A 55671-nucleotide genomic window follows, 5' to 3' on the forward strand; every position below is an offset into this window, starting at 1 on the left:
GGCCGTCAGGTCGCGGGCTGGTCGCGGCGCTTCGTGAACGCCCGCACCGACAACGTGGGCGATTTCGCCGCGGTGATGACCTGGCTGGACGCCAACCAGCCCGCGGACGTCGCCACCACCGTCATCCACAACGACTTCCGCCTGGACAATCTGGTGCTGGACCCGTCGGGCTCGGGCGCGATCGTCGGCGTGCTCGATTGGGAGATGGCGACGCTGGGCGATCCGCTGATGGATCTCGGTGGTGCGCTGGCCTACTGGGTGCAGGCGGACGACGACGAGGTCATGCGGGCCTCCCGCCGTCAGCCCAGTCACCTGCCCGGCATGCTGACCCGCGCGCAGATCGTCGAACACTATTGCGCGCGCACCGGACGTTCGGCCGAGAACTGGCCGTTCTACGAGGTCTTCGGGTTGTTCCGCCTCGCCGTCATCGCCCAGCAGATCTACTACCGCTACCACCACGGACAGACCACGAATCCGGCGTTCAAGGACTTCTGGATGCTGATCAACTATTTGGAGTGGCGCTGCCGGAAGGTCGCCGGGCTGACCTGAGATTCGTTCTGGATACGCCGCCGGATTTCCTCCACCGACCGCTGGCCGGTGGACCGTTCACCCTGCTGAGTTTCGACGAGCAGTGAAGGCTGATCTTTCCGACGCCAGGTGGTACAAGAGCAGCCATAGCGGCGGCGGCAACGACTGTGTGGAGGTCGCGCACCTCGACGGGGAAATGATCGGCGTGCGGGACTCCAAGAACCCGACCGGTGCGGCGCTGGTCTGCACGCCCGGCCAGTGGGATGCGTTCACCGCCGTTGTCGCAGATGGCGCGTTCGACCGCCCGTAGTCGCGTAGCCCGGCATCGGCCGCTTGTCATCGCCCGAGCGCGATGGAACCGACGTCGGTCGTGGTGCAGTGGTTCTGCACCGGCACTCCGGCGAACCGTTCGCGCAGCCAGGCGATCACGCTGCTCTCGGCGAGCGTATTGAGAGTCAGGTGTTCGCTCGAATGGTCGCGGATATAGGTGACTCGGGCGGATGGGTCCCGGCAGTAGGCGGAGGCGAGCGCGTCGGCCGGGCCGATGGGGACGAGCCAGTCGGCGGCCGCGTGGTAGAGGAAGACCGGGGCGTCGGGAACCGACTTGCCCATCCTGGTGCGGTCGAAAACCGCGCGCAGCACCGGCGTGTGCAGTAGGCCGCCCTGCACCAGGCTGTCGATGTCGAGGAAGGGTTCCGTGACGGCTTGATGCAGCACGCAGCTGCGGTCCTTCGCGGCCAGCAACTGACGGCCGCGCGGTGTCGCGTTCGCCCGCAGGTAAGCGTCGAGTTCCGGCTCCTCCCGCGCGAGGCCGATGACAGCGGCCGCGACCAGCCCAGCGCCCGGGCCCCGGTTCGCCTCGCGCGACAGGACCTCGAGGTCGACGTCGGTGCCGCCGGAGACCACGCCGACGACGTTCAGCTCCGGCGCGTAGGCGCTGCGCAGTTCCGCGCCGTGCAGTGTGGGAATCGAGCCCCCGGAATATCCCCACATCGCCACCTCGGTGCCGGCTCCCGGCAGTTGCAGCGGACCGAAGCGCTCCGCGGCGCGAATGCCGTCCAGCGCGATCCGTGCGGCCAGCGGGCCATGGGCGAACGCCGCGTTCGGCCCTTGATGATCCGGCACCACGACCGTCCAGCCCTGCGCCAACAGCGCCGGAGCACTGCGCAGCGGATCGATCTGCCCGTCGAGCACACCGGCCTGCACCGACCGGCGCACCGTGTAGGACGGTGCGCAGAACAGTCCGGTGGAATCCTCGGCGGCGTGCAGGGATACCAATTTGCTGTTCGAGGCAGCGGGTTTCAGCAGCGTCGCGACGGCGGCGAGGGGCTGGTCGGCGCTGTCGCCGGACCGGTAGGAGAGCTGCCAGGCCTCGGCGTCCAGCGCCGCGAGCTGATTCGCGATGACGACCGGCCGCGCGGCAAGGATCTCGCCGGGCCGCTTGGCGGCGACCAGCTCGGCGGGCGGCCGGTAGAAGGGGTCCTGCTCGGGCGGCAGGGGCTCCCCCACCGCCGGAATCTCCGGCTCGGCCGGAGCAGGCGCGCACGGCATGAGCAGCACCGAAAGAGCCGTTGCGACAACCACACAGCACCGTGCGTACACCACCGACGACCTCCCCTGGAATCGACCGCTTATGCAGAGCATTTCGCGCCGATCGACCGCCCCGGCAGTGGCATCGTAGCGAAAGTCCGCGCGCCCGAGCGGCGAGTTCGGCGCTCCTTCAGTTCGGTGGGGCGATCTTGACGATGGCGGCTTCGTCGTCGGTGGTGGCCACGGTGACGAACTGGCGGTAGGTGCGATTGGCGGAATCGGGGCGCAGCTCGGTGATGACCACGTCGTAGCGTCCGTCGAGCATGGGGGTGATCATGACGCAGTGTTGCGTCCCCGTGGGGACGGAGGCGATGCCCGCGTCGATCACCGCGACCGGCGGCACCGCGGCGTCCGGCACCGTCAGCGACCGCGCGACCGCGCCCGACCGGGTCACGTAGTAGGCGTGCTGGAAGGCCAGGATCACGTCCGGCCCCGAGGCGGTCGAACCGGTTCCGTTGCCGCGCACCAGCTGTGCGCCGCGCGTCGGCTCGCAGCCGGGACCGCCGCCCAGCACCGGGTCCGCCACCGTGGCCGATTGCAGCGGCGCCGAGGCCGCGTCCGTGTAGACCAGCACCAGCGCGGCGGCGGCGAGCGAGGCGGCCAGCCCGGCGCCCCCGACCAGCCATGCCCGGCGTGCGCCGCGCCGGGCGCGACGCCGAGCACGGACCGCGCGATGCCGGTCCCGTGGTGGCGGCGGGTCCTGGGCGGAGATCATCCCCGGCCAGGTGGGCACGCGTCCGACCCGGACCTGGCCCCGGCGGGCGCGTCGGCCGCCGGGCTCGGACGTGTTCGACGACATGATCTCGCCGCACCCCCTTTTACCGGTGCCTACTCGGCCACCGTGGGTTCCCTCTCAATGCCGTTGCGCAATAACAACATTGCATATCTCACCGGATTCTGTCGGTCGAATGCTCAACAGGCAAGGCCGAACCCCGGCGCGGCGACGCCAGGAGCACGGGTTAGCGGCGTGTCCGGACCGGGTGGTCGGTGCGGTTCCGGGCCGACCGAGCTCATCGCGATGCGCTTCGACTGCAACGAGATCGCGGGGCCATGAGCGAGGTGGCGGCCTACGGCACCGCCGGGCTGATCAAACCTGTGACGCAGCCGAGCTAGCCCCAGGTGAGCGGATCCAGATGGAGGAAGAACCGCTGACGCGCGGCGTCCAGCTCGATGCCGTATCGATCGGCGAAGACGCGGTCGGCGTCTTCGGCGCGCCGCTCGTCCTGCCATGATTCCCTGGCATTGGCCAGCAGCAGCGCGATATCGGCGTACGGGTCGGCGACGCCGAGACGCCCGAGGTCGACGAATCCGGCGACAGTGTGCGTGTCCGGATCGAGAATGATGTTGGGCAGGCACAGATCGCCGTGGCACACCACGGCTTCGGCGGATTCCTGCGTCATCCGCTGTCCCAATTCGGTGGCCAGCCGGGTGAGCAAGACAGTGGGCGGAGTGTCCTGCTGTTCCTCCGGGAGGAACTCGGTGTGGACCGCGCCGCGCACCACCACGTCCTGGGCGATCGCGAACATCCGCGCCAGGCCGCGGTCGAACGGGCATTCCTCGGCGGGCAGATCGTGCAGGCGGCGCACCGCGTCCGCGATGGACGCCCATGCACCGGAAAGTGTCCGCACGGGAACAACGTCCGCGGCGACGCCCGGGACGGCGCTGGTGACCAAGCAGGCGCCGCCGGCGTCGGTCCGCCAGTCCAGCACGCGGGGGCCGGGGATATCGTGGCCGTCCAGCCAGGCCACCTTGTCCCGTTCCAGCGCGAGGTCGGCGGCCTGGCCGGGGTCGACACACTTGGCGTAGCGCGAACCGTCGGCAGACCGGAACACCTCGGCGCCGGACTCCCCGATGCCGACCGGTTCCCATCGGCAGTCGTTCGGCAGGGCGGCGCGGAAGCGAACAAGCGACTCGGACACGCCATCGACGGTAGCAACGCAACCCGCGCGCGACCCACCGCGCAGACCGCGGGCAACCCGGATGTATAGTTGCCAAAAGCAACTAGTTGTACATGCTAATCAATCTGCCGGTGGGGAACGTCGAGGTGAGTGTCATGTCCGCAACCGCTCGCGAGCGCCAGGTCACCGCGACCGAACTCGCGGCCGCCGACGAACTCGGTCAGCGGCTGGTCCGGTTCATGCGCGCGGTCAACCGGGCGAAGTGGCTGCCGGCCCGGCCCGGTCCGGACGGACTGGAGCGACTCGCCTACTCCGTGCTGTTCTGCCTGGTGCACGAGGGGCCGCAGCGCGCGGGCAGGCTCGCCGAATTGCTGCACGCCGAGGCGTCCACCATCAGCAGACAGAGCAGATCCCTTGTGGCGCACGGCCTGGTGGAACGCCGGGCCGACCCGGTCGACGGCCGCGCGTGCGTGCTGGCGGCCACCGCGGAAGGCGTACGCGTCTTCGAGGAGAACCGGGCGCTGCGCAACCGGTGGCTGGCCGACATCCTGGCCGACTGGCCCGCATCGGACCGCGACACCCTCACCACACTGCTCGACCGGCTCACCGCAGGAATAGAGACCACTCCCCGACACCCAGCCGATCCGAAATAGGGCTCATCCATGACGACTTCCACCACCCGGGCTCCGCGGAACCCGGACGCAGGCGCGGACACGTCACTGTCGCACCGGCAGATCCTGACCATCCTGTCCGGCCTGCTGCTCGGCATGTTCCTGGCCGCGCTCGACCAGAACATCGTCAGCGTCGCGATTGTCAAGATCGCCAACAGCTTGCACGGCTTCGACGAACAGGCGTGGGCGACCACCGCTTACCTGATCACCGCGACGATCACCACGCCGCTGTACGGCAAGCTGGCCGACATCTACGGCCGTAAGCCGTTCTACCTCACGGCGATCGGCCTGTTCGTCATCGGCTCGGTGGCGTGCACCTTCGCGGGCTCGATGTATCAGCTCGCCGCCTTCCGCGCCTTCCAGGGTCTGGGCGCGGGCGGGCTGATGTCGTTGGCGTTCACCATCATCGGTGACATCGTCCCGGTCCGGGAACGGGTGCGGTACCAGGGCTATTTCATGATGGTGTTCGGCACCGCGACGGTGCTCGGCCCGGTGCTGGGCGGCTTCTTCTCCGACTACGAAGAACTCGGCGGCATCGAAGGCTGGCGGTGGGTGTTCCTGGTGAACGTCCCGGTCGGCCTGCTGGCCCTGCTCGTGGTGGCCAAGGTGCTCAACGTGCCGCACCAGCGCCAGCAGCACCGCATCGACTGGTTCGGCGCGCTGACGCTGACGAGCTGCGTGGTGCCGCTGCTGATCGTCGCCGAACAGGGACGCCACTGGGGCTGGTCGTCGGACAAGTCGCTGCTCTGCTACGGCATCGGCGCGGCGGGCCTGGTGCTGTTCGTGCTGGTCGAGTTCCTGATGAAGGACTCCGCGCTGATTCCCCTGCGGCTGTTCAAGAACTCGACCTTCAGCGTCACCATCGCGGGCGGCTTCATCGTCGGTGTGGCGATGTTCGGCGCGATCACCATGGTTCCGCAGTACTTCCAGGTCGTGCGCGGCTACTCCCCGACGAAGGCAGGCCTGCTCATGTTGCCGCTGGTGCTGGGCATCACGGTCGGCTCGCAGGCGGCCGGGCGGATCACCAAGCGGACGGGACGCTACAAGATCCTGCCGGTGGCGGGCACGTTCATCGTCGCCGTCGGCGCGGCCCTGTACGCGCAGGTGGAATACGACAGCCCGCTGTGGCAGCCGCTGGCCATCGGCGCGGTGATCGGTCTCGGGCTCGGCTGTTGCATGCAGATGCTGATCATCGCCGCGCAGAACGCCGGACCGCGCTCGGACATGGGCGTTTCCACCGCGTCGGCCACGTTCTTCCGGCAGATGGGCGGCACGCTGGGCGTCGCGGTGTTCCTGACCATCCTGTTCAACCTGCTGCCGCACCGGATCATCGACGCGTTCGGCGGCGCGCTGCCGCCCGGGTTCGGCGCCGACCAGCTCAGCGGCATGCAGTCGAACACCAGCGGCATCGCCGCGCTCCCCGACGCGCTGAAGGTGCCGATCCTCACCGGCTTCACCGACTCCATGCACGGCGTCTTCTACGCGGCGGCCGGGGTCGCGCTGCTGGCCTGCGTGGTGCTGATGTTCATGAAGGAGATTCCGCTACAGGACGTTCCGGCGCCCACCGCGCAGGCGCCGGTCGACGAGACCGAAGCCGCCGAGTCGCACTGGGAGGCGGATCAGGTCTGGGAGGGCGCCGCGCAGGCGCTCTCGGAGCCGGAACCGGTACTCGCCGCGGCCGCGGGCGGTTACGCCTCGAGCGATCCCGCAGGTAACGGCGCCTACCGGCGCGAGCCCCGGGCGAGCTTCGACGGCGCCGAGCACGACGGCCGTTCCCTCGGCGGCTACGTGCACCGCGAGGACGGCAGGCCCGTGCCCGCCGCCGCGCTGACGCTGATCGACCAGCATGGGCGGCAAGCCGCGCGGACCAGCGGCGGCGCGGACGGCGGTTATCTCGTCACCGCGCCCGACGCGGGCAATTACGTGCTGATCGTGTCGGCCGCGGGCCATCAGCCCGCCGCGGTCAACGTGACCGTGGGCGACCGGCCGCAGCAATTCGACGTCACCCTGCTCGGCTCCGGCGAAGTGTCCGGCGTGGTCCGATCGAGCACCCTCGGCGAGCCGCTGCCCGGCGCCACCGTCACGCTGACCGACCTGGACGGCGAGGTCGTCGGATCCGCGACCGCGGCGGCCGACGGCGCCTACGTATGCCACGGCGTGGTGCCGGGCACGTACACGGTCGTGGCGGTCGCCGAGCACATGCGTCCCAGCGCGGCCGCGCTCACCGTGCCGGACAGCGGGCTGCTGCGGTACGACATCGAGCTCACGCCGATGGCGGTGCTGGCCGGGTCGGCGTGGTCGGACGGCGGCCGGGCGATCGCGGACGTGCAGATCAGTGTGCTCGACGCGGCGGGCGCTCTGACGGCCACCACGCGCACCGACGAGAACGGCCGTTACGTCGTCGCGGATCTCGCCGAAGGCGACTACACGGTCGTGGCGCGCGGCTACCCGGCGGTGACCAGCCGGGTCACGGTGAGCGGGGGCGAGGTCGCCCACGACGTGCGGCTGGGCTACGAACTCTCGGACGAGGCGACCGAGAACATTCCGCCGACCCGCTGACGGGTCCCGGAACGCTCGCCAGGGGCGGTGGTGCGAACACCACCGCCCCTGGCCGTTTCCCGGCCACGGCTGATCGACGGAATGCGCGACGGCGCAATCCACGCCACAGGAACGCGAACGGTGACGTCGGCCCGGTCGGCGACACACCCGCATGCCGAATGCCCCCCGTGAGGCGCAGTCGCTCCGCAGCCCGAGCCCACCCCAGAGCTGCGGTGTGGCCGTTGGCTCCTGCGCGGACCCTGACCCATCGGCAGTCCTCGCGAGGTCGTGGACAATTCCCCCGCGCCCCTCAACCGTGGTTCACTCCTCCGCCCGAGGTCGCTTGTGATCGCCGAACGGTTCGTCGCGCTCCCGGACTGCCTCGCGGAAACCCGCGGTGGCGGCTCGCGTCTGGAAGTCGTAGCCCTCTCGGGTGTGCCGGGCGATGCCGTCGAAAACCGTGCTGATCATGCCCGAGTTGGACACGCCCTGGGCGTACAGCGCCGAGTTGAGCGCCAGCTTCGCCATCATCAGCTGGTTGACCGGCATGCGCGCGATCCGCGCGACGAATTCCTCGGTGCGGGCATCGAGTTCGTCGGCGGGCCACGATTCGATCGCCAGTCCCCATTCCACCGCCTGCTTTCCGGTGAGACAGTCGCCGGTGAACAACAGGCGCTTGGCGCGCTGGTCACCGAGGCGATGCGCCCACATGCCCGCCGCGGGGACACCCCAGACCCGGGTGGGCGGGTAGCCGATCTTGGTGTCGTCGGCGCAGATGATCTGGTCGGCGAACAGGGCGATGTCGCTGCCGCCCGCAACGGCGAAACCGTGCAGTTTGGCCACGGTGGGCTTGTTCGCCTGCATCAGGCTGGCGAAACCCCGGTTGAACCGGCTCATCATCGCGTAGTCGATCATCGGGTCCCAGGTCCGCGCCGGATCGTGATTGCGGCCTTGCACCACCGGATCGATGACCGTCCCCGCCACGTCGCCGGAGCCGCCCGCGACCGCGAAACTCTGCTCGGCGAACATGCTCAGGTCGTATCCGCCGCAGAAGCCCTTGCCGCGCCCGGACAACAGGATCACGTGCACGCGCGGATCCAGGTCCGCGCGTTCGACCGCGTGCGCCAGATCGAGCGGGGTGTCGGGGGTGATCGCGTTGCCCTTCTCCGGCCGGTCGAAGGTGATGCGCGCGATGCGGCCGTCCCGCTCGTAGGTCAGTGTCCGGTACTCGCGCGTGTCGTCCAGGGCGGGGCGTCCGGTCCACGGTGAGTCCGGCGTCTCGGTCCACCCGCGATACCACGCGCCCGCGCCGCCACCGGCCTGGATGTCACTGTCGGTCATCGCTTTCCCTTCGACGCTGGTCCGGAACCCGGTCTCCGCAGTCTGGCGCACCGACCATTTGACAGTCAATATTGACTGTGAAAATGTGGCGCCGACGGGAGGAGCCGGAATGGCCGGAGTGCGCGAGGAGCGGAAACGAGCGACCCGTGTCCGCATTCTCGACGCCGCCGCCGATCTGCTGGCCGAACACGGCTACCGCGAGCTGTCGACCCTGTCGGTGCAGCGCGCGGCGGGTGTCAGCCGGGGGGCGCTGTTGCATCACTTCCCGACACTGGGCGCGTTGATCGGCGAACTGGTCGGGCATCTGGTAGCACGCAACGAGGCGGCCGTCCGCGAGGCCGCCGCCGGGCTCGACCACGGAGCCGATCCCGTGCTGCGCGCCCTGACCGCCCTCTACGAGTCGATGGCGCGACCGGCGGCGCAAGCCGAGTTCGAGTTGTGGGCGGCGGCGCGGACCGATCCGGCGCTCGCCGAGGCGTTGCGGACGGCCGAACGACAAGCCGGGCGGGACCTGCGGCGCGTGGTGGACGCGCTGTTCGGTCCGGACGTCGTCGCCCATCCGCGCTATCCGGACGTCCGCGACCTCACCATCGCGATACTGCGCGGCACCGCGATATCGCGCCCGCTGCGAAGCTCCGAACGCGCCGCTACGGCAACCATCGGCCGATGGGCGGAGGCCATGACAGTTCTTCTCGCGCAGAACTCCTAGCAATCGACAGGCGTCGGCGTAGCCGAATCGACTGTGATACGCGTCACTTCCATCGCAGATTGTGCCGTCTCCCACACTGTCGTTATCCTGGCTGCACTTTGAGACCATCGAGTCTCAATGCAGCCTTCGACGGGGCCGGGTTCGACCACCGCACGGCGCCGGCGGAGGCCGATCCTGCCGGGGAGCGCCTGCGGCGCCTGTATCACCAGGAGCAAACGCCATGCGATCGAAGTGGATCTCTGCGGCCATCGGTTTCACGGCGATGGCGCTGTCATGCGTAGGACCGGGCAGCGGGCCCGCCGTCGCCGCACCGGATTGCCCGAGCATGTACGTCGTGGCGATCCCAGGAACATGGGAGACCACCGACCGGCCGGACGAGCGCCCCGGCCCCGGAATGCTGGCCGGAGTCACCAGCGGACTGCCGTCCTCGGTCCGGGTGGACTACGTCAGCTACGCGGCCACGGCCTTCCCGTGGGAGAGCGAAGTTTACGGCGCCTCGAAGCGGGAGGCCGTGGACAACGCGCGCGGCATGATCGGCGCGATGGCCAGGGAGTGCGGCGCGACCAAGATCGCACTGCTCGGCTACAGCCAGGGCGCGGACGCCGCCGGTGATCTCGCCGCCGAGATCGGCACCGGGATCGGCGTCGTGCCGCCGCACCGGATCGCCGCGGTCGGGCTCATCTCCGACCCGCGCCGCTCCCCCACCGACGCGCTCGTCGGTCCGGCGGTGGGCGGCGCGGGCGCGGGCGGTCCCCGCATCGGCGGCTTCGGCTTCGTCACCCCGCAGACCCGCACCATCTGCGCGATCGGCGATCTGTACTGCTCCACGGCCTCCGACGATTTCATCACCCGCTTCGCCGGTTTCCTGGCCCAGACCTCCCACCCCGACCCGGCCAATCTCTGGCGCTACCAGCTCGAAATGGGCGCCATCGTCGGCGATCTGATGTCCAACGGCGGCATCCCCGTGTTGCAGAGCCAGCTGTCGGAATCGGCCAACCAGGAACGGGCCCGGCTGCTGGACGAGTTCTACCGCTCCGAAGCGCACACCGCCTACGGCAGCTATCCCGTCGGCGGCGGAGCGACCGCGCTGTCGTGGATGCGCGACTGGCTGGCGTCACTGGCCTGAGTCGGCCACCCCAACCCGTGCCCCACCCCGCGCCGCTCACCTCGCACGACTGGACGCGGGCGAGGATGACCTCAACGCGCTGCGCACGGTCCTCGGCCAGTCCGGCATCGGGGCGCGCCGGTCCAACCAGCTGGGTTCGACCGCCGCGCCCCGGCGCACCGTCCCCGAGCATGGGCGGCCGACGCGAGCCCGTCGCAGCAGCCCGGCAGTCGGGACAGTCGGCGAGATGGCTGGCACCGGCCTGAGCGGTATACCGCCTGCGCCGAAGACAGCACGCACCGCGTCACCGGAGGCGCAGCGCCGTCAGCCGCCAGCCCGCCGAGCGGGTTCGCACGATGCGTGCCGCCAACGCGAAACGGCGCGCGCCCCGGCCGTAGGTGGCGAAGACCTCGGCGGTCTTGTCGTCCACCAGGACCACGCTCACCCGGATCGGCGCCGCGACGCCGAGAGTGCGGCCGGGCACGAGATCGGCCCCGATCAACGTGCGCACCGCGGCGACGACCGTGGCGTCGGCCACAGTCGCCAGGTGCGGCAGGGGTCTCCTGCGGTCGAGCACTTCGAGGACGATCCGCACCGCCGACTCGGCGAACCGGCGCGCCGCGGAGCGTGTTTCGTCCCCCGCGGGTGCGGTGGATGGATGACTGCGACGTACCACGCCGCGTATCCCGGCACTCGACCGGCCGGAAGCCGCGTGCGGCCGGGTGCGGCACGGCAACGCCCGAGCGGGTGCCGGATCGGCGCGCCTGCGGCTGTCCAACGGCGGCTCCGGATTCGGCGCAGGCGTCAACCAATCCTGATAACCAGTCATGCACATCCCTTCGAAATCCGGTGGCCAGAGCCCTGTGCTGACCGATTCTGCGGACGCGCCGCCGGAAGTCGCGGGTAGTCGGCTACCTGATTCCGTCCGGACGTGCCGCCACCGGAATCGGGCGGGCACGAAGTCCGACCTATGTTGGAGGCGGCGAGCTTCGGCCCGGCAGCGGAGACCTGGATGACCGACGAGCGAGGAGCGGATATGACCGTGCCCGGAAAGTCCGCGACCCCGCGTCGCGTCGCCCGCGCCGGGCTGCTCGCGCTCGCCGGCGCGCTCGCCGCGTATCTCGCCCTCGGCCAACTGCTCGCGGTCCTGCCGGTTTCCTGGACGATGCCGTTGCTGCGCAACGCGTTCGTCCAGTCGGCCGTGCTCTTGCTCGGCGCGGTCCGGGACGCGCTCGGCTCGTGGAACATGGTGCTGGCGGTGATCGCGACCGGGCTCGCGGTGACGGCGTTGCGCTCGGGGAAGCGTGGACGGCGCTCGGCGGGCGCGGTGACCGGCGTGTCCGCCGCCGGTCTGGTCCTGTCCGTCGTGACCAGCGCGACGCTGGTGTTCGCGGGGCGCGACGCGGCGGGCGTCTGGATTCCGTTCGCCCCGGCCGTCCCGTTCAGCACCGTCGGCGATGCTCCTGCCGAGACCGTCACCTACGCGACCGTCGACGGGCAACCCATCCAGGCGGATCTGTACCTGCCCGCGCCGGGGCCGGTACCGGCGCCGCTGGTGGTGAGCATCCACGGCGGCGCGTTCGTCGGGGGCAGTCGCGGCACCGACGCCTACACGAGCTGGCTGGCCGGCAACGGATACGCCGTGCTCGACATGGACTACCGCCTCTCCGGCGCGGCCGACCACCGCTGGGACACCGCGGACGCCGACATCGCGTGCGCGCTGACCTGGGCCGCCGCGAACGCGCAGCGGTACCACTGGGATATGCGCCGGGTCGCCACGTTCGGCGAATCGGCGGGCGGCAATCTGGCCGTCAACGTCGCGAACAAGAGCAACGCGGGCGCCCTGCGGCCCAGCTGCGGCAGCGCCGCGGAGCTGCCGAAAGTGCGCGCGGCGATCGCGCTGTACCCGGCGGTGGACCTGGCCGCGTCGGGCACGGAGACCGCGCTCGGCGTCGACGCGGCCCGGCAATACCTCGGCGGAACGCCCGAACAGTATCCCGCCCGCTACGCCGCGACGAGCTCCGCTCCGCACGTCACCGTCGACTCCCCGCCCACCTTGCTGGTCCAGGGAGCGAGTGATCACCTCGTGCTCGCCGAGCACACCGCGGCCTACGCCACCGCGCTCGAGACCGCGGGCGTCCCGCAGCGCTACGTCGAGCTGCCCTTCCTGGAGCACGCCTTCGGCACCACCGAATTGGACACCGGCGCGCAGGTCACCCGCGAACTCACCCGCACCTGGCTGGCCGAGTACCTGACGTAACCGACGCCACATCGCCGCGCCGGGAATACCCGCGTGCCTCATCCCGTTCCTTTGGTTGCCATATCCACCAAATTGAGTCAGACTGAGAACGAAGGAGGCGTCGTGCAGTTCGGAATCTTCACGGTCGGCGATGTGACGACCGACCCCACGACCGGCCGGACGCCGAGTGAGCACGAGCGCATCAAGGCGATGGTGACGATCGCGCGCAAGGCCGAGGAAGTCGGGCTGGACGTGTTCGCCACGGGCGAGCACCACAACCGGCCGTTCGTGCCGTCGTCGCCGACGACGATGCTCGGCTACATCGCGGCGCAGACCGAGCGGCTCCAGCTCTCCACCGCGACGACGCTGATCACCACGAACGATCCGGTGAAGATCGCCGAGGACTTCGCCATGCTGCAGCACCTGGCCGACGGGCGGGTGGACCTGATGCTCGGCCGCGGCAACACCGGGCCGGTCTACCCCTGGTTCGGCAAGGACATCCGCGACGGCATCCCGCTGGCGATCGAGAACTACCACCTGCTGCACCGGCTCTGGCGCGAAGACGTGGTCGACTGGGAGGGCAAATTCCGCACGCCGCTGCAGTCGTTCACCTCGACGCCGCGCCCGCTGGACGACGTGCCGCCGTTCGTCTGGCACGGCTCGATCCGCAGCCCCGAGATCGCCGAGCAGGCCGCCTACTACGGCGACGGATTCTTCGCCAACAACATCTTCTGGCCGAAGGAGCACTTCCAGCGACTGATCGCACTGTATCGGCAGCGCTACGAGCACTACGGTCACGGCTCCGCCGACCAGGCGATCGTCGGCCTGGGCGGACAGGTGTTCATTCGCAAGAACTCCCAGGACGCGGTGCGCGAATTCCGGCCCTACTTCGACAACGCGCCGGTGTACGGGCACGGCCCGTCGCTGGAGGAGTTCACTGAACAGACGCCGCTCACCGTGGGCAGTCCGCAGGAGGTCATCGACAAGACGCTCACCTTCCGCGAGTCGTTCGGCGACTACCAGCGCCAGCTGTTCCTGATGGATCACGCCGGGCTTCCGCTGAAGACCGTGCTCGAGCAACTGGATCTGCTCGGCGAGGAAGTGGTCCCGGTGCTGCGCAAGGAGTTCGCGGCCGGACGCCCCGCGCAGGTGCCGGACGCGCCCACGCACGCGAGCCTGGTCGCCGCCCGCGACGCCGCCCTGGAGGCGACCCGATGACCCGCATCGCCGTCGTCTCCGCGGGCCTGTCGCAGCCGTCGTCGACCCGGCTGCTGGCCGACCGGCTCGCCGCCGCCACCGGCACGGCACTGTCCACGCACGCCGGGGACGTGACATTCGACGTGGTGGAAGTGCGCGAGCACGCCCGCGATCTGGCCGACAACCTGCTGACCGGATTCGCGCCGGGCGGGCTGCGCGCGACGATCGACAGCGTGACCGGCGCCGACGGTCTGATCGCCGTCACGCCGATCTTCAACGCCTCCTACAGCGGCCTGTTCAAGACGTTCTTCGACGTGCTGGAACCGGAGTCGCTGGCCGGGATGCCGGTGCTGCTCGGTGCGACCGGCGGCTCGGCGCGCCATTCCCTCGCGCTGGAGCACGCCTTGCGCCCGATGTTCAGCTACCTGCGCGCGGTGGTGGCGCCCACCGCCGTCTACGCGGCGTCGGAAGACTGGGCGTCCGCGACGGCAGAGGGTCTCAGGGTCCGGATCGACCGCGCGGCAACGGAATTCGCCGCCATGCTGACCAACACACCGCGCCCGCGTGCCGCTGATCCGTACGACGACCCGGTACCGTTCGCACAGCTACTCGGCACCCACTGATCTCCCCACAACCGAACCCCTTCCACACCAACACCCAATTAGTTCAAATCTCAACTATCTAGGAGATATCCATGTCGACCCGAACCACCAACGCGCTGACCGCGGGCACCTGGGCCATCGACCCCGCCCACTCCACCCTCGGCTTCTCGGTACGCCACCTGATGGTCAGCAAGGTGCGCGGCCGCTTCACCGACTTCTCCGGCAAGCTGGTCATCGGCGAGGACGGCAGCGCCTCGGCCGAGGCCGAGATCCGGGTCGACTCGGTCACCACCGACAACGAACAGCGCGACGCGCACCTGCGCACCGCCGACTTCTTCCAGGCCGAGCAGTTCCCGGTGGCCACGTTCAAGTCCACCGGTTTCCGGGTGAACGGCGACGACTTCGTGGTGGACGGCGAATTCACCATCCGCGGCGTCACCAAGCCGGTCTCGCTGGAGGTGGAGTTCCTCGGCGTCAACCCCGGCATGGGCCAGGGGCCGGTCGCGGGCTTCGAGGCCAAGACCGTGATCAACCGCCGCGACTTCGGCATCACCATCGACATGCCGCTGCCCGACGGCGGCGCGGTGATCGGCGACAAGATCACCCTCACCCTGGAGGTCGAGGTCGGCCTGCAGTCCTGAGCGATCCGGTCCCGTAGGAGCCGAGTGTTCCTGCGGGACCGGGCATCGGGTCAGAAGAGGGTCATCGGTTCGGCCGCGGCGGGCTCGGGCAGCGGGTCGAGTTCGGGCAGCCGGGCACGGACCTCGTCGTGGAAGCGGCGGGCCAGTTCCAGCGAGCCCGCATTGTCCGGCGTGTGCAGGAACACCGTCGGCGACCGGCCTTCCCGCAGCCATCCGGCCACCGTGCCGACCCACGGCTGCCAGCCCTCGACGGTCCGCCGGACGTCGTCGCGGCCGTGGTATCGCACGATGGGGTATTCGGTCAGCGCGCGCATCCTGCGCCGCACCCGGGGCTTCTTCGCCGCCGCCTCCTGTTCCGCCGCGCTGGTGGGCGGACCGTCGAAAAGAACGGTGGTGTCGAAGGGGACCCATTCGGCTTCTACCCTCGACAGCACGTATTCCAGGCTGCGCGCCGCCTGCTCGTCGGCGAAGAACGCGGGATGCCGGACCTCGACGGCGATCCGGTGGGCGCGCGGCGCCTGCCGCAGGAACCCGGCCAGCGCACCGAGATCGGTGGGTCCGAACGAGCCGGGCAACTGCACCCACAGCGCGTGGACGCGTTCCCCGAGCGGCTCCATCGCGGCGAGGAAAGCTCGCAGTTCCTCCTCCGCGCCGGTCAGCCTGCGTTCGTGGGTGATCGGCCTGGGCAGCTTGAGCACGAACCGGAACGCGGGATCGCATTGCGCCGCCCACGATTCCACCGTGCGCCGCGACGGCGTCGCGTAGAACGTCGTGTTGCCTTCGACCGCGTTGCACCACGTCGCGTACCAGCGCAGCCGCTCCCCCGGCGGGAGCTGCCGTTCCTGCCAAGCCGCGTGCGTCCACATCGCACATCCCACGTGAAGCCGCATACTTCCGACGCTAACCCACCCTCCCGACACGACTGTCCGGCGGCACGTGCCCGCCACCCGGGCTCACCGGCGCGCCCGTTTCCGCGACCGAACCCAGCCGAAGGTCAGCTCGACGGCGCGCTTCCAGTTGTCGTACTCGTCCTCTCGCAGCTCGGGATCCATCCGCGGAACCCATTGCGCCGCAAGGCGCCAATTGTTCCGCAGCCCCTCGAGATCGGGCCAGTAACCCACGGCGAGGCCCGCGGCGTACGCGGCGCCGAGCGAGACCGTCTCGGCGACGAACGGACGCGACACCGGAACGTCCAGCACATCGGCCACGATCTGCATCAGCAGGTTGTTCGAGGTCATCCCGCCGTCCACGCGCAGGGCCGCGGTGCGGAGGCCGGAGTCGGCGTTCATCGCCTCCACCACGTCGCGGGTCTGCCAGGCGGTGGCCTCCAGCACGGCGCGGGCGATGTGGCCCTTGGTGACGTAGGAGGTGAGCCCGGCGATGAGCCCGCGCGCGTCGCTGCGCCAATGCGGCGCGTACAGGCCGGAGAACGCGGGCACCACGTAACAGCCGCCGTTGTCTTCCACCGTGCGCGCGAGGGTTTCGATCTCCGGCGCGCTGGTGACCAGCCCGATGTTGTCGCGTACCCACTGCACGAGCGAGCCGGTGACCGCGATCGGGCCCTCCAGCGCGTAGACCGGCTCCGGGCCGATCTGGTAGCCGATCGTGGTGAGCAGACCGTGCTCGGAGCGCACCAGCTCGCGTCCGGTGTTCATCATGAGGAAGCCGCCGGTGCCGTAGGTGCACTTGGTCTCCCCGCGCGCGAAACAGGTCTGGCCGAACAACGCCGCGTGCTGGTCGCCGAGCGCGGCGGCGATCGGGATGCCGGGCACCACCCGGCGCGTGCTGCCGTAGGACGCGGTCGACCGCTGGATCCGCGGCAGCATACGGGCGGGGATGCCGAAGAACTCCAGCAGTTCGGCGTCCCAGGTGAGGGTGCGCAAGTTCAGCAACAGAGTGCGGCTTGCGTTGGTGACGTCGGTGAAATGCAGCCCGCCGTCGGGGCCTCCGGTGAGGTTCCAGATCAGCCAGGTCTCCATGGTGCCGAACAGCACCTCGCCCCGCTCCGCGCGGTCGCGCAGACCGGGCACCGAGTCCAGCATCCAGCGCAACCGCGGCGCGGCGAAATAGCTGGCCAGCGGCAGGCCGCACAGCTCACGAATGCGGCCGGAGCCCGGCGCGCTCTCCAGTTCCCGGACCAGTTCCTCGGTCCGGACGTCCTGCCAGACGATCGCGCGGCCGATCGGCGTGCCGGTGCGGCGGTCCCACACCACGGTGGTCTCGCGCTGGTTCGCGATGCCGAGCGCGGCGATGCGGTCGGCGGTCACGCCGGAATCCCGCAGCGCCTGCGGGACGATGCGCTCGACATTGCGCCAGATCTCCAGCGCGTCCTGTTCGGCCCATCCCGGCCGCGGATAGTGCTGCCGGTGCGGGCGCTGGGCGACACCGACGAGCCGGGCGCGCTGGTCGAACAGGATGCACCGCGTCGAGGTGGTGCCCTGGTCGATGGCCAGCACGTAACGCTGCTTCATGCTCGGCTGCTCCTGCTCGACATCGGCTGGTCACCGGCGGGGCGAAAGTCAGTGCCCCGCACCGAGATCACGCGACACCGCCCGTGCGGCGTCGAGCACCTGGCCGACCAGCGCGGGCCGGTGCCGCAACTGGGCGTCGCAGAGCCGGTCCACCGCGCCGGTGATGCCGATGGCGCCGACCACGAGTCCACCGGGCGCCCGGATCGGCGCGGCGATCCCCGCCTCGCCCGTGCGGAATTCCTCGGTATCGCCCGCCCAGCCGGCCTGCCGCACGCCGCCCAGCGCCCGGGCGAGCGCGGTGCGGTCGACGAGGGTCCGGTGGGTGAGTGGGGCGAGCTCGGCGCGGCGCATCGTGGCGGCCAGGTCGGCGTCGTAGGCGAGCAGGACCTTGCCCAGCGCGGTGGCGTGCGGCGGCAGCAGTTCGCCGAGTTCGAGCGCCTGCTGGGTGTTGTCCGGCCGGAACACGTGATGCACCACGACCACCGCTCCGTCCATCGGCGCGCCGATCCGCACCGACTCGCCTGTGCGCGCCGCCAGCGCGTCGGCCCAATTGATCGCGCGCGAACGCAACTCGTTCGCGTCGAGGTAGCTGGTGCCCAGGTGCAGCAGCGCCGCACCGAGTTGGTACTTGCCGGTGGCCGGGTCCTGTTCGACGAAGCCGACGCCCTGGAGAGTGCGCAGGATGCCGTGCGCGGTCGGCTTGGGCAGGTCGAGCGCGCCCGCGATGTCGCCGACGCCGAGCCGCCCGGAACCACGGGCCAGCAGCCGCAGCACGGCCGCCGCCCGCTCGATCGATTGGATCGCACCCGGCATGTCGGAAAACCTACTCGCGTCGTGATTCGACATTGTCGAACGGTTGGTAATACCCGGGCAACATCAGTGAAACCGGGTGTGAGCTGCGCCATACATCCTCCTCGCGCGTCGGACGGTAGTGGCGCCGCCTTCCGGCAACCAGTCGAGGCGTTCGACATTGTCGAACGGCAGCGGTATCCGGCTCGCTCGTCCCGCCGTAACTTCCGTTGCACGCACGATCGCGTCCGCGACGTGCGGGGCGAACGGAGGCTCAACGATGAACTTCGGCTCGATCTTCCTCAGCGAAGCGCTCGGCACAGGCGTGCTGGTGCTGCTCGGGGTCGGTGTGGTCGCGAACGTATTGCTGGCGAAGTCCAAAGGGTTGGACGGCGGCTGGCTGCTGATCAACGTGGGATGGGGGTTCGCCGTGCTGGCCGGCGTTTACGTCGCCTACAAGACCGGCGGCCATCTGAACCCCGCGGTCACCGTCGGCATCCTGTTCAGCGGCGCCGACGAGTTCGCCCCCGGCATCGCGGTCTCCGGCTCCGCGACACTCGCGTATCTGAGCGGCCAATTCGCCGGCGCGTTCCTCGGCGCGACCGTCGCCTACCTGGCCTACAAGCGCCACTTCGACGCCGAGACCGACGAGGAGAAGAAGCTCGCGGTATTCGCCACCGGCCCCGCGATCCGCGCCCTGCGCTGGAACTTCGTCACCGAAGTGATCGGCACGTTCACCCTCGTCCTGGTGATCCTCACCTTCGGCCACACGCCGAGCGGGCTCGGCCCGGCCGCCGCCGCGCTGTTGGTCGTCGGCATCGGCGCCTCGCTGGGCGGTCCGACCGGCTACGCCATCAACCCCGCTCGCGATCTCGGCCCCCGCATCGCGCACGCCCTGCTGCCGGTGAGCAAATCCGTCCCCGCCGACGCGGTCCTGGTCCCGGTGGGCGCGGGCGCTCCCGCACCGGCCGGATCGCCCGACGCCGCGCCGCGCGGCAAGGACTCCGACTGGGGTTACGCCTGGGTGCCGGTACTCGGTCCGCTGCTCGGCGGCGCGCTGGCCGGGCTCGCCGCACAGTTCCTGTTCTGAATCCTTCTCTCCCGCAGTAGTTTCCCGAAAGGACCGCGATGAGCCAGTACGTCGGCGCCATCGACCAGGGCACCACGAGCACTCGCTTCATGGTGTTCGACCACGGTGGCAACGAGGTCGCCCGCCACCAGCTCGAGCACGAGCAGATCCTGCCGCGCCCCGGCTGGGTGGAGCACAATCCGACCGAGATCTGGGAGCGCACCCGCGCGGTCATCCAGACCACCCTGACCAAGGCCGATCTCGTCGCGAGCGACCTGGCCGCGGTCGGCGTCACCAACCAGCGGGAGACCACGGTGGTGTGGAACCGCAAGACCGGGCGGCCGTACTGCAACGCGATCGTCTGGCAGGACACCCGCACCGATCGCATCGCCGCCGAACTGGAACGGGCCGGCCACGGCGACACCATCCGGCGCAAGGCGGGCCTGCCGCCCGCCACCTACTTCTCCGGCGGCAAGCTGCGCTGGATCCTGGACAACGTCCCGGGGGTGGCCGAGGACGCCGAACGCGGCGACGCGCTGTTCGGCACCACCGACACCTGGCTGCTGTGGCAGCTGACCGGCGGGGTGGACGGCGGCGTGCACGTCACCGACCCGACCAACGCCAGCCGCACGATGCTGATGGACCTGGAGACCCTGGACTGGGACGACGAACTGCTGTCGGTGTTCGGCGTGCCGCGTGCGATGCTGCCCACGATCGCGCCCTCGGCCAACCCGGACCTGTTCGGCACCACCCGGGCCGACGGACCGTTCGGCGGCGTCGTGCCGCTGGCCGGTGTGCTCGGCGACCAGCAGGCCGCCACGGTCGGACAGGTCTGCTTCCGTCCCGGCGAGGCCAAGAACACCTACGGCACCGGCAACTTCCTGCTGCTCAACACCGGCACCGAGATCGTGCGCTCCCAGCACGGCCTGCTGACCACGGTGGCCTACCAGTTCGGCGCGCAGAAGCCGGTGTACGCGCTGGAAGGCTCGATCGCGGTGACCGGCTCGGCGGTGCAGTGGCTGCGCGACCAGCTGGGCATCATCTCCGGCGCGGCGCAGAGCGAATCGCTGGCCCGGCAGGCCGAGGACAACGGCGGGGTGTATTTCGTGCCCGCGTTCTCCGGCTTGTTCGCGCCGTACTGGCGCTCGGACGCGCGGGGCGCGATCGTCGGCCTGTCCCGCTACAGCACCAACGCCCATCTGGCGCGGGCGACGCTGGAATCGATCTGCTACCAGACCCGCGACGTGGTCGAGGCGATGCAGGCCGACTCCGGCGTCCAGCTGGACGTGCTGCGGGTGGACGGCGGCGTCACCGCCAACGAGCTGTGCATGCAGTTGCAGGCCGATTTCCTCGGCGTGCCGGTGTCGCGCCCGGTGGTCGCCGAGACCACCGCGCTCGGCGCCGCCTACGCGGCCGGGCTGGCGGTCGGCTTCTGGAACGACACCGACGAGCTGGAACAGAACTGGAACGAAGCCAAGCGCTGGAACCCGACCTGGTCGGCGGAGCAGCGCGAGCGTGGCTACGCGCGCTGGAAGAAGGCCGTCGCCCGCACCCTGGACTGGATCGACGTCGACGAATGAGGGGCGACGCCGTCCTCCCCGAATAACCCCGAAACAAGGAGAGATACCGCTGTGTCCGCACGATTGGACGCCAAGTACCGCGCCCGCGCGGTGAACGCACTCGGCGACACCGAGATCGACGTACTCGTCATCGGCGGCGGCGTGGTCGGCGCGGGCGCCGCCCTCGACGCAGCCTCCCGCGGCCTGACCGTGACCCTGGTGGAGGCCAGGGACTTCGCGGCGGGCACCTCCAGCCGCTCCAGCAAGCTCATCCACGGTGGGCTGCGCTACCTGGAGCAGCTGGACTTCTGGCTGGTCCGGGAGGCGCTGAAGGAACGCGGCCTGCTGCTGCACCGGCTGGCCCCGCACCTGGTGCGGCCCGTGTCGTTCCTGCTGCCCTTGCGGCACCGCGTCTGGGAGCGCGCCTACATCGGCGCGGGGGTCGCCCTGTACGACACCATCGGCGGCGCCCGCGCGCTGCCGATGCACCGGCACCTGTCGCGCACCCGCGCGCTGGAACTCGCGCCCGCGCTGCGCGAGGACGCGCTCACCGGCGCGATCCGGTACTTCGACGCGCAGGTCGACGACGCCAGGCACACGATGATGATCGCGCGCACGGCCGCGCAGCACGGCGCGACCGTGCTCACCCGCACCAAGGTGACGGCGCTGCTGCGCGACGGTGAACGCGTCGTCGGCGCGGAGGTCATCGACCGGGAGACCGGCCGGGTGCACACCGTCCGCGCGCGCCGGGTGATCAGCGCCACCGGAGTGTGGACCGACGAGATGAACCGGATGACCGGCGTCGATTTCCCATTCCACGTCCGGATGTCCAAGGGCGTGCACATCCTGGTGCCGCGCCATCGCCTGCACCTGGACACCGGCCTGATCATGCGCACCGAGAAGAGCGTGCTGTTCGTCATCCCGTGGCACCGGCACTGGATCATCGGCACCACCGACACGGACTGGTCGCTGGACAAGGACCATCCGGCGGCCAGCGACGCCGACGTGCGGTACCTGCTCGACCACGTCAACCGGGTGCTGCGCGAACCGCTCACCCGCGACGACGTCGTCGGGACCTACGCGGGGCTGCGGCCGCTGCTGTCCGGAGCGTCGGCCGACACCGCGACGCTCTCGCGGGAGCACGCGGTGGCCGAACCGGCGCCCGGCCTGTTCGTGATCGCGGGCGGCAAGTACACCACCTACCGGGTGATGGCCGCCGACGTCGTGGACGCGGCGGTGGCGGGGTTCGGCCGCGCGGTCGCCCCGTCGGTGACCGAGCACCTGCCGATCCTCGGCGCGGTGGGCTACCAGGAACTCGCCGCCGACCTGGACAGCCTCGCCCAGCGCGCGGGTCTGCCGCGGGCGACGGTCGAGCGTCTGCTCGGCCGGTACGGTTCGGCGATCACCGACCTGTTCGACCTGATCGCCCGCGAGCCCGCGTTGGGCGACCCGCTCACCGGCGCACCCGAGTACCTGGGCGCGGAGGCGGTGTACGCGGTGACGCACGAGGGCGCTCTGCACTTGGACGACGTGCTCACCCGCCGCACCCGGGTCTCCATCGAAGCGCCCGACCGCGGTCTGGCCGCCGCGGCCGAGGTGGCCTGGCTGATCGGCGCGCACCTCGAGTGGGACGCCGAGACCACCGAGCGCGAGATCGCCCGCTACCGCGAGCGGGTGCACGCGGAACTGGCCGCCAATCAGGCGGCCGACGACGAGTCCGCGAACGCGGCCCGCCTGGTCACGGTCGCCTGAGCCCGGTTCGTGGCACGGTTCCCGGCGCGGATCCGTGCCACGCCCGTGCTCACTGATCCATGCCGCTGTGCCCGCTCGGTGTCGACTCGTCGGTCTCGACGTCCGCGCCGGCCGGGTGTTCGTCAGCGTGCGTCGGCTTGGTGTGCTCGTCGGCGAAATCCGCGTCCTGCTGCATCGACTCCGCCGTCGTCGGATCGACATTCGGTGTGCTCATAACCCGCGCGTACCCAGCCCTGCCGCCCTGACGCACACCGGGCAGCCGGCCCGGCGAGGCGCCTCGCCGGGCGTGGCGGGTTGACCTCGAGCGCGGTTGAGGATGGACCATGGTCTGCATGACTCGTCCAGCTGATTTCTGGAACACCGTCTACGACAACGACACCGCACCCTGGGTGATCGGCGAGCCGCAACCGGCCATCGTCGCGCTCGAGCGCGACGGCGGCATCGCCGGACGCGTGCTCGACCCCGGCTGCGGCGCGGGTGAGCACACCATCCTGCTGACCAGGCTCGGATACGACGTGCGCGGCATAGACATGTCGCCGAGCGCGGTGGCGTACGCGCGCGCCAACGCGGCCGAGCAGGGCGTGCCGTCCGCCGCGTTCGAGGTGGCCGACGCGCTCGCGCTCGGCGAACGGCCCGACTTCGCCGGTGACCCGCCCGGCTCCGCGCCCGCGTTCGACACCGTGGTCGACAGCGCGCTGTTCCACGTCTTCGGGACCGAGGACGAGGCGCGCGCCGCCTATGTCCGCAGCCTGCACGCGGTCTGCAAGCCGGGCGGCACGGTCTACGTTCTCGCGCTCTCCGACGTCGAGCCGGGTTTCGGCCCGCGCATCAGCGACACGTTGATCCGGGAGTCGTTCGGCGACGGCTGGACGGTCGAGGACCTCCGCCCGGCCAAGTACCGGGGGCGAGTCACCGACCTGGTCGCCCAAGAGGCCGCGGACCTGGAGATCTCCGAGTCGGGCCAGGTCGACGCCGCGGCGTGGCTGGCCCGGATCCGTCGCCTGTGAACCGTCCTGCTCACACCCCCTTGGGCGCTCCGCTGCCCATGAACCCGAAAAGATAGCCCGCGACCCGCCGCATCTGGATCTCTTCGGCGCCCTCGGTGATCCGATAGCGCCGGTGGTGGCGGTAGATGTGCTCGAACGGCTTGTGCCGGGAGTAGCCGAGGCCGCCGTGCACCTGCATGGCGCGGTCGGCGGCCTCGCAGCACAACCGGTTGGCCCAGTAGTTGCACATCGAGACCTGCTCGGAGACGGCGAACGTGCCGTAGGTGTCCATCGACCACGCGGTCTTGTGGATGAGGGCGCGCAGCATCTCGCACTGGGTGTGCAGCTCCACCAGGGGGAACTGGATCGCCTGGTTGGTGGCCAGCGGCTTGCCGAAGGGCTTGCGCTGTTTGGCGTAGGCCACCGACTCGTCGATGCAGTACTGCGCCGCGCCCAGGCTGGACGCGGCCTGGCGGATCCGGTTCTCGTTGAAGAAGTGCTGCACCACCGCCAAGCCGCGTCCCTCGCCGCCGAAGACGGCGGTGTCCGGTACCCGGACCCTGTCCAGCGCGACGCGAGCGTGGTCGGTGGGCATGTTGAAGGTCCATAGGTATTCCTCCACGACGAATCCGGGCGCGTCGGTGGGCACCAGGAACGCGGTGATGCCCGCGGCGTCGCCCGGCCCGCCCGAGGTGCGCGCGAAGATCAGGTCGGCGTCGGCGATATGCACGCCGGTGTTCCAGGTCTTGCGCCCGGTGATCACCCAGTCGTCCCCGTCGCGCACCGCCGTGGTCTCCATGTGGGTCGCGTCGGAGCCGTGCTCGGGCTCGGTGATGCCGAAGGCGAAGAATTTCGTCCCCGAGGCCAGCCCGTCCACCCACTCCGCCCGCTGGGCGGGTGTGCCGTACTCGAGCATGAGCAGCAAGCCGACGTTGTTGGCGACGATAGCGTGCTCGTTCTGCAGGTCGCAGTGCAGTCCCAGGCCGCGCCGGGCCAAGTGCTCGCGGATCACGGCCATGCCGAGATTGGTGCCGTCCCGGCCGCCGTACTGCGCGGGGAACGCGTACCGCAGGTGACCGGCGGCGTCGGCGCGCCTGCGCACCTCGGCCAGCAACTCCTCCCAGCGCGCGTTCGGCAGGCCGCCGCGATCCCAGTCGGTGCGGGCGTCCTCGCGGCGGTGGTCGAAGAAGCGGATGTTGTCGTCGATCTGCTCGAGCGGCGTGATCTCCCGATCGATGAACGCGTCGAGTTCGGCCAGGTAGTCGACCAGTTCCGCGGGTAGCTCGAAATCCATCGGAGCAGTCAGCCTTTCGCAGTGGGTCGGATCTGCATCAGCAGGTCCCATTCGATTTCCGAGACGCGGCGCCCGCTGGCCGCCATCACGATGTCCCGCACACTGCCGTCCAGATGGGCCGCGGCCTGCCCGGCCAGCCCGACGCCCCAGGCGAGCGTGCACATCACCTTCCACCAGCGGAACCGGTCTTCGTCGAAATCGCCGCCGCCGCGCTGGTAGCCGCGCACGAACGCGGCGCGGCCCGCGAGTCCGCCGAATTCCCGGTCGTCTGCGCGGAAGCGCCACATGCGCAGCGCGGGCCAGGCCACGTCGCGCATCGGATCGCCATGGCGCTGCGCGCCTTCCCAGTCCAGCACAGCCCGCAGGCCGTCCGGGCCGACGACGATGTTGCCGTTGCGCAGGTCGGTGTGCAGCAGCGCGGTGCGGGGCGGCGCGGGCGGGCAGCGGCGTTCCAGCCAGCGCAGGGCGAGGGCGAACACCGGCCGGTCCGGCAAGAGCGCGCGCACGTGCTCGGCCGCCTCGGTCAGCTGACGTCCGGGATCGGCGGCCGCCTCCGGCAGCCGGGTGGGCGCGGTCGACGGATCGATGGCATGCAGGCGGCCCATGGCTTCACCGAGCTGCTCGGCGACTCGTTCGCCGAGACACGCGGCCTCGGTCAGTCGTAAGACTTTGCGGGGCACGGTCTCACCGTCCACCCGTTCGGAGACCACGAACGGCCCTCCGACATACGCGCTATCGGTGCAGATCGCCACCACGGGGGGCACCGGCACGCCATTGGTCCGCGCCAGTTCCCGGACGGCGGCCTCCACGTCGACGGGAACCAGCTCGATCGCGCTCGGCACGATGGTCGCGACCAAGCGCCGTGTCCCACCGCCCAGGTCGGCTTCGAAGGCGACGTTACGGCGGCGAGCCCCGGCGGACAGATATTCGACATTCGACACCGTCACCGGTCGGCCGCCGCCCGACTCGAGGAACGCGGCCAAGCCGCGGGCCAGGTCGGCGCTCACTCGCCCGCCCAGGCGTCGTACCCCGGCTTGGCGATGTCCAGATCGGCCCGCACGACGGAGACCAGCGCTTCCCAGAGTCGCTCGTCATCGCCCTCGGCCACCGCCGCGAGCAACTCACGCTCCCGCTCGGCCGCACCCGGGCCCGATTCGATCTCCCTGCGCACGATCCTGGCGAGGTTGGCCCCCACCCGCGCCTTGTGCTGCAATCCCGCGGGAAGGGCGGGCAGCAGCGTCTCCTCGAGCAGTTCGGCGAGCGATTCCAGCAACTCCGCTGCCGATGGGCGATTCTGCATTCGTTCCCCTCGGTCGGTTCCGGCCCTCAGCATGGCACGCACCTGGGCCGTCCCGATCGGTACTTTCGGCCGTCGGCCGCGGCCGCGCTCGCGACGGACCCGCCGACCGGAAGCGGCAGGCTTGGAGATGGATGCACCGCTTCCTGTGTGGCCGCTGGGAATCCACCGTGGGTCTTCTTCGCACGAGGTCGGGCAGGCGAACGGTCGGTAAACTGCGAGGGGGCAGTAGGCGCGGAGGCGCCATTCGGTGCGCGGGGCGAACACGGGAGAAACGCATTGGCGAGCAGTCGCGTCCGGTCCGGCGTCGTCGCGGGGTTCGCCCTCGTCATGGCGGTGCTCCTGGCGGCGTGCTCGTCTTCGTCCGAACCGGGCGGCACACCGGGGCCCGCGGGCCCTGCGCCCGCGCCCATCGCCATCGCACCCGCATCCGGCGCCCGCGATGTCGATCCCCTCGCACCGGTCCAGGTGAGCACCGCCGACGGCCAGCTGACGTCGGTCACCATGACCAACGAGCAGGGCAAGGTCGTCGAGGGGATCCTGACGCCGGACAAGACGGCCTGGAAACCCACCGAGCCGCTCGGCTACGGCCGCACCTACACGGTGACGGCGGAAGGACTGACCGTCACCGGCCGAACCGGGCCCACCACCTCGACGTTCGCCACGCTGAGCCCGAACAACCAGACGAAGGTCGCGCTGACCACCACGGGCGGCACGCCGCTGTCCGACGGCGGCACGTTCGGCGTGGGCACCGTGGTGGTGGCCCATTTCGACGAGGACATTCCCGACCGCGCCGCCGCCGAGAAGCATCTGGCCGTCACCACCGACCCGCCCGTCGAGGGCTCGTGGTACTGGGTGGACGATCGCAACGCGCACTGGCGCCCGAAGGAGTACTACGCGCCCGGCACCAAAGTGAGCGTGGCGGCGAACATCTACGGCCAGGAACTCGGCCGAGGACTCTACGGCCAAGAGGACACCAAGACCACGTTCACCATCGGCGCGTCGCACGTCTCGATCGCCGACGACAACACCAAGCAGATCCAGGTCTTCGAGAACGGCAGGCTGATCCGCACCATGCCGACCTCGATGGGCATGGGCGGCAGCGAGGTCGTCGCGGGCAAGACGATCACCTTCTGGACCCAGCCCGGGATCTACACGGTGATGGACAAGGCCAATCCGGTGATCATGGATTCGTCCACCTACGGCCTGCCGATCAACTCGCGCCTCGGCTACAAGGAGGCCATCGGCTGGGCGACCCGGATCAGCACCGACGGCATCTACCTGCACCAGCTCGACTCCACCGTCTGGGCGCAGGGCAACACCGACGTGTCCCATGGCTGTCTCAACCTCAGCGGCGAGAACGCCCAGTGGTTCTTCGCTTTCGCCGTCCCCGGTGACGTGGTGGAGATCCGCAACACCGGCGGCGCACCGCTCGAGGTCTGGCAGAACGGCGACTGGGGCCTGCCGTGGGATCAGTGGGTGCAGGGCAGCGCGCTGCGGTAGCGGCCGTCCAGCCGACACGCTGACCGGTCTTGCCGAGGGCGGGAAGCTGCACTACATTCCTGCTCTCGCGAGACCACTCGGTCTCCAATCCCCGCGCGACGCCCCCGGGGCGGCGCCGCGTGGGACCCGCGTTGACGATCGGAGCCGGCTCGATGGCGATGCTGTTGTACTACCTGCTACTACCGCTGTATCTGGCCGAGTCGTTCGTCCGCTTACTGGACTGAGCGCCGATCCGCCCAGCTCTCCGGGTTCGTCCGCTCCTGCTTCCGACGTGGCGCTCGCCTCGCCGCCCCTCGCTCCCGGCGCATCGGCGGCTCGGGCTGCCCGCCGCCAAAGCGCTCTCGGCGCAGCAGCAGCGCCCGATGACCACTCTCGAGCGCGGCGCCCCGGGAGATCGAGGCACATCAGGCCCGACTGCATCCATCGGGTGACAAACACTTTGCGCACTCCTCGGCCGTCTGCCCGGCATGGAGCTGTTCGACGACCACGTCCGCGACCGGACGTCTCGCCGAGGCGTCGACTCCGACCAGGGAAAAGCCGCCAGCCGGTCGCGTGACCATGGCCGCACCGGTCCCGTAGTGAGCCTCCTGCGATGCGCCGGCCGACTGCCGCACCCGCGTCCCACTCACCCGGCTTGCTCGGCCCCCGGCGGCTGGTGGAAGCCGGGACCGGCCTTGGGTTCGACGTCGCGCGGGTCGATCGGCTCGCGGCAGTGGTCGCAGACCAGCATGGGCGAGGTCTCCTGCCCGCAGCCGCGGTGTTCCAGGACGATCGGAGGGCCCTCCGGCCCGGCCAGGTGGTGATCGCCCCAGACCATCATCGCCGTGACGATCGGATACAGCTCGCGGCCCGCGGCGGTGAGGTGATAGTCGACGCGCCCGCCGCCGTGATCGGTGCGGGTGAAGATGCCCGCGTCGATCAGCATGCGCAGGCGGCTGGTGAGCAGGTTGCGATTGGTGATGCCGATGTTGCGGGCGAAATCGCTGAAACGGTGCACCCCGAAGAACGCCTCGGCGATGAGCAGGATGGTCCACCGGTCGCCGAGCAGTTCGACCACGCGGGTGACCGAATCGTCGACCGGGCGCCGCAATGTCATGGCGCTATTTTCGCATCCTGGATCGGTATTGCTTTCCTACCATCGGTATCACGATAATACCAACAGACCGTGCCCCTCCGGGCCGACAGCTGGGAGTGTCGATGACGACCACGAACCACCCGACCGACGACTACGTGCGCCTGCTCGACCCCGCGGTGCGGCCGGACCCGTATCCCCTCTTCGCGCGGTTGCGCGAGTCCGGCGCGTTCCGGATCGGCACGGCTCCGGCGGTCGTGCTGACCCGCTATGCCGACTGCGCCGCCGTGCTGCGCGATCCCCGGGCGAGCGTCGACCGGTCACTGGCCCGCTTGCAACTCGGGTCGATGCCGATCTACGACGGCACGCGCGACGACGGTGCGGCCCGGGCGAAACCCTCGTTCCTGTTCCTGGACCCGCCCGACCACACGCGCCTGCGCCGCCTGGTGTCCAAGGCGTTCACCCCGCGCGTCGTGCGGCGACTGGAACCCCGGATCACCGAGATCGTCGACGACCTGCTCGACCAGCGCGCCCGCGAGGGGCGATTCGACGCCGTCGACCACTTCGCCTACCCGCTGCCGGTCACCGTCATCTGCGAACTGCTCGGCGTGCCGCTCGCCGACGAAGCCCGGCTGAGCGCCTGGTCCGCGCTGCTGTCGCGCACCCTCGATCCGACCTCCCGCGCCGCCGCCCAGTTCCGCGCCGACCCGGCGCAGATCCAGCGCGCCGGGACCGAACTGCACGCCTACTTCGAAGAACTCACCGATCGCCGCCGCCGCGCCCCCGGACCGGATCTGCTGTCCGAACTCATCGCCGCGGAAGACGCCGGGGACGCGCTCACCCACGCGGAACTGATCTCGACCTGCGCACTGCTGCTGGTCGCCGGACACGAGACCACCGTCAACCTGATCGCCAACGCGACCCTCGCCCTGCTGCGCAGGCCGGACGAACTCGCCGCCCTCCGCGCGGATCCGGACCGGGCGGCGGGCGTGGTCGAGGAGACGCTGCGCTTCGACCCGCCGGTCCAGTTGATCCCGCGCATCGCCGCCGACGACATGACCGTCGGCGACACGGACATCCAGCGCGGCGATCTGGTGGTGCTGCTGATCGCCGCCGCGCACCGCGACGCCTCGACGTTCGCCGACCCCGACCGCTTCGACCCGGCGCGGGACAACCGCCACCTGGCTTTCGGCCTAGGGGCGCACTTCTGCGTCGGCGCTCCCTTGGCCCGCTTGGAGGCGCGCGTGGCGCTGACCCGGTTCGCGCAACGGGTGGAATCGCCTTCCCTCCTGATGGACCCGCCGCCGTACCGGGAGCACGTCAACCTGCGCGGACCCGCGCACTTGCCCATCGAGTTCGCGGCGATCCGGCCCCGTTAGCCACGGTCAGCCGTCGTAGGAGACATGCAGCGTCCAACCCTCGGCGAGGCGAGCCGCCGCCACACCGTCGCGCATGAACGCACCCGCACCGAGCACCCGCGTTCGCGGCGATCCGGCCCCCGCTATCGACGCGGCTCAGCCGTTGTACGAGACATGGGGCCTCCAGCCCTCGGCGGGGCGGGTCGCCGCCGCGTGCAACACCGCCGCCACACCGTCCCGCGCGAACGCACCCGCACCGAGCACCCGCGTTTCGGGATCCGGCGCCGCTAGCGACGCGTCAGCTGTCGTACGAGACATGCGGGCTCCAGCCCTCGGCGGGGCGGGTTGCCGCCGCGTGCAACGCCGCCGCCACACCGTCCCGCATGACCGCGCCCGCACCGAGCATCCGCGTTCGCGGCGATCCGACGACGTCAGCGACGCCGGTCAGCCGTCGAGGAGACGTGCGGCGTCCATCCTTCGGCGCAGCGAGGGCCGCTGCGGGCAGTCCCGACCCCGCACCGTCACCTTTGAACCGCCCTCGCCGAGCACCCCGCGTCTCAGCGATCGGGCTCCGTCGGCGGTGCCGGTCAGCCGTCGTACGCGACGTGCGGCGTCCATTCTTCGGCGGGGCGGGTGGCCGCGGCGTGCAGCGCCGCCGCCACACGGTCGCGTGTGAACGCGCCCTCGCCGAGCACTCCGTTGATCTGCACCGCGACGGCCCGGATGCCCTCGGGCGCGAGGGTGGCGTCCAAGCTGGTCACCAAGTTGCGCACCGCCGCCTTCTGGACGCCGAGCGAAGCGGCCCGATGCCACGGCTTGTCCGCGGCCGCGCTGCCGGTGACCAGCACGCGGGCGCCCTCGGACAGGAAGGGCCGCGCCGCTTGCACGGCGGGCAGCAGCGCCGCCGCGCCGACGGTGAAGTCCTCGATCAACTCCGGCACGGAGAGCCGTAACGGATCGGCTTCCCGGAAGACGCTGGGGTTGAAGTGCAATACGTCGATCCGGCCGTGGCGTTCGCCCACCCCGGCGACCACCCGGGTCACGTCGGCGGGATCGCGCAGATCCACCCCCACGCCCTCGGCGTCGAAGCCTTGCTCGCGCAATTCCTTCGTCAACGGCTCGGCCTCCTCGGGCAACCGGCAGGCCAGCACCGCGGTGTAACCGTCGGCGGCGAACAGGCGGGCCACCGACAACCCGACACCGGGCCCGGCGCCGAGCACGAGAAGCACGGGCGCGGTCATGATCGCTCCGCCCCGGCCCGGCGGCTGTGTCTCGCGATCATTCGACGACAGCCTTGATCCGGTTCAGCGTCTCGCGCATCCCCTCGACGTTGGTCTTGCCGCGCGTCCACCCGGCCAGCAACCAGTACAGCCGCAGCACCGGGTTGCTGTGCAGCTGGAACGACTCGGTGACGTCGGTGCCGCCGTCGACCGGTTCGAAGACATAGCGCCAGGTGTTGATCGGCATGCCCCGCGGTCCGAGCACGGTGAACGCGAACTCCCGGCCCGGCTCGCAGGCGACGATGCGGCACACCGTCGCGTACTTCAGCCCCCAGCCGTTGCGGTTGACGCGACCGCGGAACTTCACGCCGACCGCCGGGCCGGTGGCGCCGCCGAGCCACTCCGCGGCGAACGTCTCGGGACTGAACCGCCCGGTGTTCTCGATGTCACTGACCAGTGCCCAGATCTCGTCGGCGGGCGCGGCCATCCGGACCGTCACGCTGTCATGCATGCGCCGAACGCTAGCAGGCGGCCCGGCCGTCGCCTCCGGCTCGAACCGGGCCGCCGCCGAGCGGGCCGCCCAGCCGTCCACGTCCGGCAGCCACCCGCCGGGTGGCAGCACCCAGCACGCGGCGAGCAGGTCGTGACCGAAGTGCGCGAGCGCCGCGTGCTCCGGCCAGTGCTCGCGGGTCCACTCCGGGTCGTCGGTCGCCGAGTCGATGCCGCTGCGGACGACGCCGACCAGCTCGAATTGCAGATGCTGGACCAGCACCCAGGCCACGGCGTCCATCGGCTTGTGCCGCAGGCGGTCGAGCAGGACGTCGGCGGCGGCGCGCACCCGGTGCTCCATCCAGCGGAAGGTGCGCCGGTGGGCGCGGGGCGCGACGCCGTACAGCGCGAGCACCGCGACGGCGACGCCGAGCACGGTCTCCCACAACCGGTCGCGCAGCACCGGTCCGATCGGTCCGCCCGTGGTGGCGACCCCACCCGCGATGAGCGCAACCGGCGTGATGAAGACGACTGCCAGCGCGTAGTTGCGCGGCACGAACAGCTCGATGCAGAACTGCAGCGCGGCGATCAGGACGATCAGCGCGTAGCCGGTCGGCCCCACTTGGTAGATGAGCGCGAAGAGGCCGAGTCCAGCGATGGTGCCGACGAACCGGTGGATGGCCCGCACCTGCCCCCGCACGCGATCGGGCCCGGCTTGCAGCACGATGAGGGCGCTGAGCACCGCCCAGTGCGGACGGTCCAGACCGAGCAGCGCGCTCAGCGCGCCCGCGCCGAGGCAGCCCGCTGCGACCCGCAGCGCGCTGATCGCCGCGTGCGAGGAGAACGACAGCGAACGCGCCAGCCGGAAGCCGATGGCCGGGCGGGCGAACGAGACCAGAGGATCGACCAGGAGATCGTCGGTGTCGTCGTCGGGAGCGTGCCCGGCGAGCCCGCGGCGCGCGCCCTGCAAGGTGGCCAGCAACTCGGCTTCGCCCGGGTCGGAGGGCAGGCCCGCGTCGTAGACCGCGGCCCACGCGTCGGCCATCGCGGCGCCCGCCCGGTGGCGCAGGTCGATGGCGGGCGTCCCCGCCTCCCGCGCCGCGACGTAGGCGTCGACCGCGCGGACCGCCGCCGCGACCGCCGTCCGTTCCGGTTTGCGGCGATCACGCAGCACCCCGGCCATCGACACGGCGAGCGCCGCCGCGACACCGCAGGCGGCGCCGAACAACAGCGTCGCCACCGCGGTGCCGGTCTCGGCCGCTTTCATCGCGCCCGCGCAGACCAGCGCGAAGAACAGCGCGCCCGGCGGACCCAGCCGCAGCGCATCGATGACGAACACGGCCACGACCGCGATCGCCGTCACCACGACGACCATCAGCAGCGATGAACCGAAGCCCGCGTCCAGCAGGCCGCCGATCGCAGCGCCGACGCCGCAGGAAGCCAGCAACGCCGAGCCGGCCGCGAGGACGACCCAGCCGCGCACCCGGTACGGCCGCCCCTCGCCGTAGAGCACGGCGAAGGCGCCGAACATGACGAACACCGCCACGTCCGGATGGCCGAGGCCGGTGATGATCGCGGCCGGGACGGCGAATGCCAGCGCGGCGCGCAACGCCACGCTCCACCGCCGTCCCGCGGGCGAGAGGGCGAACAACAGCGAGCCCACCCGGCCCTTCGGTGGCACCGGATCCGGGTATGTCGCTGCCACCTGCTGTCCTTTCTGGTCTGGACGAACTGCCTGGTGCACACATTAGATTCGAGGCATGACCGCCGACGCTCATCTTCCGCTACCCACGCGCGTCCACGCCTTCGGCGACGACGCGCTCGGTGATCACGACGCCGTCGCCTTGGCCACGCTGGTGCGCGACGGTGCGGTCGCGCCACACGAACTCGCCGCCGCCGCGGTGGCGCGCGCGGAGCGGGTCGAGGAGCTGGCGGCGGTCGCCTACTCCAGCTATGCCGAACCGCTGCTGCCCGCCGAACGGACCGGCGCCTTGTACGGCGTGCCCAGTTTCGTGAAGGACAACACCGACGTGGCGGGCATGCCGACGAATCAGGGCACGGCCGCGTTCCGCGCGCGGCCCGCTCGCGCGCACAGCGGCTACACCCGCCAGTTCCTCAGCACCGGTCTCACCGTCCTCGGCAAGAGCGCCATGCCGGAATTCGGTTTCAACGCCAGCAGCGAGACACCGCACCTCGCGCCCACCCGCAATCCGTGGCACACCGGGTATTCCGTGGGCGGTTCGTCGGGCGGGGCCGCCGCGCTGGTGGCGGCGGGTGTCGTCCCGATCGCGCACGGCAACGACGGCGGCGGATCGATCCGGATTCCGGCGGCGTGCGCCGGACTGGTCGGCTTGAAGCCGACGCGGGGACGGCACGTGGTGTCCGGGCTGGCGCGTTCGCTGCCGGTCGACATCGTCAGCGAAGGCGTGCTGACCAGGACGGTGCGCGACACGGCGGCGTATACCGCGGCGGTCGAACGGTATCGGCGCAATCCGGCGCTGCCGCCGATCGGCCGCGTCGACGGTCCACCGGGACGGCGCATGCGGATCGCCCTCGTGCTCGACAACCTCGCGGGGCCGGTGCCCGCCGGTCCGACCCGGGATGCCGTCGAAAGCGTCGCCCGCACGCTCGAGGCCTGCGGCCATTCGGTCGAGCCGGTGCCGTTGCCGTTCGACGCCACGATCGAAAGCGCCTTCCTGCACTATTGGGGGCTGCTCGCGGCCGCGATCACCACGACCGGACGGTTTCTCGACCGCCGGTTCGACGCGCGCCGCGTGGACGACCTCACCGCGGGCCTTCGTGCCTTCTTCCTGCGCCGGGCCTTGCGCGCCCCGCTCACGCTCTACCGGCTACGCGCGGCGGCGGCCACCTATGAGCAGGCGCTCGGGCCCTACGACGCGGTGCTGCTGCCCACGCTCGGTCACACCACGCCGCCCCTCGGCCATCTCAGCCCGACCGTGCCGTTCGACGAACTCCTCGACCGGTTGCGCGCCTACGTCTGCTTCACACCGATCAACAACATCACCGGGACGCCGGCCATCACCGTTCCGGCGGGCCTGACCGACGCCGGGCTGCCCATCGGAGTGCAGTTCGCCGCCACCCGCGGCAACGAGCGCACCCTGCTGGAGCTGGCGTATCTGATCGAGTCCGAGCGGCCCTTCCCCCGCGTCGATCGCTGACCCGCACTCTCGGAATTAGGGTAGGCTAAGTTCGCTCAGCGCAAGGATCGGGGCGGACACGGCCGCAGGCCGGAGAGGACGAAACCATGGGCACGCGCGTCGAATTGACCGGAGTCCCGGAGACCATGCTGTGGACGCTCTACAACCGGGCCGCGGAAGCGAAACGCCCGGACGGCATCCTGCGCGACCCGGACTGTGTCCGAATCTTCGACGCGCTCGACTACGACTACGAGCGGGCGTTCGGAGCTCCCGATGGCACGCACGCGGTGCGATCGCTGCGTTTCGACCAGGCGGTACGGCCCTGGCTCACAGCGCATCCGGGCGGTACCGTCGTCGAACTCGCCGCCGGATTGGAGACCCAGTTCCAACGGTGCGACGACGGGCGCGTGCGGTGGCTGTGCGTGGACGTGCCCGAGGGCATCACGCTGCGCGAACGGTTCCTGCCGCCGAGCGAGCGCTGCCGGCATCTGCCGATCAGCGCGCTCGACACGGCGTGGCTGGACGAGGTCGACGCCGAACGCGGTGTCTTCGTCACGGCCCAAGGCCTTTTCATGTACTTCGAGCCGGACGAGGTGCGGCGCCTGTGCGCCACGATCTTCGAGCGGCTACCCGGGGTGGAGCTGATGTTCGACATCATCCCGCCGTGGTTTTCCCGTAAGACGATGCGGGGCTACGCCAAGACAGCGCACTACACCGCGCCGCCGATGCCGTGGGGTGTCAAACGCAGCCACGCGGCACGGCTGCTGCGTGAATGGAGCCCCCGAGTGGCGGAGGTGACGGTGTCGTCCTTCAGCCCATCCCGGGGTCCGCTCGCGGTGAGCCTTCCCCTGTTCGAGCGCCTTCCGGTACTGCGCGACATCCCGCCCGGCATCGTCCACGCGCGTGGCGCCCGGTAGGTCAGGGCGCCACGGCATTCGCGGCGGACGACGGGCGATCGCGGTGCACCGGGCCGTGGGCGTCGTCGCAGTGGTCCTCCAGCATCGGCAGCAGGCGCTGCCTATCCGCCGCAGCCGAGGAGGCGACGGCATGGGTGTGGTCGACCTGCAAAGTGGTGTGGGTGATGCCGTAGTCGTGATCGAGCAGGTGCTCGATCCGCTGACGCAGCCCGTGGCAGTCCGCCCCCGCGCGGACCAGCACATGCGCCGACAGGGCGATGTCACCGGAGGTGATCTGCCAGACGTGCAGGTCGTGCACCTCGTCGACGCCATCGATGTCCACCAGCCCGCGCCCGAGCGCGTCCGGATCGACACCCGCGGGCGCCGCCTCCAGGAAGATCCGGCCCGATTCGCGCACCAGCCCCAGCCCCGCCTTGACCATCAGCGCGACGACGATCAGCGTGGCGATCGCGTCCGCCCTGGCGAAACCGGTGGTCAGCACGAGGAGCCCGGCCACGGCGGTGGCGATGAATCCGTACAGATCGTTGAGCACGTGCTGGAACGCGCCCTCGACGTTCAGGCTGGAGCGGTTGGCCTTGCTGATCGCCCAGGTGGCCGCGATGTTGACCACCACACCGGCCAGCGCGGTGGCCAGCACGAGGCCGCCGGTGACCTCCGGCGGCTCCAGCAGGCGGCGCACGGCCTCGTAGGTGAGCCAGCCCGCGAGCACGAGCAGCGTGACGCCGTTGGCCTGCGCGGAGAGGATCTCGGCGCGCTTGTAGCCGTAGGTGTACTTGCCGTTCGCGGGCCGGGCCGCGAGGCGGATCGCGATGAGCGCCAGGACAATGGACGCGGCGTCGGTGAGCATGTGCGCCGCGTCCGACAGCAGTGCCAGCGAGTTGGCCAGCACGCCGATCACGACCTCGACCGACATGAAGCCGACGATGAGGGCCAGCGCGATGGTCAGCCACCGGCGGTCGGCCTCACCGGACACCCCGTGCCCGTGCGCGTGACCGTGTTCGTGTCCCATCGGCCCTGCCCCTTTCATCATCACATGTATGCGCATATCTGCATCTGTTCCGTCAGCTTAACCCAACCCCCGCAGCGCGCGACAGGCCAGCGCAGTGAGCTGGATCACGTCGCATACCGATCCGGCTGTCCCGGTCAGCCGACCAGGGCGTGCACCGCCGCATAGGTCGACACGGTGGCGATCAGCCCTGCGACGACACTGCCGACCACGTTCATCGCCGCGAACAAGTAGGCGCCGCGTTCGGCCAGCCGCACGGTTTCGTAACCGAAGGTGCTGTAGGTGGTCAGCGCCCCACAGAATCCGGTACCGAGCATGGCGAACAGCGGCGACGACAGCGCCGACCCGGCGCCGCTCAGCGCGCCGAGCACCAGGCAGCCGATCAGGTTGACGGAGAAGGTGCCCCAGGGAAACAGACTGTCGCGGCGGTCCTGCACCGCGCGGTCGAGCAGATACCGCAGCGGCGCGCCGATCGCCCCGCCCACGAGGACCAGCAGCACGGTCATCGCGTCCCCTTTCGCGCGCGTCGCAGGCGTTCGTACCCCGCCCTGGTGAGCCACATGGCGGCGAAGGTGGCCGAGAGAGCGCAGAGCAAGGTGCCCGCCAGATAGGCGGCCGCGACGACGATCGTCCCCGGCGCCAGCAGCTGGCGGACTTCGTTGGCGTAGGTCGAGAAGGTGGTGAACCCGCCCAGGACGCCGACTCCGAGAAAGGGGCGCAGCAACCGATGAGCAGCCCAGATCTCGGTCACCGCGACCATGAGCACTCCGATCGCGAAGCACCCCGCGACATTGGTGATGAAGGTGGCGAGCGGGAAGTGCCAGGGGCGCCCGGGCAGCCCCTGGGCGAGACCGTAGCGCGCGAGCGCGCCGAGCGCCCCGCCGAGGGCAACGACCGCCACGGCCGAGCCATTGGCACGCCAGAAGTCCCGACGCCGCGCGCGTTCGGCGATGCCGGTCGGCTCCTCGGTCAGTTCATCGGCCACGCAGCACTCTTACCGAACCGTCCGCGACGGCGTCCCGGCGGGTCACCACGCCGCCGCGCTCAACGGTCCCCGGCCTCGCCGTCTCCGTCGTGCGCGACCAGAACCGAGCAGCCGACGTGCCGCGCGGCTTTCTCCGCGGTGCTGCCGATGAACCGGCCCCAGATGCCCGAATGCCCGCTGCGCCCGAGCACGAGCAGGTCGGCGTGGTGATCGGCGGCCGCGGTGGCCAGTTCGCGCGCCGCCTGACCGGCGCGGATCTCGGCCCGCACCGCGATACCGCGCTGTTCGGCCGTCTCGGCGGCGGTGGTGAGCCAGCGATGGCAGGCTTGTTGCCCGATCGAGCGTTCGTCCTCGATCTCGCCGACCACCGGACCGTAGTGCGGCAGATACTCTTCGACCGCGACGACCGTGAGCGTGGCGTGGTGCACCGTCGCCAAGTCGAGCGCCATCGTCAACGCGGCCCTGGCGCCGGGCGAGTCGTCGTAGCCCACCACGATCCGCTGGAACACCTTTCCATTGTGATCCCTGGGATGGGCCGGAGCCAGCGTTACGGCAACCCTGGGGCAATCAGACCGGCGCCGCGGCGCGATCCGCCGCGAGCACTTCGGCTGCCGCGTGCTCGCCCGAGCGGATCGCTCCCTCGATATAGCCCGACCACTCGGTGGCGGTTTCGCTTCCGGCCCAGTGGATCGCGCCGACCGGGTGACGCAGGGCCGACCCGAGAGTGGTCAGAACACCCGGCGGGAAGAACGAGTTGTAGCCGCCGCGGGCGTAGGGATCGTCGGCCCAAACCTTCTCGTGCCACTCGACCGGCTCCCGGGCGACATGCCCGAAGGCGCGGACGAGCGAACCGACGATCATGGCGCGGCGCTCGGCCGGGGGAAGCGCGGCCAGGCGTTGCGCGGCCCGGCCGGGCACCAGCGCGCCGAGCACACCGGGACCGCCGGGGCGGGAGGCGTCGAAGGTGACGGGCACCGGATCGTGCAGGTTCAGCGACTGACCGGTGAGCAGGTCGTCGCGCCAGAACGGCCGCTCGTAGACGGCGAACGCTTTCAGGACCGAGCCCATCGGCATGCGCTGGGTCAACTGGTCGCGCGCGGCGGGCAGCGGCGGGTCGTAGGCGATGCGTCCGGCGAGCGTGGGCGGCACCGCCACGATCACGTGCCCTGCCTGCACGGCACCGGCGTCCCCGCTCACCCGCACACCGTCCGCGCCCTGCCGAATCTCCGTGACCGGAGCGCCGAGGCGCACCGCGTCCCCCAGTTCGGCCGCGACGGCCAGCGCGGGCCCGTCGGCGCCGTCGACGAACAGGCGGGTCACCGTCTCGGCGGTGATCCCGGCCTCGACCCCGCCCGCGGAACGGATCGTGGTCAGCAGGCCGAGCATCGAGATGCTGCCGACGTCGACGCACAGTTCCTCGCCGATCATCACCTCGGCGAGGTTCCGCGCGCGCCGCTCGGGCACGTTCCGGCGCAACCAGGTCGCCGCGGTCATCGCGTCCAGCCGGTCAGCGCCCGGCGTGGTCCACGGGCGCGCGAGGTCGACGCGGGCGGCCATCCGTTCCAGTCGCCACATCGCTTGGACGAGCACGAGCAGGACGAACGTCGGCAGTGGCGGGCGGGCGCCGCTGAACGGCCGCCGGACCACTCCCTCGACCAGCAGGTCGACCCCCTCGGGAGGTGCGAAGGTCGCCGCGCCGTACTCCTCGGCCAGCGCCGCGAAACGCGTGTGCGCACCGGAGATCCACTGCCCGCCGAGGTCGACGGCCCAGCCGTCGCCGACCCGCGCGGTCAGGGTGCGACCGCCGACCCGGTTGTTCGCTTCCAGGACGACGACCTCCCGGCCCGCCGCTCGCAGCGTCCGCGCCGCGCTCAGCCCGGCATATCCCGCACCGACGACAACGACGTCCGTACGGTCCATGGTGGCCTCCCGTCGCCGCACCGTAACTCGCCAACCACTGTTGATCACCCCGGGACGATCCGCAACCGGCGTGGGAATCGACAGTGCTAGCGCGGCAGGGTGGCGAGGGCGGCGACGGCGGCCTCCTGCAAGGTGGCGGTCAGCGAACGCGGCGGCGCCGTGACCCGTCCGCGCACCCATTGCCTGCAGTACTCCTGTGCCGGTCCGATACAGATCGCGTGGGCCAGCGGATAGCCTTCGCCGCCCTCGTCCGCCACACCGAGCAGTTCCCCGTACCAGCGCTCCAGCGCCTCGAAGAAGGCTCGATTGTGCTGTGCCAGTTCCGGCTCCGCGACCCGCGCCACCTCGTCCGGCAACGTGGCGAACAGGAACCGGGCCAAGTCGCGATGGTCTTCCACCCAGCCGAGATGGGCTGCCAGCATCGCGCGGATCGCCTGCTCGGGACCGGCGCCGGGCGCGTCGAGGCGGGCCAGCACCGTCCGCTGGTAGTCGAGCATCCCGGAAACGTAGACCGCGGCCGCCAATTCGGCTTTCGAGCCGAACGCGTGGAACATGCTGCCGCTGGACAAGCCGAGCCGATCGCGCACGCCTGCCACCGTGAACGACGGATAGCCCTTGGCCGACAGCTGTCGCGTCGCTTCGGCCAGGATCCGCTCGCGGGTGCGCACGACCGGCTACGCGCCGAACTCGGCGTCGATGCCGGAGCGGACCGCGGCTAGCACCTGAGCGCGCACTCGCAGTTTCGTCCCGGTGTGCGCGGCGAAGTCGATCCCGGTCAACCGGTGCGCTTCGGCCGTGGCGCGCGTGCGCAAGTCGTCCTCGTCGGCGGCGAGCACGTCGAGAAAGCCCAGTGCCCTGGCTTCCTCGGGTCCGACCAGGATCCCGGTGTTCGCCGCCCGGTCGAAGCCCGGCGCGGTGAGGCGGTGCCGCGCCACCTCCACACCGTAATGCGGAATGGTGAGCCCGATCGCGACCTCGTTGAGGCCCAGTTTGAAATCCCCGGTGACGCCGAAGCGCACGTCTGCGGCCAGCAGCGTGAACGCGCCCTGCGCGATGGCGTGGCCCGGGCAGGCCGCCACGACGGGATACGGGAACCCGAGCAGCCGGTGGACCAGGTCGCCGCCCGCCCGCAGTGTGCGGCGGATGTCGTCGAGCGAACGGGAGAACGTCGCCAGGTCGTAGCCGGCGGAGAACATGCGCGAACGCCCGGTCAACAGGACGACCGCCCGGTCGGCTTCGGCACGGTCCAGGGCACCGGCGATGGCGCCGATCATGTTCTCGGACATCACATTCGCCTTGCCGTCGTCCAGCGTGATCGTGGCGATCCCGCCGTCGAGCCGATAGGTGACGAGTTCGGTCATCCCAGCCTCCTCTAGAGCAGGACTCTAGAGTAACACTCTAACGACTCGACAGCTAACGTCGAGCCGCCGGTCGCGGCACCGGTCGCGGGCAAGGTGTCGATGTGGCAACGACGCGAAACAGCGGTCCATGAACGTCCGATACGAGAAGCAGATGATGCTGCCGAAAAAGCCTGGCGCGTCCGGGCTTCGGACTAGCCTCGGGGACAGGCTCAGGTGAAGGAAGCGACATGACCGCAGCAACCGTCATCCGCCCGCTGGCGCCGAGCGAGGGGATCTTCGCCAACAGCGAAGTGCTCGTCGGCTATTCGCTTCGGGTCGCGGGCCGGTTGGATCTCGCCGCGCTGTCGGCGGCGTTCGAAGCCGTGGCCCGCTCCCGTCCGATCCTCGGCGCCCACCTGGAACCGGACGGGCACGGCGGGCATCTCCTGCTCGAATCCGCCGGCGCCACACCCGAGATGACGGTCGCGGACGGTGATCCGGAACAGCTGCTCACCGGCGCCCGGCTGGATCAGCGCACCGCGCTCGCCGCGCTGTGCGTGGTCCGCGACGGCGCCACGGCGGGTGTCACCTTGGTGACCCACCACAGTGTCGCGGATGCCTATCATTCGCTGGCTGTGTTCGCCGAGCTGTGGTCCTGCTACACCGACCTCGTCCGGTCCAGGCCGCTCGAACTGCCGCCACCGGGCTTCCCGCGCTCGGTGGAAGACCTGCTGCACGAGCGTGGCGTGCGCAAGATCGAGACGGCCGCCGCACCGCCGCGCCCCGCCGCGCGGGCCTACTGCGGCCCGGAGGATCCCGAATACCTCGTGCCCCGAACCGCACGCTGCAGGCTCACCCGGACGCAGACCGCCGCGCTCGTCGAGCTCGGGCACCGGGAGAACACCACGATCAACGGCCTCGCCTCCGCCGCGATCCTGCTCACCGAGGCGGAGCTGCGCGGGCTGCCGCTCACCGACCTGCTCTACACCTACTCGGTCGACCTGCGCACCCGGGTGACGCCGCCGATCGGGATGACCGAGGGCACCAACGTACTCGGCTTCGCGAACTTCGTTCCCGCGCGAACCGGCGCGACGCTCGTCGATCTGGCCCGCGGCGTCAGCGACACGCTGCGCGCCGAACTCGACGCGGGCCTCGTGCAACAGACTCCGCTGCAGATACCCGAGATCACCGCCGGGCCTCCGCCGCGCGCGCCCGGCATCGTGCTGGCCACCAACTGGGGATGCGTACGCCGGCCCCGCGTGCCGGAAGAGCTGTGTATCACGGATTTCCGATCGATCATGCTGGGCAAGCCGGACAAGACGGGCTACCGGCTCCAGCAGCCGAGCGGCACCATCATCGTCAGCACCTTCGACGATCGGCTGAGCATCGAGATCCACCATCCCGAGGAAACCACCGAGGAGCAACGCGTGCGCGTGCGGCTGCTCACCGCTCACCTGTCGGAGTTGAGCGCGGCGGGCGCCTGAACCCGGCGGTTCCGGACCGAAGCACGGCGACCGGCACGCGATCCGCGCACCGACGACGACGCGGCGAACTCGGCGGAGCTTTCCGTCAAGTGCGCGCCGCCGACGTGCGCGTCAGCGTCTGCAGCGGATCGGTGAGCACATCGGTGAAAGCCAGTTCCGCGGCGCCGATCAAGGTCGCGTCGCCGCCGAGCGCGCTGGTGCGCAACCGGACCTGTTCGCGAACGGCTTGCAGACCGTTCACGGCCACGCGGCTGCGCACCTGCGCCGCGGACGCCAGATAGATCTCCCGCAGCACGCCGCCGAACACCACCATCGACGGATTGAAGATGTTCACCAGATTGGCCACGCCGTAGCCGAGCCATTCGCCGACCTGGTGCAGCGCGTCGCGGGCCACGGCGTCGCCGCGGGCGGCGGACTCGACGATCGCGTCGACCGCCGCCTGCCCCGGAGGATCGGAGCGCCCCGCCGCCGCGATCAATCCGAGCTCGCCCGCCTCGGCCTCGAGGCAGCCCCGGGATCCGCAGGCGCAGGGCCGACCACCCGGGTGGACGATCATGTGCCCGACTTCCCCGCCGTAACCGCCCTCCCCGCCGAGCAACTCGCCGTTCATGATGATGCCGCCGCCGATGCCGACGTCGCCGTGCAGATAGATCAGATTCGCCAGGCCCGCGCCCGCGCCGCGTTCGCGTTCGGCCAGCGCGCCGAGATTGGCGTTGTTGCCGACCGCGACGCGCGTCCCGAGATCGAGTTCCCTGGTCAGCTCCGCGCCGAACGCGACATCCACCCAGCCGAGATTCGGCCCGTAGCGCACCACGCCGTCCTCCTCGCGGACCATGCCGCAGAACGCGACCCCCACGCCCACGCATCGAGCGTCCGGTGCCGCCGCGGCGATCATCGCCCCGGCCATGCCCGTCAGCGCGGCGATCACGTCGTCCGGGTCGAACGCGCGGCCGGGACGGGCGGTCTCGGTGCGATCGAGCACCGAGCCGCCCAGCCCGACCCGCGCGGCGGCCAGACGATCCGCCCCGACGTCCAGCGCGACGACGTAGACCCGGTCGGCCCGCGGACGCACCACCAGCGACGGCCTGCCCGCCCGCCCGGTCTGGCCGGGCAATTCCTCGCTCACCAGGCCCGCCGCGGCCAGGTCGGTGGTGAGCGCGAGAATGGTGCTGCGGTTCAATCCCATTCGCTCGGCGAGCGCGGCACGCGACACCGCCCCGTCACGGTGCACGTGCCGCAGCAGCGCGGCGAGGTTGCGCGTGCGGATCTCCTCGGGCGAAGGTGCTGCTCGCATTCACCGGGCTTTCGTCACGGGGCTGGGATTCATCGTTGCGGGAGCGCTCGCTTACGGGACAGGGCGTCCACTCCGGCCGCCAAGAGCAGCACGAATCCTGTCACAACGAATTTCGTGCCCGCGCTGTAGCCCATCAGCCCCATCCCGTTGTTGATCACCGCGACCACCGCCGCGCCGAGCACCGCGTCCAGCATCCGCCCGCGACCGCCGAACAGGCTGGTGCCGCCGATCACCGCCGCGCCGACCGCCGTCAGCAGCACGTCGCTGCCGCCGGTGTTCGGATCGACGGAGTTCGCGCGCGAGGCCGCGATGAGCCCGCCGACCGCCGCCATCGTGGAACACAGCACGAAGGCGGTGATCTTCACGCGATCCACCGCGATGCCTGCGCGCCGGGCGGCCTCGGCGTTGCCGCCCACGGCGTAGATGTGCCTGCCGAACGCGGTGCGGTCGAGCACGAACGTCCACAGCAGCAACAGCGCCACGATCAGCGGCACGACAATGGGCATCCCCGCCAGCGAGTGCACCGCGGGATTGCGGCTGCGCTCGCCGTTGAGCACCAGCACCGCCGCGCCCGCCACGACGGCCAGCAGCACGACCCGCAGCGCCACCGCCCGCGCCGTCGTGCCGGTGAGCCCGAGTTTCGTGCGCGCCCGCCACTTCCGGTACTGGATCAGTGCGAAACCGGCGATCAGCAGCGCGTACAGCGCCCAGCCGATCGGCGGCGGCACGTTCTTGTTCGCGATCGCGACGATCGTCTCGTCGCGGATGGCGATGTTGCGGCCGTTGTCCATGATCTTCAACGCCACGCCTTGCAGCGCGAGGAACGCCGCCAGCGTCACCACGAACGACGGGATCCCGATCTTCACCACGACCGTGCCGATCGCGAGTCCGATCGCCACGCCGGTGAGCAGCGAGACCAGCACCGCCGCGTACCACGGCCATCCTTCGTCGGTGAGCAGCACGGCGAGCACGGCGGCGCAGACCCCGCTGGTGAATCCGGCCGACAGGTCGATCTCGCCGAGCAGCAGCACGAAGATCAGCCCCATCGCGATCACCGCGATGGCCGCGCCCTGCGTGAACAGGTTGGCGAAGTTCGCCTCGGACATGAAGACCGGGCGCGCCGCCCAGAAGACGGCCGAGAGGACGACGAGCGCGAGCACCGAGGGCAACGCCCCCATGTCGCCGCCGCGCACCCGGCCGACGTAGCCGCTCATCAGGTCGGTCACCGGCGCCGCCGGTCGCCGCTCGGTGGTCACCGCGGTCATCGGGTCGCTCCGCTCGCCTCGAGGCCGAGCGCGCCGCTGCGGCCTGCCGTGATCAATTCGACGACCTGCGCGTGCGTCACGTCGGAGGTCCGTACCTGGGCGGCCATCCGGCCGAGGTAGAGCGCCGCGATCCGGTCGGACACCGCGAAGACGTCGTTCATGTTGTGCGAGATCAGCACCACCGCGAGACCTTGGTCGGCGAGCCTGCGGACCAGCTCGAGCACCTGCTGGGTCTGCGCGACGCCCAGCGCGGCCGTCGGCTCGTCCAGGATCACCACTTTGCTGTTCCACAGCACGGCTTTCGCGATGGCCACCGTCTGGCGCTGCCCACCGGACAGGCTGGCGACCTGCTGCCGCACCGACTTGACGGTACGCACCGACAGGCTCGCCAGCGTCTTTCCGGCGAGTTCCTCCATCGCGTATTCGTCGAGCACGAGACCGCGCCTGCGTTCCCGGCCGAGGAACATGTTCTGGACGATGTCGAGGTTGTCGCAGAGCGCGAGGTCCTGGTAGACGATCTCGATGCCGAGCGCGGCCGCGTCACGCGGACTGTGCACCTGCACCGGAGCGCCATCGAAGAGGAACTCGCCCGCGTCGATCGGGTGGGTGCCGCCGATGCATTTGACCAGCGTGGATTTGCCCGCGCCGTTATCGCCGACGAGGGCGGTCACCTCGCCGGGATAGGCGCTGAACGCGACTTCGTGCAGGACGTGGACGGGGCCGAAACTCTTCTCTACTCCGCGTAATTCGATGACCGGCAGTTCGGACATGGGTTAGCTCCTCCGCAGGGATGGAGCCCCTTCCGCAATCCCCTCATCGAACCGCGGAAGGGGCGGGCGATATCAGATCCCGTTGTCCGCACAGAGTTTCGCGAACTCACCGGTGCACAACTCGGCTTTGGTGACGTAGCCGTCGGCCACCACGTCCTTGACGTCGCGCGGATAGATCGGCTTGGGCTCCAGCAGCACCGACGGCACGTCGGCGTTCGACTCCGGGTCGCGCACCGCGCCGTTGGTCGCGCCCTGCTCCCCCTTCACCAGCGCCACCGCGAGTTTCGCGGTTGCCTCGGCTTCCTTCTGGATCGCCTTGTAGACGGTCATGCACTGGTCGCCCGCCAGCACGTTCTGCAGGCCCTGCACCGTGGCGTCCTGTCCGCTGACCGGCACCTGACCGTTCAGCTTCTGCTTCTTCAGCACCGCGATGGCGGCATTGGCCAAGCCGTCGTTGGCCGCGACGACACCCCCGATGTCCGGCCTGCCGGTGAGCATCTGCTCGAAGATGGTGCCCGCCTTGGTGTTGTCCCACTCGGGGACGGCCTGATCGGGACCCTTGACGTACTGGCCCGCCTCGAACCGGGGCTTCAGCACCCCGTCGTAGCCGGTCTTCAGCAGGGTCGCGTTGTTGTCGGTGGGTCCGCCGTTCAGGTACGCGACCACCGGGCGCACCGCGTTGCGATCGGTCAGGCACTGCGCGACACCCGCACCGAGCAGGCTGCCGACCTTCACGTTGTCGAAGGAGACGTAGTACTGGGCGCCGCCGCCGAGGGTGAGCCGGTCGTAGTCGATCACGGTGACGCCCTGCGACTTCGCCTTCTGGATCACCGCTTTGCCGGTGCCGCTGTCCAGGTTGGTCATCACCAGCACCGAGGCTCCGTTGGTGATCATCTGGTCGGCGATGGTCTGGAAGGCGTTCTTGTCGCCCTGGGCGTTCTGGATATCGGCCTTGACGCCCGCCGCCTCGAACGCCTGCCGCAGGTACTTGCGATCCGCCGTCTCCCAGCGCGCGGATGTCTTGCTGTCCGGGAGGATCACGCCGATCTGGGTTCTGCCGCCGGGGTCCGCGGAGTCGTCGCCGCACGCGGTGAGCGTGGCGACCAGCAGCGCGAACGACAGCGCGGCAGCGCTGAACATGCCCTTACGCATGAGTGGGCCTTTCATCACCGGCCGAAGACGTTGTCCCGGCCGGCCGGAGTGGAACGAATGTTGTTCACAGCAACATATGGGACTGTGACGCAGGGCACAACCACTAATTTGTTGTTCCGAATAACAATCTCGACACGCCAGCGTGGCTCGCAGGGACGCCATCGCGGCCGGACAGGTAAGCGGCTCAGGAGGGCTGGTGAACAGGGGCGTCGGCCCGCGCCCGGCACAACGCGTGCGGAGGCGGCGGGTACGCACTTCGCACTGCGGCGGAGATCGGAAACCCGGAAGGGCGGCATTCGCACGGAACAGACCACCCAGGATCGGGCGCATGGCGGCCCTGCGGCACAGTACCCTTGGCGGTGAATCATGGCGCGGTAGCGACAGACTGGGATCCGGGAGGGGAACAGTGGACACGCTCAGGCTCGACCCGGCGGCGGTGGCCGCCTACACCGCGATCGCGGACGCGGTGTCCAAACAATTGGCGTCGGCGGCCACGGTCGCCTCCGGCGCGGTGGATCCGGACCGGCTGGCCGCCGATCTCGGGCTCGTCGGCGCGGAGTTCGCGGCCCGCTTCTCCGCGGCCGTCGCCGAACACGCGGAAGCGTTGTCGACCGCCGGGCAGCTGGTCGGCGCCTACGGCCGCGTCCTGCGCGAGTACCGCGAGAACGCGCAGGACGTCGACGCCGCGACGGCGGCCGCGATCACCCGGTCCGGGGAGGCACTGGCATGAGAAGCCTGATGGGACTGCGGAAACGGGCGCACGCCACCCAGCCCGCCGCCGAGGCCACCCGGCCGCCGAGCACCGCGCCCGGCGTCGATCCGCCGATCATCGCCGCGCTGGTGAAACCGCTGCTGACGCTGCGCTCCTCGCTCGGCACCGGAGTCGGCGTGCCGAGCGCGGCGGCGACCGGGGCGCTCTCGGCCGCCTCCACCCAGGCGGCGGACACCGAAGGCCCGCACCGCGAAGGTCTGCACGCGCTGGAGTCGAGCTGGACCTCCCGTGCCGCCGACAACGCCGTGCCCGCGCTGCGCACGACGCAGACCCAGATCGGTGACATCTCCGATCGAGGGCCCGCGTATCTGTCCGTGCTCGCCGACGCGCACGCCACCTCCGGGCGCGCGGCGCGGCGCGTCGACCAGATCATCGCCGACTTCCGGCGTGACGCGCGGGAGATCCTGGACAACGCGAGCTCGGCGCCGGAGACCGACGCCGTCATCGCGCGCGCCACCCTCGCGCTGCGCGACGCGCTCACCACCGTGACGGCCGCGCGCACCGAAATGGACGACCACACCAGGCGACTCGACGAGATGGGACCGCTCACGGTCACCGCACCGTCCGGCGTCAGCCAAGGCCAGGCCGCCGCCGGTCAGGGTGGCACCGCACAAGTCGTGCCCGGCACCACCGCGCCCGGCGCCACCGCGCCCGCGACCACGCAACCCATGGACCCGGCCCTCGCCGCGCAGCTCCAATTGCAGCAGGCGCTCATCTCCGCGGGAGTGGATCTCGGCACCACGGCCATCAACGCGGGCGTCGACATCGGCACGCACATCATCGACAAGATCGCCGAAGTCGGCATCCACGGCATCGACACCGTCGCGGCGGCCGCGGACAAGGCGATCCCGGAACTGATCAACCCGGGCTCCACCACCAACTCCGGCACGAACGGCGACGACTCGAAGAATTCCTCGAAGCTGTTCGACTTCGGCGGGTCCCCGGAGCACAAGCCGTCGACCACCGGGCCCGGTTCGGTGATCCCGCCCGGCAACTCGGCGCCGGCCGCGCGGGCGGACGTACCGAGGCCGGAGAGCAGGCCCGCGCCCGCGGTCACGCCACCCAGCGTCGACAGCGCGCCGCCCGCGCCCGCGAGCAGCCCCGACCACCCCGCGCATCCCGGCCCCACCGGGGGCATGGTGGTGCCGCCCGCCCCGCCGCCGGGCGGTGCGGACCAGGAGCACAAGCCGCGCGACGGACAGCTCGGCGTAACCATCCCGTCCGCGGTGACGGCGGTCGTACCGGTGCTGGGCGAATTCGACGATGACGCCCCCTGACCGGGAGCATCCCAGTCAGAGCGCAGGCCAGAGCAATCCGTTCGACACGGGTCTGCCGATGCTGCGCATTCCCGCGGGCAAGCCGTCGAAGCGTCGCCGGTCGCCCGGCCGTCGCAAGCAGATTCGTCGCCGGGAACCGGAATACCAGGCCGCGGAACCATCGCGCCCGCCGGAGCGGCCGACAGTCCGCCCGCGACTCGGCGAGTGGGAGCAATGGCTCGAACCCGCGCCACCGGCGGCGCGACCGCCGCAAACGGTGGCCGCGCCGCAGCGCAGCGCGCCCGCCGAGCCGGAGACGGTCAAGGCCGAGGACAGCCGCGGCACCGCACCCGCCATCGTCAACCGATCCGGCATCCAGCCCGGCACCCCGGTGCGCCGTCCGCGCCGCACCGATCAACAGCGAAGCAATCGCTCCCTGACCGTGTTGATCGTGCTTGGCATCGTGGTCGCCACCATCTCGATCGGCCTGGCCATGATCTACGGTTCCGAGGCGAATTCGCGCAAAGCGGCGGCGACCTCGCCGCCGCGCGCGGCCGGACCCGCGCCGGCCACCGCGCCATCCACCTCACGGGTCAAGCCCCCGTGGGCCATCGCCACACCGGGATGTGAGCAGAAGCGCACCGCAGACGTCATTTCCGGCACCGACCCGGGCGGCACCGGTAACGGCCCCGACGCCATCTTCGCCTTCGAGTACGCCTACTACGCCGAACGGTCGGGGTACCGGGCCCGCGCGGTGGTGGCCCCCGACGCGGCGGTGTCACCCGCCGATCAGATCCAGCGCGGCATCAATCAGGTGCCGGTGGGCACCCGCTACTGCGTGCAGATCTCCCGGGCCGGAGACGGTCCCGACGGTCAGGCGCGGTGGGAAGTCCGGTTGACGCAGCAGTTCCCCGGCGAAGAGTCGAACACCTTCACCCAGTTCATCACCACACGTACCGGTACGGATCAAACGCTGATCACCGGAATCACCGCAGGCTGAGATCCGCGAAAGGTCCGACCGTTGAGTCGTCTGATCCGGATAACACTCGCCATCGCCACCGTCCTAGCGGGCCTCACCGTGCCTTTCCTCTCCACGCCACCGGCGTTCGCGGCGCCGACGGTGCGCTGGGAAAACCGCGTCAGTGACCGGATTCTCGACATCGGGGTGTCCTCGCCCAACCTGGAGGGCCGGGAATGCGCGACGCCCTGCCCATGCTGCTGTCCTCGGTGGGGGCAGGGTGATCAACGCTCCCGGCTATTGCGCGCCGCCGCGACGCGGTTTCCTTGTCGAACCGTCTCGGCGCGGTAGGCACACCGGCTCCGCTCAGCGCGGCGTCAGCTTGACGACCGGAATCACCCGGTCGGTCTTCTCCTGGTATTCGGCGAAGCCCGGCATCACCTCGACCATCGCGGCGTAGAGGCGGTCGCGCTCCGGGCCTTCCGTGATCGGAGTCGCGGTCGCCTCCAGGGTCTCGGTGCCGATTTCGAGCGTCACCGAGGGGTTGGCGCGCACGTTGTGGAACCAGTCGGGATTGGTGGGCGCGCCCGCTTTGGAGGCGACGACCACGATGTCGCCACCGTCGCGGATGAACGCGAGCGGATTGGTGCGCGGGCGCCCCGACTTGGCCCCGATGCTGGTGAGCAGGAGCAATTCGCGGCCGGCGAAGGGGCCGCCGACCTTGCCTTGGTTGGCGCGGAATTCTTCGATGATCTGAGTGTTCCAGTCGCCTGCCATGGCTTGTCTCTCCTGGTGAGTCGGGTGCGCCGGGTCGTGCGCGAGCCTACCCAGACCTGCCCGCCGAAGCCGAACTAACGTCCGCCCAACAACGGGAGGGGGCACGATGACGAGATGCGGGTGCTTGTGGTCGAGGACGAGACATTGCTGGCCGACGCGATCGCCGACGGACTGCGCCGGCGTGCCATGGCGGTCGACGTGGTGTACAACGGCGCGGCGGCGCTGGAGCGCACCGGCGTGAACGACTACGACGTGGTGGTACTCGATCGGGACCTGCCCGGCGTCTCCGGCGATGTGGTGTGCGGCACGCTCATCGAGTCGGGCGGCTCGGCGCGGATTCTGATGCTGACGGCCGCGAGCGCCGTGGCCGAGCGGGTGGCGGGTCTGGGCCTGGGCGCGGACGACTATCTGACGAAGCCGTTCGCGTTCGCCGAGCTGGTCGCCCGTATCCAGGCGCTCGGACGACGGGCGCGCACCGCCGCTCCCCCGGTGCTGGAACGGTCCGGCATCCGGCTCGACCCGCACCGGTTCGCCGTGACCAGGAACGGCGAGCCGGTCACGCTGTCGCGCAAGGAGTTCGCGGTGCTGGCCGAACTGCTGCGCGCGGACGGCGGCGTGGTCTCGGCCGAGCAATTGCTGGAGAAGGCGTGGGACGAGCACATCGACCCGTTCACCGGCGTCGTGCGGTACACGATCATGAACGTGCGGCGGAAACTGGGCGACCCGCGGCTGATCGAGACCGAGCCCGGCGTGGGGTACCGCATCCGATGAGTGGACGCACCATTCGGCTGCGGCTGACGCTGCTGTACGCGACGGCGTTCTTCCTGGCCGGCGCGGTCTTGGTCGCGTTGATGTACTTCTACTTGAACCAGTCGCTGGAGCGACGGCCCGGCGGCGGCGCGCAGCAAGTGGTACGGGCGTATCTCATCGAGCGGGCGGAGCGGAACCGGGCCCCGGTCTCCACGGAGCTGTTCAAAGCACTGACCGAGCAGGCCCAACGCAACCGGCGGGACACCTTGCGCGCCATGCTGGTGTGGTCACTGGTATCCCTCGGCGCGGTGGGAATCGCCGCCGGCGGGTTCGGCTGGCTGCTGGCCGGGCGCGCTTTGCAGCCATTGCAGCGGATCACCGCGACCGCACGGCGGGTGGCCGATACGAGCCTGCACGAGCGCATTGCCCTCGACGGCCCACAAGACGAGATCAAAGACCTGGCCGACACCTTCGACGCGATGCTGGAGCGCTTGGACCGGGCGTTCGACGGACAGCGCCGATTCGTGGCGAACGCCTCGCACGAGCTGCGCACACCGCTGACCATCAACCGGACGCTGATCGAGGTGGCGCTGGAGGACCCCGGCGTCCCCGAGTCCACCCGCAGACTCGGGGCCACGCTGCTGGAGGTCAACCGCCGTCACGAACGACTCATCGACGGCCTCTTGGTGCTGGCCACCAGCGAACAGCGGCTGACCGAGCACTGCCGGGCCGACCTCGCCGACATCGCCGCCGACGCGGCCGGCACGGGGGCCGGGCGACCCGGAGCCGAGATCACCACCGATCTGGAATCCGCTCCCGTGTCGGGGGATCCGCTGCTGCTGGAACGCCTGGTCCACAATTTGCTGGACAACGCCCTGCGCTACAACGTCCCCGAGAACGGCTGGGTGGTCATCCGATCGCGGACGAGCGGTGCCCGCGCCGTCCTCACCGTCGAGAACAGTGGCCCGCCGGTACCCGTGTTCGAAGTCGACAGTCTGTTCGAGCCGTTCCGCAGACTGTCCAGCGCCGAACGCTTGGCCGATTCCGAGACCCGCGGCGCCGGGCTCGGTTTGTCGATCGTGCGTTCCGTCGCACAGGCCCACGGCGGCACGGTGCGAGCGGCGGCGCGACCGGACGGCGGTCTGGCGATCACCGTCGACCTCCCGGGCGCCCGGGGCTAGCCGGGCCGCACGCCGGTTGCGGGCGAGTCCGACACCTCGCCCGCGACGTGCTCAGTAGTTGTGGCAGGTGTCGGCGAGGACGCGCAGCTTCTCGCGGTGCTGCTGAGCCCGCGGCGAGTCGCGATGCTCCTCGAACTTGCGCTTGGCCTCGGGGTGGTTGTCCAGGAACTCCTTGGCGCGCTGTTTGCGCTGTTCGACCGGGAGACTCAGCAGTTCCTGGAGTTTCGCCTTGCGGTCGGGATGCGCGTCGAGCCGGGCGGCGGCGTCGGGGAACTGGGCGTGGACGGCGGCGTCGATCTGCGCGAAGCTGCATGTCGTCTCCAGGAGTCCACCCGGTTGCGGCTGCGCGGAGGCGGTCGCCGGAACCAGCAGCGCCCCCGCGGCGAGCAGGCCGCCGAGAGCCAGGGTGGCTCGAACGATTCTCGTCATGTCGGAAAACCCTTTCGGTCGGAACGTGGGGCCACCGCGTCGTGACCCGGCGTTCAGTCCACCAGCGAGGGTGTTTGGACGGCGCTAGGTCTTGCCGATGCCGTCGCCGGGTTACCGTGGTAGCGCTGTTGTGTACCGATCGGCCGATCCTTCCGCTGGAGGCGTCTTGCGCATCATCGCCCGGGTACTGCTCGTCCTCGCGGCCCTCGTCTGCTGCGCTGTGTCGATTCCGCCCTCGGCACTCGGCGCGCCGGAGGGCGCGCACCTCGACGACGTCACCGCCGGAAAGCTCGACGAACTGCTGGCGTTGCGCGCCAAGGCGCCCGTCTCGGCGAGCAAGGCGGAGCTGATCGAGCTGCTGTCGCGCCCCTTCCTCGGCACGCCCTATGGCGCGAACATGCTCGTCGGGTCGGCGACCGAGCCCGAACGACTGGTCATCGACTTCCGCCGCGTGGACTGCTTCACTTACCTCGACTATGTCCACGCACTCACCGGATCGACCGACCGCGACCAGTTCACGACGAACCTGATCCGGACGCGCTACGCCGGTGGCCGAGTCGATTTCCAGCAGCGCAAGCACTTCTTCACCGACTGGTCGCAGGTCGCCGAAGCCGCGGCCACCGACATCACGGCGACGTTGAGCGCCGCGGCCGTGACCGTCACCAAGCACCTCAACGCCGAAGCCGACGGCGGCACGTATCTGCCCGGACTCCCCGTGGTCGATCGCGCCGTCACCTACATTCCGAGCGCCGCTGTCGGCCCGGACGTCGTCAGCGGGCTGCGCACCGGCGACTACATCGGCGCGTACGCGGACCAACCGGGCCTGGACGTGACCCACGTCGGCATCTTCGTCATGACCGACGCGGGTCCGGTCTTCCGCAATGCGTCCTCGCTCGCGGGCAATCAGAAGGTGGTCGACTCGCCGTTCGCCGATTACGTCCGGTCGACCCCGGGCATCGTCGTGCTCCGGGCCCGCTGACCGCGGACTCGGCCGCGCGATCGTTCGTCCGGGCTACGCGACCGGCGCCGGCCGCCGCAGTGCCGATTTCGGCGTCCCGGTGAGCGTCTTGTCCAAGTCCGTGCGCAGGGTCGTGGCGGAGTCGAGCAGGTAGTTCTGCCGCACCTTCCACGGATGACGGTCGCCCTGGCGGGGAAAGTCGCCGATGGAGCGCTGGATGTAACCAGAGGCCAGATCCAGCAGCGGATGTTCCGCGAGTTCGCCCTGCGGCTCGGGCACGACGGCGGCGTAACCTCGGCGATCCATGTGATTGAGCACCTTGCAGACCAGCCGGGAAGTGAGGTCGGCGCGCAACGTCCAGGACGCGTTGGTGTACCCGATGCACACGGCGAAGTTGGGGACGCCGGTGAGCATGGCCCCTTGCCAGACGAACTGCTCGGACAATCCGACCGGCGCGCCGTCGACGCTGGGCGCGATCCCGCCGAAGGCGAGCAGCTGCAGCCCCGTCGCGGTGATCACGACGTCCGCCTCCAGCACCCGGCCGGACCGCAACCGGATGCCCTCCGGCACGAAGGTGTCGATGTGATCGGTGACGACCTCGGCCCTGCCCTTCCGCATCGCCTTGAAGAAGTCCGCGTCCGGAACCGCGCACAGCCGCTGGTCCCACGGGTTGTAGCTGGGCGTGAAGTGCTCGGCGACGGCCTGCTCGTCCTTCAGGATGCGGGTGGTGAGGCCGGTCAGCAGTTTGCGCGCCGCTTCCGGACGCCGTCGGCAGTACTGGTAGAAGCCGATGCCGAACAGGATGTTCTTGGTGCGAATCACGCGATGCGCCAGCCGGGGCGGCAGCAGGTCGCGGATCTTGTCGGCCACTTTGTCCCGGCCGGGAACCGCGCTGATCCAGGTCGGGGAGCGTTGCAGCATCGTCACCAGCTGCGCCTGCTCCGCCATGGCAGGCACCAGGGTGACCGCGGTCGCGCCGCTGCCGATCACGACGACGCGCTTGCCGCGATAGTCGAAGTCCTCGGGCCAGAACTGCGGGTGCACCACCTGTCCGGCGAACGACGAGAGGCCGGGGATCTCCGGCGCGTACGGCTGGTCGTAGTCGTAGTACCCGGCGCAGGCGTAGAGAAAGCCGCAGGTCAACGTGTGCGTCTCGGTGGCGCCCGAGGCATCGCGCCGCGCGAGCGTCAACGTCCAGCGGGCGGCCGAGCTGTCCCAGTCGGCGGCGACCACCTTGGTGCGATAGCGGATGTGCCGGTCGATGCCGTACTCCGTCGCGGTCTCGGTGATGTAGCGCAGGATCGACGGACCGTCCGCGATCGACTTGGCGTCGCGCCACGGCTTGAACGGGTAGCCGAGGGTGAACATGTCGGAGTCGGAG

Annotated in this window: 55 protein-coding genes and 1 pseudogene (2 of these 56 running past the window's edge); 25 read left to right on the forward strand and 31 right to left on the reverse strand. The window is 70.4% G+C overall.

What is annotated here, in order from left to right; translation table 11 throughout:
- Both ABZ552_RS27945 and ABZ552_RS27950 read left to right on the forward strand, forming a co-directional pair.
- A protein-coding gene (locus tag ABZ552_RS27945) for a phosphotransferase family protein (protein ID WP_281875110.1) crosses the window boundary here: on the forward strand, positions 1-549 show its 3' portion. 507 nt of this gene lie to the left of the window's left edge; the window shows 549 of its 1056 coding nt (coding positions 508-1056); its start codon lies off the left edge, out of view; the stop codon is at positions 547-549.
- 82 nt (positions 550-631) lie between these two features.
- Positions 632-838, forward strand: a complete 207-nt coding sequence (locus ABZ552_RS27950) for a DUF397 domain-containing protein (RefSeq protein WP_357440823.1) — start codon at positions 632-634, stop codon at positions 836-838.
- Positions 839-864: 26 nt separating this feature from the next.
- Here ABZ552_RS27950 and ABZ552_RS27955 read toward each other — a convergent pair whose 3' ends face one another.
- The 3 genes from ABZ552_RS27955 to ABZ552_RS27965 form a co-directional block, all read right to left on the reverse strand.
- Complete coding sequence (locus ABZ552_RS27955; RefSeq protein WP_357440826.1) at positions 865-2112, reverse strand: lipase family protein; 1248 nt, start codon at positions 2110-2112, stop codon at positions 865-867.
- A 136-nt stretch (positions 2113-2248) separates the two neighbouring features.
- Positions 2249-2917 carry a hypothetical protein gene (locus ABZ552_RS27960; protein WP_281916819.1) on the reverse strand — a complete coding sequence of 223 codons (669 nt, stop codon included), beginning with the start codon at positions 2915-2917 and terminating at the stop codon, positions 2249-2251.
- A gap of 310 nt (positions 2918-3227) precedes the next feature.
- Entirely contained in the window at positions 3228-4037 is an 810-nt protein-coding gene (locus tag ABZ552_RS27965) for an APH(3'') family aminoglycoside O-phosphotransferase (protein ID WP_281916818.1), read from the reverse strand.
- Between the two features lie 134 nt (positions 4038-4171).
- On the opposite strand from ABZ552_RS27965, the gene ABZ552_RS27970 reads away from it, so the two are divergent.
- Positions 4172-4669, forward strand: coding sequence for a MarR family transcriptional regulator (locus ABZ552_RS27970; protein WP_281916817.1), 498 nt, complete (start codon positions 4172-4174; stop codon positions 4667-4669).
- Between the two features lie 9 nt (positions 4670-4678).
- On the forward strand, positions 4679-7246 hold the full coding sequence (locus tag ABZ552_RS27975; RefSeq protein ID WP_357440830.1) for an MFS transporter: 2568 nt from the start codon (positions 4679-4681) through the stop codon (positions 7244-7246).
- Positions 7247-7546: 300 nt separating this feature from the next.
- On the opposite strand, the gene ABZ552_RS27980 is transcribed toward ABZ552_RS27975, so the two are convergent.
- Positions 7547-8566 (reverse strand): crotonase/enoyl-CoA hydratase family protein, encoded by a 1020-nt coding sequence (locus ABZ552_RS27980; protein WP_357440833.1) that lies wholly within the window; start codon positions 8564-8566, stop codon positions 7547-7549.
- A 109-nt stretch (positions 8567-8675) separates the two neighbouring features.
- On the opposite strand from ABZ552_RS27980, the gene ABZ552_RS27985 reads away from it, so the two are divergent.
- Both ABZ552_RS27985 and ABZ552_RS27990 read left to right on the forward strand, forming a co-directional pair.
- Positions 8676-9275 (forward strand): helix-turn-helix domain-containing protein, encoded by a 600-nt coding sequence (locus ABZ552_RS27985; RefSeq protein WP_357440836.1) that lies wholly within the window; start codon positions 8676-8678, stop codon positions 9273-9275.
- 262 nt (positions 9276-9537) lie between these two features.
- Positions 9538-10401 (forward strand): cutinase family protein, encoded by an 864-nt coding sequence (locus ABZ552_RS27990; RefSeq protein WP_281881118.1) that lies wholly within the window; start codon positions 9538-9540, stop codon positions 10399-10401.
- Between the two features lie 283 nt (positions 10402-10684).
- Here the strand turns inward: ABZ552_RS27990 and ABZ552_RS27995 are convergent, their stop codons facing one another.
- A complete protein-coding gene (locus tag ABZ552_RS27995) occupies positions 10685-11209 on the reverse strand; it encodes an Rv3235 family protein (protein WP_281875121.1) in 525 nt (174 codons plus the stop codon).
- 207 nt (positions 11210-11416) lie between these two features.
- Here ABZ552_RS27995 and ABZ552_RS28000 point away from each other — a divergent pair, with 207 nt between their 5' ends.
- From ABZ552_RS28000 to ABZ552_RS28015, 4 genes are all read left to right on the forward strand, one after another.
- On the forward strand, positions 11417-12640 hold the full coding sequence (locus ABZ552_RS28000) for an alpha/beta hydrolase (protein WP_357440839.1): 1224 nt from the start codon (positions 11417-11419) through the stop codon (positions 12638-12640).
- 102 nt (positions 12641-12742) lie between these two features.
- Entirely contained in the window at positions 12743-13837 is a 1095-nt protein-coding gene (locus ABZ552_RS28005; protein WP_281875123.1) for an LLM class flavin-dependent oxidoreductase, read from the forward strand.
- Entirely contained in the window at positions 13834-14439 is a 606-nt protein-coding gene (locus ABZ552_RS28010) for an FMN reductase (RefSeq protein ID WP_357440842.1), read from the forward strand. Before ABZ552_RS28005 ends, ABZ552_RS28010 begins: the two co-directional genes overlap by 4 nt.
- A 71-nt stretch (positions 14440-14510) precedes the next feature.
- Positions 14511-15059 carry a YceI family protein gene (locus tag ABZ552_RS28015; protein WP_281875125.1) on the forward strand — a complete coding sequence of 183 codons (549 nt, stop codon included), beginning with the start codon at positions 14511-14513 and terminating at the stop codon, positions 15057-15059.
- Positions 15060-15109: 50 nt separating this feature from the next.
- Here the strand turns inward: ABZ552_RS28015 and ABZ552_RS28020 are convergent, their stop codons facing one another.
- From ABZ552_RS28020 to ABZ552_RS28030, 3 genes are all read right to left on the reverse strand, one after another.
- A complete protein-coding gene (locus ABZ552_RS28020; protein ID WP_281875126.1) occupies positions 15110-15925 on the reverse strand; it encodes a DUF72 domain-containing protein in 816 nt (271 codons plus the stop codon).
- 87 nt (positions 15926-16012) lie between these two features.
- Entirely contained in the window at positions 16013-17530 is a 1518-nt protein-coding gene (gene glpK / locus ABZ552_RS28025; RefSeq protein ID WP_281875127.1) for a glycerol kinase GlpK, read from the reverse strand.
- Between the two features lie 48 nt (positions 17531-17578).
- Complete coding sequence (locus tag ABZ552_RS28030; protein WP_281875128.1) at positions 17579-18343, reverse strand: IclR family transcriptional regulator; 765 nt, start codon at positions 18341-18343, stop codon at positions 17579-17581.
- A gap of 256 nt (positions 18344-18599) precedes the next feature.
- On the opposite strand from ABZ552_RS28030, the gene ABZ552_RS28035 reads away from it, so the two are divergent.
- The 3 genes from ABZ552_RS28035 to glpD are packed head-to-tail and all read left to right on the forward strand — an operon-like array spanning position 18600 to position 22699.
- Positions 18600-19409 carry an MIP/aquaporin family protein gene (locus ABZ552_RS28035; protein ID WP_281875129.1) on the forward strand — a complete coding sequence of 270 codons (810 nt, stop codon included), beginning with the start codon at positions 18600-18602 and terminating at the stop codon, positions 19407-19409.
- 38 nt (positions 19410-19447) lie between these two features.
- The gene (gene glpK / locus ABZ552_RS28040) at positions 19448-20968 is read left to right on the forward strand and encodes a glycerol kinase GlpK (RefSeq protein WP_281875130.1); all 1521 of its coding nucleotides are present in this window, start codon (positions 19448-19450) and stop codon (positions 20966-20968) included.
- Between the two features lie 51 nt (positions 20969-21019).
- Positions 21020-22699: a glycerol-3-phosphate dehydrogenase gene (glpD, locus tag ABZ552_RS28045; RefSeq protein WP_281875131.1), complete on the forward strand. Its 1680-nt coding sequence runs from the start codon at positions 21020-21022 to the stop codon at positions 22697-22699.
- A gap of 49 nt (positions 22700-22748) precedes the next feature.
- On the opposite strand, the gene ABZ552_RS28050 is transcribed toward glpD, so the two are convergent.
- Positions 22749-22913, reverse strand: coding sequence for a hypothetical protein (locus ABZ552_RS28050; protein ID WP_201298045.1), 165 nt, complete (start codon positions 22911-22913; stop codon positions 22749-22751).
- A 118-nt stretch (positions 22914-23031) separates the two neighbouring features.
- Between ABZ552_RS28050 and ABZ552_RS28055 the strand changes: the two genes are divergently transcribed.
- Positions 23032-23706: a class I SAM-dependent methyltransferase gene (locus tag ABZ552_RS28055; protein WP_281875132.1), complete on the forward strand. Its 675-nt coding sequence runs from the start codon at positions 23032-23034 to the stop codon at positions 23704-23706.
- Positions 23707-23716: 10 nt separating this feature from the next.
- Here ABZ552_RS28055 and ABZ552_RS28060 read toward each other — a convergent pair whose 3' ends face one another.
- The 3 genes from ABZ552_RS28060 to ABZ552_RS28070 are packed head-to-tail and all read right to left on the reverse strand — an operon-like array spanning position 23717 to position 26279.
- Positions 23717-24979, reverse strand: coding sequence for an acyl-CoA dehydrogenase family protein (locus ABZ552_RS28060; RefSeq protein ID WP_357440850.1), 1263 nt, complete (start codon positions 24977-24979; stop codon positions 23717-23719).
- An 8-nt stretch (positions 24980-24987) separates the two neighbouring features.
- Positions 24988-25986 (reverse strand): phosphotransferase family protein, encoded by a 999-nt coding sequence (locus tag ABZ552_RS28065; RefSeq protein ID WP_357440852.1) that lies wholly within the window; start codon positions 25984-25986, stop codon positions 24988-24990.
- Entirely contained in the window at positions 25983-26279 is a 297-nt protein-coding gene (locus ABZ552_RS28070) for a DUF6285 domain-containing protein (RefSeq protein WP_281916806.1), read from the reverse strand. The genes ABZ552_RS28065 and ABZ552_RS28070 overlap by 4 nt, the downstream gene beginning before the upstream one ends.
- Before the next feature lie 327 nt (positions 26280-26606).
- Between ABZ552_RS28070 and ABZ552_RS28075 the strand changes: the two genes are divergently transcribed.
- The gene (locus ABZ552_RS28075; RefSeq protein WP_357440936.1) at positions 26607-27779 is read left to right on the forward strand and encodes an Ig-like domain-containing protein; all 1173 of its coding nucleotides are present in this window, start codon (positions 26607-26609) and stop codon (positions 27777-27779) included.
- A gap of 625 nt (positions 27780-28404) precedes the next feature.
- Here the strand turns inward: ABZ552_RS28075 and ABZ552_RS28080 are convergent.
- Positions 28405-28875, reverse strand: a complete 471-nt coding sequence (locus tag ABZ552_RS28080) for a helix-turn-helix domain-containing protein (protein ID WP_281916805.1) — start codon at positions 28873-28875, stop codon at positions 28405-28407.
- Between the two features lie 101 nt (positions 28876-28976).
- Between ABZ552_RS28080 and ABZ552_RS28085 the strand changes: the two genes are divergently transcribed.
- Positions 28977-30230, forward strand: coding sequence for a cytochrome P450 (locus ABZ552_RS28085; protein ID WP_281916804.1), 1254 nt, complete (start codon positions 28977-28979; stop codon positions 30228-30230).
- 135 nt (positions 30231-30365) lie between these two features.
- Here the strand turns inward: ABZ552_RS28085 and ABZ552_RS28090 are convergent, their stop codons facing one another.
- The 4 genes and pseudogenes from ABZ552_RS28090 to ABZ552_RS28105 form a co-directional block, all read right to left on the reverse strand.
- Positions 30366-30527, reverse strand: coding sequence for a hypothetical protein (locus tag ABZ552_RS28090; protein WP_281916803.1), 162 nt, complete (start codon positions 30525-30527; stop codon positions 30366-30368).
- A gap of 269 nt (positions 30528-30796) precedes the next feature.
- Positions 30797-31450 (reverse strand): SDR family oxidoreductase, encoded by a 654-nt coding sequence (locus ABZ552_RS28095; protein ID WP_281875138.1) that lies wholly within the window; start codon positions 31448-31450, stop codon positions 30797-30799.
- A gap of 37 nt (positions 31451-31487) precedes the next feature.
- Positions 31488-31940: an SRPBCC family protein gene (locus ABZ552_RS28100; protein WP_357440939.1), complete on the reverse strand. Its 453-nt coding sequence runs from the start codon at positions 31938-31940 to the stop codon at positions 31488-31490.
- A 399-nt stretch (positions 31941-32339) separates the two neighbouring features.
- Positions 32340-33449 (reverse strand): annotated as a pseudogene (locus ABZ552_RS28105) (FUSC family protein); the annotation flags it as partial.
- A gap of 229 nt (positions 33450-33678) precedes the next feature.
- On the opposite strand from ABZ552_RS28105, the gene ABZ552_RS28110 reads away from it, so the two are divergent.
- The gene (locus ABZ552_RS28110; protein WP_357440858.1) at positions 33679-35097 is read left to right on the forward strand and encodes an amidase; all 1419 of its coding nucleotides are present in this window, start codon (positions 33679-33681) and stop codon (positions 35095-35097) included.
- Between the two features lie 86 nt (positions 35098-35183).
- Complete coding sequence (locus ABZ552_RS28115; RefSeq protein WP_281916801.1) at positions 35184-35993, forward strand: class I SAM-dependent methyltransferase; 810 nt, start codon at positions 35184-35186, stop codon at positions 35991-35993.
- Between the two features lies 1 nt (position 35994).
- Here the strand turns inward: ABZ552_RS28115 and ABZ552_RS28120 are convergent, their stop codons facing one another.
- The 7 genes from ABZ552_RS28120 to ABZ552_RS28150 all read right to left on the reverse strand — a co-directional run bounded on the left by ABZ552_RS28120 (position 35995) and on the right by ABZ552_RS28150 (position 41265).
- Entirely contained in the window at positions 35995-37002 is a 1008-nt protein-coding gene (locus ABZ552_RS28120) for a cation diffusion facilitator family transporter (protein WP_357440861.1), read from the reverse strand.
- A 134-nt stretch (positions 37003-37136) separates the two neighbouring features.
- The gene (crcB, locus tag ABZ552_RS28125; RefSeq protein ID WP_281875143.1) at positions 37137-37505 is read right to left on the reverse strand and encodes a fluoride efflux transporter CrcB; all 369 of its coding nucleotides are present in this window, start codon (positions 37503-37505) and stop codon (positions 37137-37139) included.
- On the reverse strand, positions 37502-37984 hold the full coding sequence (locus ABZ552_RS28130; protein WP_281875144.1) for a CrcB family protein: 483 nt from the start codon (positions 37982-37984) through the stop codon (positions 37502-37504). The genes crcB and ABZ552_RS28130 overlap by 4 nt, the downstream gene beginning before the upstream one ends.
- A 59-nt stretch (positions 37985-38043) precedes the next feature.
- Complete coding sequence (locus tag ABZ552_RS28135; protein WP_357440866.1) at positions 38044-38493, reverse strand: universal stress protein; 450 nt, start codon at positions 38491-38493, stop codon at positions 38044-38046.
- A 58-nt stretch (positions 38494-38551) separates the two neighbouring features.
- On the reverse strand, positions 38552-39904 hold the full coding sequence (locus tag ABZ552_RS28140; RefSeq protein WP_357440869.1) for a flavin monoamine oxidase family protein: 1353 nt from the start codon (positions 39902-39904) through the stop codon (positions 38552-38554).
- 86 nt (positions 39905-39990) lie between these two features.
- Positions 39991-40572 carry a TetR/AcrR family transcriptional regulator gene (locus ABZ552_RS28145; RefSeq protein WP_281875148.1) on the reverse strand — a complete coding sequence of 194 codons (582 nt, stop codon included), beginning with the start codon at positions 40570-40572 and terminating at the stop codon, positions 39991-39993.
- 6 nt (positions 40573-40578) lie between these two features.
- Positions 40579-41265 carry a crotonase/enoyl-CoA hydratase family protein gene (locus ABZ552_RS28150; protein WP_281875149.1) on the reverse strand — a complete coding sequence of 229 codons (687 nt, stop codon included), beginning with the start codon at positions 41263-41265 and terminating at the stop codon, positions 40579-40581.
- Positions 41266-41492: 227 nt separating this feature from the next.
- Between ABZ552_RS28150 and ABZ552_RS28155 the strand changes: the two genes are divergently transcribed.
- The gene (locus ABZ552_RS28155) at positions 41493-42728 is read left to right on the forward strand and encodes a hypothetical protein (protein ID WP_357440873.1); all 1236 of its coding nucleotides are present in this window, start codon (positions 41493-41495) and stop codon (positions 42726-42728) included.
- Between the two features lie 85 nt (positions 42729-42813).
- Here ABZ552_RS28155 and ABZ552_RS28160 read toward each other — a convergent pair whose 3' ends face one another.
- From ABZ552_RS28160 to ABZ552_RS28175, 4 genes are all read right to left on the reverse strand, one after another.
- Entirely contained in the window at positions 42814-44022 is a 1209-nt protein-coding gene (locus ABZ552_RS28160; RefSeq protein ID WP_281875151.1) for an ROK family transcriptional regulator, read from the reverse strand.
- Between the two features lie 29 nt (positions 44023-44051).
- Positions 44052-45287, reverse strand: a complete 1236-nt coding sequence (locus ABZ552_RS28165; RefSeq protein ID WP_281875152.1) for an ABC transporter permease — start codon at positions 45285-45287, stop codon at positions 44052-44054.
- Positions 45284-46057 (reverse strand): ATP-binding cassette domain-containing protein, encoded by a 774-nt coding sequence (locus ABZ552_RS28170; protein ID WP_281875153.1) that lies wholly within the window; start codon positions 46055-46057, stop codon positions 45284-45286. Before ABZ552_RS28170 ends, ABZ552_RS28165 begins: the two co-directional genes overlap by 4 nt.
- A gap of 72 nt (positions 46058-46129) precedes the next feature.
- Positions 46130-47209: a substrate-binding domain-containing protein gene (locus ABZ552_RS28175; RefSeq protein WP_357440877.1), complete on the reverse strand. Its 1080-nt coding sequence runs from the start codon at positions 47207-47209 to the stop codon at positions 46130-46132.
- Positions 47210-47615: 406 nt separating this feature from the next.
- On the opposite strand from ABZ552_RS28175, the gene ABZ552_RS28180 reads away from it, so the two are divergent.
- Genes ABZ552_RS28180 through ABZ552_RS28190 form a run of 3 tightly spaced genes read left to right on the forward strand, consistent with a single transcriptional unit; the run spans position 47616 to position 50237 of the window.
- The gene (locus ABZ552_RS28180) at positions 47616-47939 is read left to right on the forward strand and encodes a hypothetical protein (protein ID WP_281875156.1); all 324 of its coding nucleotides are present in this window, start codon (positions 47616-47618) and stop codon (positions 47937-47939) included.
- Positions 47936-49258 carry a hypothetical protein gene (locus ABZ552_RS28185; protein ID WP_357440881.1) on the forward strand — a complete coding sequence of 441 codons (1323 nt, stop codon included), beginning with the start codon at positions 47936-47938 and terminating at the stop codon, positions 49256-49258. The genes ABZ552_RS28180 and ABZ552_RS28185 overlap by 4 nt, the downstream gene beginning before the upstream one ends.
- Positions 49245-50237, forward strand: a complete 993-nt coding sequence (locus tag ABZ552_RS28190; protein ID WP_357440884.1) for a hypothetical protein — start codon at positions 49245-49247, stop codon at positions 50235-50237. The genes ABZ552_RS28185 and ABZ552_RS28190 overlap by 14 nt, the downstream gene beginning before the upstream one ends.
- Before the next feature lie 324 nt (positions 50238-50561).
- On the opposite strand, the gene ABZ552_RS28195 is transcribed toward ABZ552_RS28190, so the two are convergent.
- Positions 50562-50972: a nitroreductase family deazaflavin-dependent oxidoreductase gene (locus ABZ552_RS28195; RefSeq protein ID WP_281875159.1), complete on the reverse strand. Its 411-nt coding sequence runs from the start codon at positions 50970-50972 to the stop codon at positions 50562-50564.
- Between the two features lie 114 nt (positions 50973-51086).
- Between ABZ552_RS28195 and ABZ552_RS28200 the strand changes: the two genes are divergently transcribed.
- Both ABZ552_RS28200 and ABZ552_RS28205 read left to right on the forward strand, forming a co-directional pair.
- Positions 51087-51743, forward strand: coding sequence for a response regulator transcription factor (locus ABZ552_RS28200; RefSeq protein ID WP_357440887.1), 657 nt, complete (start codon positions 51087-51089; stop codon positions 51741-51743).
- A complete protein-coding gene (locus ABZ552_RS28205; RefSeq protein ID WP_357440890.1) occupies positions 51740-52903 on the forward strand; it encodes an ATP-binding protein in 1164 nt (387 codons plus the stop codon). The genes ABZ552_RS28200 and ABZ552_RS28205 overlap by 4 nt, the downstream gene beginning before the upstream one ends.
- A gap of 51 nt (positions 52904-52954) precedes the next feature.
- On the opposite strand, the gene ABZ552_RS28210 is transcribed toward ABZ552_RS28205, so the two are convergent.
- Complete coding sequence (locus ABZ552_RS28210) at positions 52955-53332, reverse strand: hemophore-related protein (protein WP_281875162.1); 378 nt, start codon at positions 53330-53332, stop codon at positions 52955-52957.
- 166 nt (positions 53333-53498) lie between these two features.
- Here ABZ552_RS28210 and ABZ552_RS28215 point away from each other — a divergent pair, with 166 nt between their 5' ends.
- A complete protein-coding gene (locus ABZ552_RS28215) occupies positions 53499-54311 on the forward strand; it encodes a DUF1460 domain-containing protein (RefSeq protein ID WP_281875164.1) in 813 nt (270 codons plus the stop codon).
- Positions 54312-54344: 33 nt separating this feature from the next.
- Here ABZ552_RS28215 and ABZ552_RS28220 read toward each other — a convergent pair whose 3' ends face one another.
- A protein-coding gene (locus tag ABZ552_RS28220; RefSeq protein ID WP_281875165.1) for an NAD(P)/FAD-dependent oxidoreductase crosses the window boundary here: on the reverse strand, positions 54345-55671 show its 3' portion. The gene runs 179 nt beyond the window's last position; 1327 of the gene's 1506 nt are visible here — the last part of the coding sequence; its start codon lies off the right edge, out of view; its stop codon occupies positions 54345-54347.

It is taken from the genome of Nocardia sp. NPDC019219 (genome assembly GCF_040632645.1).
GTDB lineage: Bacteria > Actinomycetota > Actinomycetes > Mycobacteriales > Mycobacteriaceae > Nocardia > Nocardia sputorum.

Coding starts and splice junctions, on each gene's coding strand:
- ABZ552_RS27960 (WP_281916819.1), bottom strand. CDS start 2,917: ATGTCGTCGAACACGTCCGAGCCCGGCGGCCGACGCGCCCGCCGGGGC.
- ABZ552_RS27970 (WP_281916817.1), top strand. CDS start 4,172: ATGTCCGCAACCGCTCGCGAGCGCCAGGTCACCGCGACCGAACTCGCG.
- ABZ552_RS27975 (WP_357440830.1), top strand. CDS start 4,679: ATGACGACTTCCACCACCCGGGCTCCGCGGAACCCGGACGCAGGCGCG.
- ABZ552_RS27980 (WP_357440833.1), bottom strand. CDS start 8,566: ATGACCGACAGTGACATCCAGGCCGGTGGCGGCGCGGGCGCGTGGTAT.
- ABZ552_RS27985 (WP_357440836.1), top strand. CDS start 8,676: ATGGCCGGAGTGCGCGAGGAGCGGAAACGAGCGACCCGTGTCCGCATT.
- ABZ552_RS27990 (WP_281881118.1), top strand. CDS start 9,538: ATGGCGCTGTCATGCGTAGGACCGGGCAGCGGGCCCGCCGTCGCCGCA.
- ABZ552_RS27995 (WP_281875121.1), bottom strand. CDS start 11,209: ATGACTGGTTATCAGGATTGGTTGACGCCTGCGCCGAATCCGGAGCCG.
- ABZ552_RS28000 (WP_357440839.1), top strand. CDS start 11,417: ATGACCGTGCCCGGAAAGTCCGCGACCCCGCGTCGCGTCGCCCGCGCC.
- ABZ552_RS28010 (WP_357440842.1), top strand. CDS start 13,834: ATGACCCGCATCGCCGTCGTCTCCGCGGGCCTGTCGCAGCCGTCGTCG.
- ABZ552_RS28015 (WP_281875125.1), top strand. CDS start 14,511: ATGTCGACCCGAACCACCAACGCGCTGACCGCGGGCACCTGGGCCATC.
- ABZ552_RS28020 (WP_281875126.1), bottom strand. CDS start 15,925: ATGTGGACGCACGCGGCTTGGCAGGAACGGCAGCTCCCGCCGGGGGAG.
- glpK (WP_281875127.1), bottom strand. CDS start 17,530: ATGAAGCAGCGTTACGTGCTGGCCATCGACCAGGGCACCACCTCGACG.
- ABZ552_RS28030 (WP_281875128.1), bottom strand. CDS start 18,343: ATGCCGGGTGCGATCCAATCGATCGAGCGGGCGGCGGCCGTGCTGCGG.
- ABZ552_RS28035 (WP_281875129.1), top strand. CDS start 18,600: ATGAACTTCGGCTCGATCTTCCTCAGCGAAGCGCTCGGCACAGGCGTG.
- glpK (WP_281875130.1), top strand. CDS start 19,448: ATGAGCCAGTACGTCGGCGCCATCGACCAGGGCACCACGAGCACTCGC.
- ABZ552_RS28050 (WP_201298045.1), bottom strand. CDS start 22,913: ATGAGCACACCGAATGTCGATCCGACGACGGCGGAGTCGATGCAGCAG.
- ABZ552_RS28055 (WP_281875132.1), top strand. CDS start 23,032: ATGACTCGTCCAGCTGATTTCTGGAACACCGTCTACGACAACGACACC.
- ABZ552_RS28060 (WP_357440850.1), bottom strand. CDS start 24,979: ATGGATTTCGAGCTACCCGCGGAACTGGTCGACTACCTGGCCGAACTC.
- ABZ552_RS28070 (WP_281916806.1), bottom strand. CDS start 26,279: ATGCAGAATCGCCCATCGGCAGCGGAGTTGCTGGAATCGCTCGCCGAA.
- ABZ552_RS28075 (WP_357440936.1), top strand. CDS start 26,607: ATGGCGGTGCTCCTGGCGGCGTGCTCGTCTTCGTCCGAACCGGGCGGC.
- ABZ552_RS28080 (WP_281916805.1), bottom strand. CDS start 28,875: ATGACATTGCGGCGCCCGGTCGACGATTCGGTCACCCGCGTGGTCGAA.
- ABZ552_RS28085 (WP_281916804.1), top strand. CDS start 28,977: ATGACGACCACGAACCACCCGACCGACGACTACGTGCGCCTGCTCGAC.
- ABZ552_RS28090 (WP_281916803.1), bottom strand. CDS start 30,527: ATGTCTCGTACGACAGCTGACGCGTCGCTAGCGGCGCCGGATCCCGAA.
- ABZ552_RS28095 (WP_281875138.1), bottom strand. CDS start 31,450: ATGACCGCGCCCGTGCTTCTCGTGCTCGGCGCCGGGCCCGGTGTCGGG.
- ABZ552_RS28100 (WP_357440939.1), bottom strand. CDS start 31,940: ATGCATGACAGCGTGACGGTCCGGATGGCCGCGCCCGCCGACGAGATC.
- ABZ552_RS28110 (WP_357440858.1), top strand. CDS start 33,679: ATGACCGCCGACGCTCATCTTCCGCTACCCACGCGCGTCCACGCCTTC.
- ABZ552_RS28115 (WP_281916801.1), top strand. CDS start 35,184: ATGGGCACGCGCGTCGAATTGACCGGAGTCCCGGAGACCATGCTGTGG.
- ABZ552_RS28120 (WP_357440861.1), bottom strand. CDS start 37,002: ATGGGACACGAACACGGTCACGCGCACGGGCACGGGGTGTCCGGTGAG.
- crcB (WP_281875143.1), bottom strand. CDS start 37,505: ATGACCGTGCTGCTGGTCCTCGTGGGCGGGGCGATCGGCGCGCCGCTG.
- ABZ552_RS28140 (WP_357440869.1), bottom strand. CDS start 39,904: ATGGACCGTACGGACGTCGTTGTCGTCGGTGCGGGATATGCCGGGCTG.
- ABZ552_RS28150 (WP_281875149.1), bottom strand. CDS start 41,265: ATGACCGAACTCGTCACCTATCGGCTCGACGGCGGGATCGCCACGATC.
- ABZ552_RS28155 (WP_357440873.1), top strand. CDS start 41,493: ATGACCGCAGCAACCGTCATCCGCCCGCTGGCGCCGAGCGAGGGGATC.
- ABZ552_RS28160 (WP_281875151.1), bottom strand. CDS start 44,022: ATGCGAGCAGCACCTTCGCCCGAGGAGATCCGCACGCGCAACCTCGCC.
- ABZ552_RS28165 (WP_281875152.1), bottom strand. CDS start 45,287: ATGACCGCGGTGACCACCGAGCGGCGACCGGCGGCGCCGGTGACCGAC.
- ABZ552_RS28170 (WP_281875153.1), bottom strand. CDS start 46,057: ATGTCCGAACTGCCGGTCATCGAATTACGCGGAGTAGAGAAGAGTTTC.
- ABZ552_RS28175 (WP_357440877.1), bottom strand. CDS start 47,209: ATGCGTAAGGGCATGTTCAGCGCTGCCGCGCTGTCGTTCGCGCTGCTG.
- ABZ552_RS28185 (WP_357440881.1), top strand. CDS start 47,936: ATGAGAAGCCTGATGGGACTGCGGAAACGGGCGCACGCCACCCAGCCC.
- ABZ552_RS28190 (WP_357440884.1), top strand. CDS start 49,245: ATGACGCCCCCTGACCGGGAGCATCCCAGTCAGAGCGCAGGCCAGAGC.
- ABZ552_RS28195 (WP_281875159.1), bottom strand. CDS start 50,972: ATGGCAGGCGACTGGAACACTCAGATCATCGAAGAATTCCGCGCCAAC.
- ABZ552_RS28200 (WP_357440887.1), top strand. CDS start 51,087: ATGCGGGTGCTTGTGGTCGAGGACGAGACATTGCTGGCCGACGCGATC.
- ABZ552_RS28205 (WP_357440890.1), top strand. CDS start 51,740: ATGAGTGGACGCACCATTCGGCTGCGGCTGACGCTGCTGTACGCGACG.
- ABZ552_RS28210 (WP_281875162.1), bottom strand. CDS start 53,332: ATGACGAGAATCGTTCGAGCCACCCTGGCTCTCGGCGGCCTGCTCGCC.